At 37.7% G+C, this 57,671-nt stretch carries 58 protein-coding genes, 1 tRNA gene, 1 other RNA gene and 2 pseudogenes (1 of these 62 only partly in view); 9 read left to right on the plus strand and 53 right to left on the minus strand.

What is annotated here, in order from left to right; genetic code table 11:
* Window positions 1–195 precede the first annotated feature (195 nt).
* The 7 genes from HMPREF0819_RS08075 to HMPREF0819_RS08105 all read right to left on the minus strand — a co-directional run bounded on the left by HMPREF0819_RS08075 (window position 196) and on the right by HMPREF0819_RS08105 (window position 7,936).
* The gene (locus HMPREF0819_RS08075; protein WP_003067779.1) at window positions 196–1,011 is read right to left on the minus strand and encodes an endonuclease/exonuclease/phosphatase family protein; all 816 of its coding nucleotides are present in this window, start codon (window positions 1,009–1,011) and stop codon (window positions 196–198) included.
* Window positions 1,012–1,109: 98 nt separating this feature from the next.
* Window positions 1,110–3,290 (minus strand): PTS transporter subunit IIBC, encoded by a 2,181-nt coding sequence (locus HMPREF0819_RS08080; RefSeq protein WP_003067781.1) that lies wholly within the window; start codon window positions 3,288–3,290, stop codon window positions 1,110–1,112.
* A 247-nt stretch (window positions 3,291–3,537) separates the two neighbouring features.
* Window positions 3,538–4,551, minus strand: a complete 1,014-nt coding sequence (locus HMPREF0819_RS08085; protein WP_003067783.1) for a LacI family DNA-binding transcriptional regulator — start codon at window positions 4,549–4,551, stop codon at window positions 3,538–3,540.
* Window positions 4,552–4,658: 107 nt separating this feature from the next.
* Window positions 4,659–5,399 carry a 16S rRNA (uracil(1498)-N(3))-methyltransferase gene (locus tag HMPREF0819_RS08090; RefSeq protein WP_003067786.1) on the minus strand — a complete coding sequence of 247 codons (741 nt, stop codon included), beginning with the start codon at window positions 5,397–5,399 and terminating at the stop codon, window positions 4,659–4,661.
* Window positions 5,400–6,353, minus strand: a complete 954-nt coding sequence (gene prmA, locus HMPREF0819_RS08095; RefSeq protein ID WP_003067788.1) for a 50S ribosomal protein L11 methyltransferase — start codon at window positions 6,351–6,353, stop codon at window positions 5,400–5,402.
* 211 nt (window positions 6,354–6,564) lie between these two features.
* Window positions 6,565–7,464: a GIY-YIG nuclease family protein gene (locus HMPREF0819_RS08100; protein WP_044023489.1), complete on the minus strand. Its 900-nt coding sequence runs from the start codon at window positions 7,462–7,464 to the stop codon at window positions 6,565–6,567.
* Window position 7,465: 1 nt separating this feature from the next.
* The gene (locus HMPREF0819_RS08105) at window positions 7,466–7,936 is read right to left on the minus strand and encodes a DUF3013 family protein (RefSeq protein WP_003067791.1); all 471 of its coding nucleotides are present in this window, start codon (window positions 7,934–7,936) and stop codon (window positions 7,466–7,468) included.
* Between the two features lie 63 nt (window positions 7,937–7,999).
* Between HMPREF0819_RS08105 and HMPREF0819_RS08110 the strand changes: the two genes are divergently transcribed.
* The 4 genes from HMPREF0819_RS08110 (at window position 8,000) to HMPREF0819_RS08120 (ending at window position 10,121) form a co-directional block, all read left to right on the plus strand.
* Window positions 8,000–8,494: a GNAT family N-acetyltransferase gene (locus HMPREF0819_RS08110; RefSeq protein WP_003067793.1), complete on the plus strand. Its 495-nt coding sequence runs from the start codon at window positions 8,000–8,002 to the stop codon at window positions 8,492–8,494.
* Entirely contained in the window at window positions 8,484–9,752 is a 1,269-nt protein-coding gene (locus HMPREF0819_RS08115) for a replication-associated recombination protein A (RefSeq protein WP_003067795.1), read from the plus strand. The genes HMPREF0819_RS08110 and HMPREF0819_RS08115 overlap by 11 nt, the downstream gene beginning before the upstream one ends.
* A gap of 102 nt (window positions 9,753–9,854) precedes the next feature.
* Window positions 9,855–10,047: non-coding RNA, 6S RNA (gene ssrS / locus HMPREF0819_RS08815), on the plus strand.
* Window position 10,048: 1 nt separating this feature from the next.
* Window positions 10,049–10,121: transfer RNA gene (locus tag HMPREF0819_RS08120), tRNA-Lys, on the plus strand.
* A gap of 107 nt (window positions 10,122–10,228) precedes the next feature.
* Here HMPREF0819_RS08120 and HMPREF0819_RS08125 read toward each other — a convergent pair.
* The 8 genes from HMPREF0819_RS08125 to HMPREF0819_RS08160 form a co-directional block, all read right to left on the minus strand.
* Window positions 10,229–11,548 (minus strand): FAD-containing oxidoreductase, encoded by a 1,320-nt coding sequence (locus HMPREF0819_RS08125; RefSeq protein ID WP_003067797.1) that lies wholly within the window; start codon window positions 11,546–11,548, stop codon window positions 10,229–10,231.
* A gap of 48 nt (window positions 11,549–11,596) precedes the next feature.
* Window positions 11,597–11,818: a DUF4649 family protein gene (locus tag HMPREF0819_RS08130; protein WP_003067800.1), complete on the minus strand. Its 222-nt coding sequence runs from the start codon at window positions 11,816–11,818 to the stop codon at window positions 11,597–11,599.
* A gap of 216 nt (window positions 11,819–12,034) precedes the next feature.
* Window positions 12,035–13,066 (minus strand): aldose epimerase family protein, encoded by a 1,032-nt coding sequence (locus tag HMPREF0819_RS08135; RefSeq protein ID WP_003067801.1) that lies wholly within the window; start codon window positions 13,064–13,066, stop codon window positions 12,035–12,037.
* Between the two features lie 154 nt (window positions 13,067–13,220).
* The gene (leuS, locus tag HMPREF0819_RS08140; protein ID WP_003067804.1) at window positions 13,221–15,722 is read right to left on the minus strand and encodes a leucine--tRNA ligase; all 2,502 of its coding nucleotides are present in this window, start codon (window positions 15,720–15,722) and stop codon (window positions 13,221–13,223) included.
* Window positions 15,723–15,813: 91 nt separating this feature from the next.
* Entirely contained in the window at window positions 15,814–16,617 is an 804-nt protein-coding gene (locus HMPREF0819_RS08145) for an Nmad3 family putative nucleotide modification protein (RefSeq protein ID WP_003067807.1), read from the minus strand.
* Entirely contained in the window at window positions 16,614–17,297 is a 684-nt protein-coding gene (locus HMPREF0819_RS08150; protein ID WP_003067810.1) for a hypothetical protein, read from the minus strand. The genes HMPREF0819_RS08145 and HMPREF0819_RS08150 overlap by 4 nt, the downstream gene beginning before the upstream one ends.
* A 61-nt stretch (window positions 17,298–17,358) precedes the next feature.
* Window positions 17,359–17,562 (minus strand): hypothetical protein, encoded by a 204-nt coding sequence (locus HMPREF0819_RS08155; RefSeq protein WP_044023480.1) that lies wholly within the window; start codon window positions 17,560–17,562, stop codon window positions 17,359–17,361.
* Between the two features lie 156 nt (window positions 17,563–17,718).
* A complete protein-coding gene (locus HMPREF0819_RS08160; RefSeq protein WP_003067817.1) occupies window positions 17,719–18,564 on the minus strand; it encodes a patatin-like phospholipase family protein in 846 nt (281 codons plus the stop codon).
* Window positions 18,565–18,669: 105 nt separating this feature from the next.
* Between HMPREF0819_RS08160 and HMPREF0819_RS08165 the strand changes: the two genes are divergently transcribed.
* Window positions 18,670–19,386 (plus strand): ion transporter, encoded by a 717-nt coding sequence (locus HMPREF0819_RS08165; protein ID WP_003067820.1) that lies wholly within the window; start codon window positions 18,670–18,672, stop codon window positions 19,384–19,386.
* Between the two features lie 104 nt (window positions 19,387–19,490).
* Here the strand turns inward: HMPREF0819_RS08165 and HMPREF0819_RS08170 are convergent, their stop codons facing one another.
* The 5 genes from HMPREF0819_RS08170 to pbp2a all read right to left on the minus strand — a co-directional run bounded on the left by HMPREF0819_RS08170 (window position 19,491) and on the right by pbp2a (window position 23,590).
* Window positions 19,491–19,976, minus strand: coding sequence for a hypothetical protein (locus tag HMPREF0819_RS08170; protein WP_003067822.1), 486 nt, complete (start codon window positions 19,974–19,976; stop codon window positions 19,491–19,493).
* Between the two features lie 181 nt (window positions 19,977–20,157).
* Window positions 20,158–20,697, minus strand: a complete 540-nt coding sequence (gene nusG, locus HMPREF0819_RS08175) for a transcription termination/antitermination protein NusG (RefSeq protein ID WP_021141477.1) — start codon at window positions 20,695–20,697, stop codon at window positions 20,158–20,160.
* 141 nt (window positions 20,698–20,838) lie between these two features.
* Window positions 20,839–21,015 (minus strand): preprotein translocase subunit SecE, encoded by a 177-nt coding sequence (gene secE / locus HMPREF0819_RS08180; protein WP_003067826.1) that lies wholly within the window; start codon window positions 21,013–21,015, stop codon window positions 20,839–20,841.
* A 64-nt stretch (window positions 21,016–21,079) separates the two neighbouring features.
* Window positions 21,080–21,232: a 50S ribosomal protein L33 gene (rpmG, locus tag HMPREF0819_RS08820; protein WP_003067827.1), complete on the minus strand. Its 153-nt coding sequence runs from the start codon at window positions 21,230–21,232 to the stop codon at window positions 21,080–21,082.
* A gap of 51 nt (window positions 21,233–21,283) precedes the next feature.
* A complete protein-coding gene (gene pbp2a, locus HMPREF0819_RS08185) occupies window positions 21,284–23,590 on the minus strand; it encodes a penicillin-binding protein PBP2A (protein WP_003067829.1) in 2,307 nt (768 codons plus the stop codon).
* A 156-nt stretch (window positions 23,591–23,746) separates the two neighbouring features.
* Between pbp2a and HMPREF0819_RS08190 the strand changes: the two genes are divergently transcribed.
* Both HMPREF0819_RS08190 and HMPREF0819_RS08195 read left to right on the plus strand, forming a co-directional pair.
* The gene (locus tag HMPREF0819_RS08190; RefSeq protein WP_003067830.1) at window positions 23,747–23,950 is read left to right on the plus strand and encodes a hypothetical protein; all 204 of its coding nucleotides are present in this window, start codon (window positions 23,747–23,749) and stop codon (window positions 23,948–23,950) included.
* A 50-nt stretch (window positions 23,951–24,000) separates the two neighbouring features.
* Window positions 24,001–24,861 carry an RluA family pseudouridine synthase gene (locus HMPREF0819_RS08195; RefSeq protein ID WP_003067832.1) on the plus strand — a complete coding sequence of 287 codons (861 nt, stop codon included), beginning with the start codon at window positions 24,001–24,003 and terminating at the stop codon, window positions 24,859–24,861.
* Window positions 24,862–24,980: 119 nt separating this feature from the next.
* Here the strand turns inward: HMPREF0819_RS08195 and HMPREF0819_RS08200 are convergent, their stop codons facing one another.
* The 22 genes and pseudogenes from HMPREF0819_RS08200 to HMPREF0819_RS08305 all read right to left on the minus strand — a co-directional run bounded on the left by HMPREF0819_RS08200 (window position 24,981) and on the right by HMPREF0819_RS08305 (window position 49,047).
* Window positions 24,981–26,585, minus strand: coding sequence for a zinc ribbon domain-containing protein (locus HMPREF0819_RS08200; protein WP_003067834.1), 1,605 nt, complete (start codon window positions 26,583–26,585; stop codon window positions 24,981–24,983).
* Between the two features lie 333 nt (window positions 26,586–26,918).
* On the minus strand, window positions 26,919–27,203 hold the full coding sequence (locus HMPREF0819_RS08205) for a hypothetical protein (RefSeq protein WP_052295708.1): 285 nt from the start codon (window positions 27,201–27,203) through the stop codon (window positions 26,919–26,921).
* An 888-nt stretch (window positions 27,204–28,091) separates the two neighbouring features.
* A pseudogene (locus HMPREF0819_RS08210) lies at window positions 28,092–28,968 on the minus strand (Rgg/GadR/MutR family transcriptional regulator).
* 140 nt (window positions 28,969–29,108) lie between these two features.
* A complete protein-coding gene (gene groL / locus HMPREF0819_RS08215; RefSeq protein ID WP_003067845.1) occupies window positions 29,109–30,737 on the minus strand; it encodes a chaperonin GroEL in 1,629 nt (542 codons plus the stop codon).
* 50 nt (window positions 30,738–30,787) lie between these two features.
* Window positions 30,788–31,072, minus strand: coding sequence for a co-chaperone GroES (gene groES / locus HMPREF0819_RS08220; RefSeq protein WP_003067847.1), 285 nt, complete (start codon window positions 31,070–31,072; stop codon window positions 30,788–30,790).
* Window positions 31,073–31,249: 177 nt separating this feature from the next.
* Entirely contained in the window at window positions 31,250–32,053 is an 804-nt protein-coding gene (locus tag HMPREF0819_RS08225) for an ABC transporter ATP-binding protein (RefSeq protein ID WP_003067848.1), read from the minus strand.
* Window positions 32,053–34,022: pseudogene (locus tag HMPREF0819_RS08230) on the minus strand (ABC transporter substrate binding protein). Before HMPREF0819_RS08230 ends, HMPREF0819_RS08225 begins: the two are co-directional and overlap by 1 nt.
* 591 nt (window positions 34,023–34,613) lie before the next feature.
* The gene (locus HMPREF0819_RS08235) at window positions 34,614–34,898 is read right to left on the minus strand and encodes a hypothetical protein (protein ID WP_003067854.1); all 285 of its coding nucleotides are present in this window, start codon (window positions 34,896–34,898) and stop codon (window positions 34,614–34,616) included.
* A gap of 27 nt (window positions 34,899–34,925) precedes the next feature.
* Complete coding sequence (locus tag HMPREF0819_RS08240; protein WP_044023481.1) at window positions 34,926–35,759, minus strand: PTS system mannose/fructose/sorbose family transporter subunit IID; 834 nt, start codon at window positions 35,757–35,759, stop codon at window positions 34,926–34,928.
* Window position 35,760: 1 nt separating this feature from the next.
* A complete protein-coding gene (locus HMPREF0819_RS08245) occupies window positions 35,761–36,603 on the minus strand; it encodes a PTS mannose/fructose/sorbose/N-acetylgalactosamine transporter subunit IIC (RefSeq protein WP_003067859.1) in 843 nt (280 codons plus the stop codon).
* A 79-nt stretch (window positions 36,604–36,682) separates the two neighbouring features.
* Entirely contained in the window at window positions 36,683–37,177 is a 495-nt protein-coding gene (locus HMPREF0819_RS08250; RefSeq protein ID WP_003067862.1) for a PTS sugar transporter subunit IIB, read from the minus strand.
* A gap of 21 nt (window positions 37,178–37,198) precedes the next feature.
* Entirely contained in the window at window positions 37,199–37,627 is a 429-nt protein-coding gene (locus HMPREF0819_RS08255) for a PTS sugar transporter subunit IIA (RefSeq protein WP_003067864.1), read from the minus strand.
* Window positions 37,628–37,792: 165 nt separating this feature from the next.
* Complete coding sequence (locus tag HMPREF0819_RS08260) at window positions 37,793–39,100, minus strand: ABC transporter substrate-binding protein (RefSeq protein WP_044023492.1); 1,308 nt, start codon at window positions 39,098–39,100, stop codon at window positions 37,793–37,795.
* On the minus strand, window positions 39,087–39,770 hold the full coding sequence (locus tag HMPREF0819_RS08265; RefSeq protein ID WP_003067868.1) for a response regulator transcription factor: 684 nt from the start codon (window positions 39,768–39,770) through the stop codon (window positions 39,087–39,089). The genes HMPREF0819_RS08260 and HMPREF0819_RS08265 overlap by 14 nt, the downstream gene beginning before the upstream one ends.
* Window positions 39,767–41,092 carry a sensor histidine kinase gene (locus tag HMPREF0819_RS08270; RefSeq protein WP_174221177.1) on the minus strand — a complete coding sequence of 442 codons (1,326 nt, stop codon included), beginning with the start codon at window positions 41,090–41,092 and terminating at the stop codon, window positions 39,767–39,769. The genes HMPREF0819_RS08265 and HMPREF0819_RS08270 overlap by 4 nt, the downstream gene beginning before the upstream one ends.
* The gene (locus HMPREF0819_RS08275) at window positions 41,083–42,048 is read right to left on the minus strand and encodes a sugar ABC transporter substrate-binding protein (RefSeq protein ID WP_003067872.1); all 966 of its coding nucleotides are present in this window, start codon (window positions 42,046–42,048) and stop codon (window positions 41,083–41,085) included. The genes HMPREF0819_RS08270 and HMPREF0819_RS08275 overlap by 10 nt, the downstream gene beginning before the upstream one ends.
* Window positions 42,049–42,215: 167 nt before the next feature.
* Window positions 42,216–46,136: a GH32 C-terminal domain-containing protein gene (locus HMPREF0819_RS08280; RefSeq protein WP_003067874.1), complete on the minus strand. Its 3,921-nt coding sequence runs from the start codon at window positions 46,134–46,136 to the stop codon at window positions 42,216–42,218.
* A gap of 199 nt (window positions 46,137–46,335) precedes the next feature.
* Window positions 46,336–47,136, minus strand: a complete 801-nt coding sequence (locus HMPREF0819_RS08285) for a Cof-type HAD-IIB family hydrolase (RefSeq protein ID WP_044023482.1) — start codon at window positions 47,134–47,136, stop codon at window positions 46,336–46,338.
* 179 nt (window positions 47,137–47,315) lie between these two features.
* Window positions 47,316–47,711: a single-stranded DNA-binding protein gene (locus tag HMPREF0819_RS08290; RefSeq protein ID WP_003067878.1), complete on the minus strand. Its 396-nt coding sequence runs from the start codon at window positions 47,709–47,711 to the stop codon at window positions 47,316–47,318.
* Between the two features lie 97 nt (window positions 47,712–47,808).
* The gene (gene ytpR, locus HMPREF0819_RS08295; protein WP_003067880.1) at window positions 47,809–48,435 is read right to left on the minus strand and encodes a YtpR family tRNA-binding protein; all 627 of its coding nucleotides are present in this window, start codon (window positions 48,433–48,435) and stop codon (window positions 47,809–47,811) included.
* 8 nt (window positions 48,436–48,443) lie between these two features.
* Window positions 48,444–48,761 carry a thioredoxin family protein gene (locus tag HMPREF0819_RS08300; protein ID WP_003067882.1) on the minus strand — a complete coding sequence of 106 codons (318 nt, stop codon included), beginning with the start codon at window positions 48,759–48,761 and terminating at the stop codon, window positions 48,444–48,446.
* Window positions 48,754–49,047, minus strand: a complete 294-nt coding sequence (locus HMPREF0819_RS08305) for a DUF4651 domain-containing protein (protein ID WP_044023483.1) — start codon at window positions 49,045–49,047, stop codon at window positions 48,754–48,756. Before HMPREF0819_RS08305 ends, HMPREF0819_RS08300 begins: the two co-directional genes overlap by 8 nt.
* A gap of 116 nt (window positions 49,048–49,163) precedes the next feature.
* Between HMPREF0819_RS08305 and pepA the strand changes: the two genes are divergently transcribed.
* Together pepA and proC are read left to right on the plus strand one after the other, a co-directional pair.
* The gene (gene pepA / locus HMPREF0819_RS08310) at window positions 49,164–50,231 is read left to right on the plus strand and encodes a glutamyl aminopeptidase (RefSeq protein ID WP_044023484.1); all 1,068 of its coding nucleotides are present in this window, start codon (window positions 49,164–49,166) and stop codon (window positions 50,229–50,231) included.
* Between the two features lie 60 nt (window positions 50,232–50,291).
* Entirely contained in the window at window positions 50,292–51,062 is a 771-nt protein-coding gene (gene proC / locus HMPREF0819_RS08315; protein WP_003067889.1) for a pyrroline-5-carboxylate reductase, read from the plus strand.
* Window positions 51,063–51,112: 50 nt separating this feature from the next.
* Here proC and HMPREF0819_RS08320 read toward each other — a convergent pair whose 3' ends face one another.
* The 11 genes from HMPREF0819_RS08320 to comGA all read right to left on the minus strand — a co-directional run.
* Window positions 51,113–51,748 (minus strand): CPBP family intramembrane glutamic endopeptidase, encoded by a 636-nt coding sequence (locus HMPREF0819_RS08320; RefSeq protein ID WP_003067891.1) that lies wholly within the window; start codon window positions 51,746–51,748, stop codon window positions 51,113–51,115.
* A 496-nt stretch (window positions 51,749–52,244) separates the two neighbouring features.
* A complete protein-coding gene (locus HMPREF0819_RS08325) occupies window positions 52,245–52,442 on the minus strand; it encodes a helix-turn-helix transcriptional regulator (protein ID WP_003067896.1) in 198 nt (65 codons plus the stop codon).
* Window positions 52,443–52,599: 157 nt separating this feature from the next.
* Entirely contained in the window at window positions 52,600–53,799 is a 1,200-nt protein-coding gene (locus tag HMPREF0819_RS08330; RefSeq protein WP_003067898.1) for an acetate kinase, read from the minus strand.
* A gap of 53 nt (window positions 53,800–53,852) precedes the next feature.
* Window positions 53,853–54,809 carry a class I SAM-dependent methyltransferase gene (locus HMPREF0819_RS08335; protein WP_003067901.1) on the minus strand — a complete coding sequence of 319 codons (957 nt, stop codon included), beginning with the start codon at window positions 54,807–54,809 and terminating at the stop codon, window positions 53,853–53,855.
* A gap of 53 nt (window positions 54,810–54,862) precedes the next feature.
* Window positions 54,863–55,198, minus strand: coding sequence for a competence type IV pilus minor pilin ComGG (gene comGG, locus HMPREF0819_RS08340; protein WP_003067902.1), 336 nt, complete (start codon window positions 55,196–55,198; stop codon window positions 54,863–54,865).
* A complete protein-coding gene (gene comGF / locus HMPREF0819_RS08345) occupies window positions 55,185–55,622 on the minus strand; it encodes a competence type IV pilus minor pilin ComGF (RefSeq protein ID WP_003067903.1) in 438 nt (145 codons plus the stop codon). The genes comGG and comGF overlap by 14 nt, the downstream gene beginning before the upstream one ends.
* Complete coding sequence (comGE, locus tag HMPREF0819_RS08350; RefSeq protein ID WP_003067904.1) at window positions 55,606–55,899, minus strand: competence type IV pilus minor pilin ComGE; 294 nt, start codon at window positions 55,897–55,899, stop codon at window positions 55,606–55,608. The genes comGF and comGE overlap by 17 nt, the downstream gene beginning before the upstream one ends.
* On the minus strand, window positions 55,853–56,293 hold the full coding sequence (gene comGD / locus HMPREF0819_RS08355) for a competence type IV pilus minor pilin ComGD (protein ID WP_003067905.1): 441 nt from the start codon (window positions 56,291–56,293) through the stop codon (window positions 55,853–55,855). The genes comGE and comGD overlap by 47 nt, the downstream gene beginning before the upstream one ends.
* A complete protein-coding gene (gene comGC, locus HMPREF0819_RS08360; protein ID WP_003067906.1) occupies window positions 56,268–56,570 on the minus strand; it encodes a competence type IV pilus major pilin ComGC in 303 nt (100 codons plus the stop codon). Before comGC ends, comGD begins: the two co-directional genes overlap by 26 nt.
* Window positions 56,570–57,613, minus strand: a complete 1,044-nt coding sequence (gene comGB, locus HMPREF0819_RS08365) for a competence type IV pilus assembly protein ComGB (RefSeq protein ID WP_080552928.1) — start codon at window positions 57,611–57,613, stop codon at window positions 56,570–56,572. Before comGB ends, comGC begins: the two co-directional genes overlap by 1 nt.
* Window positions 57,537–57,671, minus strand: the final stretch of a protein-coding gene (gene comGA, locus HMPREF0819_RS08370) for a competence type IV pilus ATPase ComGA (RefSeq protein WP_044023495.1). Its footprint extends 807 nt past the window's final position; the window shows 135 of its 942 coding nt (coding positions 808–942); the start codon falls outside the window, past its right edge; the stop codon is at window positions 57,537–57,539. Before comGA ends, comGB begins: the two co-directional genes overlap by 77 nt.

The raw sequence follows: 57,671 nt of genomic DNA on the forward strand, positions 1-57,671 counted from the left end.
AGCATCAATGAATAAGCCACCCGGAAGTTTTGAGACTATCGGCTCAAAACTTAGGTATGGAATTCCGTAGGAAGTCACTGCCGACGGCACCTCCTAAGGTAAGTATCAAAAAAACACTTTTATTTACCCAAAATCGCCCCTGAGATCAGGAGCGATTTTTATAAAAACAAACAAATAATTAGGAGGTAAGGTTAGTTAGTAGTTAAGTTCGACAGCTAAACCAAAGTGGTCGCTGACGATTGGAGATTCACCGCCATCAAAGACAACTTTTGATGACTGAATATCAATATCTTTACTTGTAAAGACATGGTCTACTTTAAGGGATTGTTTATTGCCTTCCCAACCATCAATATCTTCAATAATCGTGTGGTCACCTTGGATGACTTTTGCTACTTTGTGACTGTCCTGCAAATCAAGCGGACTCTGTAAAATCATCTCGTAACCAGCAGTATCCGTTGGATTGTTAAAATCACCCATAAGCACTAGTGGTTTTGGATAATCACTTAGAGCTTTTTCAAGTTTTGCCCATTCACTTTCAAAGCCCTTGCCATACCAAGACATGTGAAGACTGACCACAGTGATTGTTTTACCATCAACTTCAGTCTCAGCCGCCAAGACACGTCTCGTATGAAAATCGTGTTCATCATCCACTTCAGAAACTAAAATATCTTGAACCTTGATTGGTTTTTTCGATAAAATCACAACACCTTCATTGTATTTATCATAGCCGATATGATTATAAGCCCAAGACCAATAGTAATGTCTACCTTGACTCTTAAGGTAATTCACTAGTTGCAAAGCATAATTATCACGATGCAAAGCTGGACTTCCAGGGAGGTTTTCATACCCTTCAACTTCTTTTGTTTCTAGTCCTCGGATGTCTTGATTAATTTCTTGAAGGCAAATGACGTCATAATCTTCACTATAAATCGTTTCTGCCAAATCAAATAATTTTTTCAATGCATTGGCTTCTAACCATGAATGCGTATTAAGTGTTAAAAATTTTGCCATGTTTTTCCCCTCAAGTCAAAGGAGAGTCCGAGATTCCTACCTCGGACTCCCTTCTATTTAGTTTTAACCTAAATCTCTATATCACTAATAATATAAGCTTAAAGTTCTACTTTTGCAACAGCTGTTTTCGCAGAAACTTTTCCTGTTTGTGTTAAATTGACTGCTTTGATTTCTGCTGTATTTGTGAAGGCAACGATAGTTGTTGTTTCACGTCCTGCTGATTGGATAGCTGCCAAGTCAGCTACCACCAAAAGGTCACCTGCTGTTACACGTTGACCTTCTGTTACTTTAACAGAGAATGGCACACCGTTAAGAGCAACAGTATCAAGACCAATGTGAACAAGAACTTCAAGACCGCTATCTGTCAACAATCCAAAAGCGTGTTTTGTTGGGAAGACACTTGTTACGATACCAGAAACTGGTGCGTAGATATTACCATTTTCAGGTTCTACCGCAAATCCATCACCCATCATTTTAGCTGAGAAGACAGGGTCTTTCACTTCTGTGATTGGTTTGACTTCACCATCAGCAACTGAAAGAACATCTTCGGTCACACCTTTATACGAAGCTTTAGTGACGTCATTTCCTTTAACTTCTGCTAAATCGATTGTTGGAATCTCAGCTCCTGAATCAAGAAGGTCTTGAATATCAGATTTCAAAATATCTGCTTTTGGTCCATAAACAGCTTGTACACCTGAGCCTTTAATGATAAGACCCATAGCACCTGCTTTTTTCCAAGTTTCTTCATCACCAACTCGTGTGACATCTTTGACTGTTACACGAAGTCGTGTCATACAAGCATCAACATCTTCAATGTTATCGCGTCCACCAAGGAGATTAATGATTTGAACGATTTGAGAATTTGCAGATACTGTCGCACCAGTTGCTGATGCAGCAGTGTCATCATCCATGTCGTCATAGTTACCGTTACGACCTGGAGTGGCGAAGTTAAATTTCTTAATCATAAAGTCTGCGATGAAGTACATCACAACACCTGATAAGATACAGCAGATAACAAAATTAATTAAATCTCCACCAAGACCTGCTTTAAGTGCCATTGGTGTACGTGTCAAAAGTTCGATATTACCAAATGAATGGAGACGAAGGTTAACTAAATCAGCTAAAGCAAATGTCACCCCTTGTACAACTGCATATACAACATAAAGTGGCATTGCAACAAACATAAACATGTATTCGATTGGTTCAGTAACACCTGTCAAGAATGTAGCTGCTGCTGTTGAAACAAACATAGCAGTGTATTTTTTCTTCTTGTCAGGGTCAACATTACGGTACATTGCAAGGCTAACCCCCATAAGTGTACCAGTTGCACCAATCATTTGTCCGACTTTGAAGCGGGCAGGTGTTACAGTTGCCATAAGGTGATGGTAATCTGAAGGATTTGAACCTTTAAGGTTGATAAGGTCTGTTACCCATGCTAACCAAAGTGGGTCTTGACCAAAGACTTCAGTACCTTTTTGAGCACCAGTCAAGATTTCATAAGTACCACCAAGTGAAGTGTAGTTCATTGGGATAGTAATCATGTGGTGAAGACCAAATGGAAGAAGCAAACGTTCCAAAGTACCATACAAGAATGGCGCTAAGAATGGAGCAGAATCTTGTGATGATGCAATCCACATACCAAATCCGTTGATTCCTGATTGAATGATTGGCCAAACAAGTGACATAAACAAAGCAACAAGAACTGAACGGTAAATAACAACGAATGGTACGAAACGTTTTCCGTTAAAGAATGAAAGAACATCAGGCAACTTACGGTAGTTGTAATATTTGTTGTAAGCTGTTGCCCCAACAAACCCTGAAATGATACCAACAAAGACACCCATGTTAAGTGCTGGCTGACCAAGTACGTTAACAAAGTAGTCTGCTACAAGCATTTTACCACCCAGAACGTTGTGAACAACACTTTTACCGTCAGCAATCATATCAAGTGAAATGCCATAAACGTGACCTGTAATCAAGTTGATGAGGATAAATGCGATACCAGCGGCAAACGCACCACCAGCACGTTCTTTAGCCCAGCTACCACCAATAGCAAGAGCAAAGAGAATGTGAAGGTTATTGATAATTCCCCAACCAATTTGTGCAATAACATTACCAACTGTGGCAAGAATAGCTGAGTCTGCATTGATTAGCGGTAGAGAGTTACCGATACTAACCATCAAACCGGCTGCCGGCATAACGGCAATAACAACCATCAAGCATTTACCGAATTTTTGCCAAAATTCGAAGCTGGTCAATTTTTTAAATGCCTTCTTCATGAAACGACTCCTTAAACTCTATGAAACCAATTGCTTTATTACAGAATGTAAACTTTGCCCGATATTTAAACATTCTAATCACAAAGCGACTAATTCCAAAAATAATTTACGCAAATGTTTGCGCTATTTTGATGATTTTATTATAGCATGTATTTTTAATTTGTAAAGCGTTTTCTAAAAAATTTTTTAAAAATAAAAAAGTAAAGGATAGTTCGCAAATGGAAAAAATCCTCCACTTTCTCTTGTCTTAATCATTGTTGGTAGACTCCCGCTCAATGATTTTGTGTGAAATAATCACCTTTTGATGATTTTCTTTTTGCTTTTTATCCAGCAAAAGCTGCGCTGCTTTTTCACCCAACTGATAGGGGAAAATATCAATCGATGTCAGAGCTGGATTTGCAATCGCCGTAATCAAAGAATTATTAAAGCTGATGATGCCATATTTCTTGAGTGACTGACTATTTTTAAACAAACGCTGCAAACGAATCGCCATAATATCATCGCAAGCGACAAACCCTTGTGTTTTCGGATGCTCAGCCAAAAAGCTCTGCAATTTCAAAACATTATCATCCTCATTCACCCTTGAAAAATGCAAAGACTGTGCCTCTTTGTCACAACCTTGCATATAAGCACTGTAACCTTGATAGCGCTCCGTCTGTACAAGCTCATTCATATCTGTATAGGCAAAAACCAGATGTTCATAGCCCTTTTCTAGCATAAATGCCGCAGCATCTCTTCCTGCTTGGTAGTTGTCATTATCAACAAATCGAACTGATTTTGGAATTTTTTTCTCGTAAGAACTTCCAACAACAACACAAGACACATTTTTTTGATTTTTGACAAACTCAAAAACAGAATCATTTTTTCGTGAATAGAGAAAAATAAACTTTCTGATATTACCACTGCGAATCAATGCCTGACAATTCTTGCGCAGCTCATCATCTGTACCACCACTTGCCAAATTGACCATGTAGCCATTCTCGCTACAGATGCTAGAAATTCCTTGGATAATCTGCATGAAAAACGGGTTATTACCAAGAGAGTCCTTGCTTTCACGAACTGGCAGAACTATCCCAATTGTATTTGTTGTGCGGTTCACCAAGTTTTGAGCAGAATAATTTGGTGAGTAATCCAATTCTTCCATTGCTTTTCTCACACGTTCCTTGGTTGCCTCACTAATCATATCGCTATCATGTAAAGCTCTTGATGCTGTTGAGGTTGAGACCCCAGCAAGTTTTGCTACGTCCTTTATCGTTGCCATCTTTTTGTCCTTATTTTGAAATTCTTATCTCTAGGATAAAAATTTTTTAAAGCGCTGTCAATTAAAAAATTATAAAAAGAAATTGAGACTTTCATCCCAACTTCCTTTTACAATAATTCTAAAGCATAGCTAACGCTACTAAGAGCATAGAGCGGTGCCGTTTCGGCACGCATGATACGTGGCCCTAAACCGATTTTCAAGCCACCTTTTTCCTCAAATGCCACAATTTCATCTGGTGAAATTCCGCCTTCTGGGCCAAAGATAAAGAGAATTTTCTCTCCTGCTTTGACTTGGCTCAATTCACGCGCTAAAATAGCCGTTTCACCTTCTTTTGCTGACTCTTCATAAGCAATGAAAATCTTATCAAACTGGTCAAGTTCAGCAAGAAAAGCTGCTTTTTTATCAAAAAGAGTCACACCTGGAATGACATTACGTTTGCTTTGCTCAGCGGCACCAATAGCAATTTTTGCCAATTTATCTGCTTTTTTGGCTAGTTTTTTGCCATCCCATTTGACCACAGACCAATCAGCTGGAAATGCCCAGAGATTTGCCATACCAAGTTCTGTTCCTTTTTGCGCAAGAAATTCTAGTTTATCACCCTTAGGAAATCCCGCAGCAATCGTCACTTCAACTGGCATCTCAACATTGCTATTAAGCTCTTTGATAATTTCAAAACGGTGCTCAGCACTATCGACAACCTTTGCCAAACGTTTGATGTGATCATCAAAAACAAGGACAACTTCCTCATCTTCTGTCAGACGCATAACGTTAAACATATGTTTTACCGTGTCTTTATCTGTGATTGTAATGACGTCTTGAGCTTGTCCTGCTACAAAATATTGTTGCATTTATCCTCCAATTACACCTGAAATATCATCAGTCTTTTTGAAAACACAAGCATTCCATTCGCCTTGAACCATATGCGTTTCAAGGAAGAATCCTGCATCTTCAGCTGATTTACGAACCATTTCCCATTTGTCAGAAATGATACCTGACATGATAAGGTAACCTTCATCTTTCACAAGACGGTAAGCATCTTCTGTCATATTGACCAAAATATCAGCAAGAATATTTGCCACAATAACATCAGCTTTGATATCCACACCTTGCAAAAGATTACCTGTAGCCACATGGATATTTTCAGTATTGGCGTTAAGGTCAATGTTTTCTTGTGCCACGCGCACGGCTACTTCATCAAGGTCATAAGCGTAAATATCTTTTGCACCAAGAAGTGAGCTTGCGATTGAAAGCACACCTGAACCAGTACCTACGTCAATCACTGTTTCGCCACCTCGAAGCACTTGTTCCAGTGCGAAAAGACTCATTTTTGTCGTTGGGTGAGTTCCTGTACCAAATGCCATACCAGGATCAAGACGAATGGTCTTTTCACCTTCACTAGCATCATAATCTGTCCAACTTGGAACGATTGTCAAATCATGACTGATACGTGTTGGTTCGTAATATTTTTTCCAGTTTTCTGCCCAGTCTTGCTCAGCTAATTCTTGTGTTTCGTAGTGAACATCCCCAGCGTCCACACCAAAATGTGTCAATTCAGCCAAACGCTTAGCTACTTCTTTTTCGACAGCTTCAATATCGATGTGTTCTGGATAGTAAGCTGTAATTTTAACAGTCTCTACCTGTTTGATTTCTGGGAAGACTTCGCCGTATTTTCCGACATGTCCAAGATAATCAGCACTATCATCGATAGCCACACCTTGACTTCCCAATTCAATTAAAATATTTGACACAGCCTCTTCTGCATCACGCAAGACCTCAACAGTCAACTCTTGCCACTTGTTCATAATTAAGATACCAAGCCCGTAAAACACAAAGCCAAAATAGGAAAATCACCGACGGCGCTTGCGTCTAGGAGAATTTTATCTTTTTGGCACAGTGTTTCGGGCGGATTCAGTTAAAATACTAACCGAACCTTTTCCTTTCTATCTAATATATTTCAGGCGGAGCTATTAACTCCCTTTATCCACAATAAAACACCTGAACATTTACATCTTATTATAAATTTTCTTCTCTTTCTTTCAAACTACATCCATTTGAATCCTTCCAATCAGTACGACCGTTTGTACGCATACCTAAAACAAAAGATGCTGCATAAGATGGACTATTGAAAAATCGATTTTTCTTGAGGATACCATCCTTGATAATTCCCTCTTTCAGTAACTCTTGTCGCAAGTCATGAATAGATTTTGGAATTCCTTTACCATCTGTAAGTTCAATCATACTGCCTTCAAGAACAACAAATCCCTCTGCTGTCTGTCGGCAAGTTGCAATAATTTCACGGTTTGATCGCTTAATGTTACGTTTAAGAGTAAGAACAGTTTCAGCCTCAATTGGCTCTTCATCAACAGAATTGTCGCCGTTAATCATAGGAACAAATACTCGATAACCAAGGGTTCCAATTATTGTTTTTGTATTCTCAACAACCTCATCCAGTTCAGATTGCTTTTCTTCAGTTACATTGCCAGAATTTGGTTCGTTACCATTTCGAACAACAAAACGATTTGCTTCGTTTGCTAGCTTAGTAAATCTGTTTTCCAAATAACTGATTTCAGTCGGCCCGAAGGAATTATTTTGCGTTGTTAATACAATGACATCATTGAAATAATCAGCATGATTATCCCTAGTATGCTCTTGAACACGTAACAAAACACCTTCGCCATTCTTTCGGCTCGTTGCTTGACCAATATAAACTGTATCCTGCTGATTAGCATCATCACGACCAAGTAAAAAATAAACACCACTTTGTTTCATCTCAGGTCTTGATTTTAAATCACCTAACTGAATTCTAGGAATTTTATAAATCACGCCTGTCCAGTTGGATAAAGTACACTTAATCTTACCAGTGACTTCACCATCCATCAGAAACATACTTATATTTTTACCTCTTTTTACCATCTTAATATCTTGGATATGCAAAGAATTCTGTTTCTTTTAACTCTGCTTTGCCTTTTTCAAAGCTTTCAGCATCCCATTCAAGAGCAAAGTCAGTTGCATTTTCATCTGCTAAAAAGTCCATCAAATCATCAAGACCTTTAGTTGCAACATCGTTTAATGTTTCTGCAAAATACGCTAAAAATTCGCGTGAGAATCCTTTTTTAGCATCAAAAGGAACAGTCACCAAGTAGTCATCATGGTCAACTTTAGATTTTGCTTGGTTGTAAAATAGTACGTAATCTTCAAAAACAATATCCTCGCTGCTAACCTCACCTTGGTCATCCACAGTTTCAACAGCAGCTTGGTTCTGCGCTTCCAAAATAAAAGTCACTTCCACCGCATGATTTTTCTTATTCCAATCGATGGCATAATCAAAGGTGAAGTGCTTATCCATTTCTTCTTCTAATACTGATAAAAAGCCAAATTTAGCCATTAAAAATTTCTTCCAATCTTCTTTTGTGTTACAATTATTTTATCATACTTAAGGGGAAATGACATGCAAATACGACCAATGAAGCTAGAAGACATTGAACAAGTCGTTGCAATGGAAAATAAAACTTGGGACAACTTCAATACACCTGCTAGCTTACCAGCCGTAAATAAACATAAAATCATTCAAGCCTTTCAGAATCATTCACATTATCTCGTTGCTGAAGAAAACGGGGTTATTTTGGGAGTTCTTGATTATCATGCTTACTATCCTTTCCCTAGCGCACGTCACGTGGTAAGCTTTATTATCGCAGTCGACAAAGACACCCAAGGTAAAGGTATCGGGCACTCTCTTATCCAAGCTTTCTTTACCGTAGCTAAATCTGATAATTACAAAAAGGTTGTTATCCACGTGCTATCATCAAATAAAAACGCCTGCCGTTTCTATGAAAATATCGGCTTCACTCTGGAAGCTACCCTTAAAAATCAATTCTACCTAAACGGCACTTACGTCGATGACCTCATATACAGTTATTACTTGGAGGAAATACATGCCAAATAATCTCGCTTTACGGATGCGTCCCAAAAATATTGACCAAGTCATTGGGCAAAAGCATCTGGTAGGCGAAGGAAAAATCATTCGCCGCATGGTCGAAGCCAATATGCTATCGTCCATGATTCTCTATGGTCCTCCCGGCATCGGGAAGACCTCAATCGCTAGCGCTATCGCAGGAACAACCAAGTACGCCTTTCGTACCTTCAACGCCACAACCGATAGCAAAAAGCGCCTGCAAGAAATCGCCGAAGAAGCAAAATTCTCTGGCGGACTGGTTTTACTGCTCGATGAAATCCATCGTCTCGATAAAACCAAACAAGATTTTCTGCTACCATTGCTTGAAAATGGCAATATCATCATGATTGGAGCAACAACTGAAAATCCATTTTTCTCAGTTACTCCTGCCATTCGTTCCCGCGTTCAAATTTTCGAACTTGATCCACTCTCAACTGACGACATTAAGTCAGCTTTGCAAACTGCTCTTTCTGACAAAGAACGTGGATTTGACTTTGATGTCGACATCGATGCAGATGCCATTGATTATATCGCAACAGCAACCAATGGTGACCTTCGTTCTGCCTTTAATTCACTTGACTTAGCCGTCATGTCTACAAAAGCTGATGAAAATGGGCTTCGCCACATCACGCTTGATACTGTTGAAAATAGCTTGCAGCGCAGCTATATTACCATGGATAAAGACGGAGACGGGCATTATGATGTGCTTTCAGCTCTTCAAAAATCCATTCGAGGTTCTGATGTCAATGCCAGCCTGCACTACGCGGCACGCTTGATTGAAGCTGGTGATTTGCCAAGTCTTGCCAGAAGACTAACAGTCATTGCTTATGAAGACATCGGGCTTGCAAACCCTGATGCGCAGATTCATACCGTCACTGCCCTTGAAGCTGCTCAAAAAATCGGATTTCCAGAAGCACGTATCTTGATTGCTAACGTCGTGATTGACCTTGCACTTTCACCAAAATCAAATTCAGCCTACGAAGCTATTGATAAGGCAATCGCTGATTTGCATCAAAATGGAACCCTTCCTATTCCACGCCACCTTCGTGACGGACATTACGCCGGCAGCAAAGAATTAGGCAATGCCCAAGGCTACAAATACCCTCACAACTATCCAGAAAAATGGGTGAAACAACAGTATCTCCCAGATAAACTGGTCGGAAAAAATTACTTTAATGCCAACCAAACTGGTAAATACGAACGCGCCCTTGGTGCCAATAAAGACCGAATCAATCATTTATCAAAATAACTTTTTGTAAGCTTTTCTGATACTTTTCAAAAAAACACTTTCTAAAAATTGGGCTTTACCCCTTGAAATATTTTTTTAAAGTGGTATCATAATGACATAGGTTAATTGCTGTGGCATACGAATTCACATCAATGTGTTGACCGACTAAATATTTGTATTTCGGGAAACAGTAGTCTTTCTCCAGTATGCAAGCCGTCACACGCGGAAGCGACTAAGGAGAAGCGAGTTGCCCACCTGCTTTTACATTCGCGGGTTCAATACAAATCGTGAATCACGGTGCCAATACAGCTTATCATCCTTCCTTAGCTCAGTTGGTAGAGCAGTGGACTCTTAATCCATGGGTCATAGGTTCAAGCCCTATAGGGAGGACTAAACGTCATAAGAAAAAGCCCTTTGTTTAGGGCTTTTTGCTTGTTTTAAAATCAATTTGTTACGATTTTATCAATTTTTTGACAATCTGCTGGTCGTCTTTTATTTCAAAAATTAAAAACGTCATTAAAGTTCTCAGCCATAGTAGGATGCGTAAATATTTGATTCTTAATATAAGTGTATGGGATATGGTTATCCATAGCTAACTTAATCAGATTTATGTTTTCCTGAGCACCTTCACCAAAAAGAGTTGCTCCTAAAATATCTTGTGTTTTTTCATTAACAATAACCTTATAAATACCTCGAAGGTTGCCATTAACATGGGCTCTAGGCATAGCTGAAACCATTAATTCATTTGCTTTATAGGGAAGATTTGCCTCCGCAGCCTCTTTTTCTGTTAAACCTACACGTGCCAAAGCAGGTTTAATAAATAATGTAGTGGGGATATTATTTCTCTGACTAGCATTATAATCACTCTGTCCAGTTAATTTATTAAAAACTATGCGATAATCGTCCAATGACACATAAGTAAATTGGAGTCCGCCATTGACATCCCCAACAGCATAAACATTTGGAACACTAGTTTCACAATAGTCATCAACCTCAATAGCACCACGGTCTGTTACCACAATATCTGTATTTTCAAGTCCCAAGTCAGTAATATTCGGTTTACGACCAGTCGCATAAAGGACAGCATCAAAACTCATTTTCTGACCATGATTGCTTAAAATAACATTATCGTCTTCATCATTTTCTAAAGCATTTATCTGAGCATTTAAAACAAAGGAAACACCGTCTTCTTCCATGTATTCTTTTGCTAGCTGCGCAACGATATCCTCCTCACGTGGCAAAATACGGTTAGCAGTCTCAAAAACGGTGACCTTACTGCCAAGATTAGCATAAAGGCTGGCAAATTCAAGCCCAATATTACCCCCTCCAATGATTCCTAACCTTTGTGGTAGAGTTTCTAATTTTTGAATGCCAGTACTGTCAAAGACATTTTTAGATTCCTTTAATCCTGGGATAGGCAAACGATTTGAAATAGCACCTGTATTAATCACTATAGTATCAGCTGTTAACTGTTCGCTATCCTCGCCAGCCACTATTTTAATAACCTTATTAGAGACAAAACTTGCTTTAGCATCATAAAAATCTACACCAGCATTGACCACATTGGCTTTATTTTTTTGATTTAATCGATGCGTAACCACCTCTTTTTCAGCCATTGCCTGCTCAAATGTTAAATGATTTTCAGCTGCATGGATTAATGTTTTTGTTGGAATACAGCCAATATTGATACAAGTTCCTCCATACATTGAAGAACTTTCTTCAACAAGAGCAACTTTCTTGCCAAGAGAACTCATCTTAGCAGCAAGTGTCTTTCCAGCTTTACCAAAGCCAATGACTAATAAATCATATGTTTTCATTTTTGTTCTCCCATAAAAGCACCAGATCATTAAATAACAAACACGATATTAGCGATATTGTGTTAAATCTTGTTTTAAAAAGTAGTAAAATAAGTTGCCATAATTTCCTGAATAATCCAGTACATGACCGTTATAAACGACCTTAGTGACTTTGTAATAGTCGGCAATATCGATTGAGCAAGATTGCTGTGAACGTTCGAATTCCTCGTATGAACCAAACGTCACCACTCGTTCTTGGTTTCCAGCGTTTAAAAATGTAATTTCAATCATTATTTACATTTCCTTTCTAATTCTACATACTATATTACTTCGGTTTTGGAATATAGTATGTAGAATTGTATAACGTTATGTTACTACAAAGTATGTTTTCACACAACTATTCTGCTCTGACTGGATTTTCTCAATCATAATTCAAGAATCAATTGTAAATTATAAAAAGAGATTCCAAACAGAAATCTCTTTTTTAACTGAATTTGTAAAATTATATTATCCTTTATGATATTCAAAAGCAATAGTATAAGTCTTTTCGGTATTGGCTGGAAGAACAATATCACCAAAATCGTCATGATTAATAGCATCTGGGAGAAATTGTGCTTCAAGCGCTAAGGCTTCAAATTCTTTAGCCATTTTACCCTTATCACGCGCTGGATAAATATCCTCAGGAATGCCACCCATACTGTAAACGACCCAAGTATCACGGTCAGAATAAAGGTGAACAGAATCGCCACTTTCTTCATCTTTCAATTCTCCACAAGGTTTATCAAGCGAAGCATTTACCAAGAAAGCATCGTCAAGCCCGCCTGTATCAGCGATAGCCTCTCCAAGGTTTTTCCCAGTTTGAAAATCATAAGCTGTGCCAGCAACGTCAATGAATTTTCCTGTTGGCACCAAATCATCACGTGTTTCCAAGTAACGGTCAGCAGCCAAAGTAAAGGTATGGTGTGCCAAGTCTTGGCGTTCACCGAGGTTAAAGTAAACGTGGTTAGTTGGGTTAAAGAGGGTCGCTTGACCACCATTTTTACCAGTGTATTGAATCGTAAAGCGATTTTTATTATCTAGGGTAAAGCGCACTGTGACAAGCATATCACCTGGAAAACCATCCACACTTTCTTTAGCATTATAAGTCATGACAATACTAATTTGATTGCGTTCTAAATCAACACAAGCTTGCCAAATTTGCTTATGAAAACCTTGAGGCCCACCATGAAGAGTGTTGCCATTTTCATTTTGCGGAAGTTGCATGAGCTTTCCATAAAGTTTAAACTGACCATGATTAATGCGTCCAGCAACACGACCAATAGATTGTCCAGCGCACAAAGTATTTTTGCCATATTCAGCAGGATCATCAAAACCAATGATGATATTTTTGTGTCCACCTTTTCCATCTGGCACCAAAAATTCTTGCCAAGTTGCTCCCAAAGTTAACAAACCAACTTGCACATCATTGTCATTGACAATTGTGTATTTTTCAATATTTTTCCCATTAATTGTTGCTACAATTTCTTGTACTACTTTCATTTTTCTCCCTCTTTCTTAGGTCTTGTCTTTATTTTACTCCTCCTAAAATTTTTTGTAAACGTTTTCTGTTTGTTTTTTACCAAGGTTTTACTAAAACTCAGTTTTTACCAACAAAAAAATCCTGCCCTTAAGGACAGGATTCATCTATTTAAACTTATTTCACAACAATATTTACAAGTTTATTAGGCACTGCAATCACTTTGATAATGTCTTTACCAGCGATTTCATCTTGAATTTTGTCGTTTGCAAGAGCAAGTTTTTCAAGTTCTTCACGGCTTGAGTCTTTTGGTACAACAAGTTTTGCACGAACTTTACCTTTGATTTGGATAACAATTTCAATGTCGTTTTCAACGAGTTTTGATTCGTCCCATGTTGGCCATGCAACGTATGAAATTGATTCACCTGAATGTGTCAATTCTTGCCACAATTCTTCAGAAAGGTGTGGTGCAAATGGAGCTAACAATTGTACAAATCCTTTAGCGTAATCAGCAAAGAGTTTGTCTTCTTTATTTGCTGCGTTAACAAATACCATCAATTGTGCGATAGCTGTGTTGAATTTCATTGCTTCAAGTTGTTCAGTGACAGCTTTGACAGTTTCGTTATAAACTTTATCCAAGTTGCCGTTGTTTTCTGCAACAACTTCTTTTGTTGTCAACAAGCGGTATACGCGGTCGAGGAATTTACGTGAACCTTCAAGACCTTCTTCAGACCAAGCGATTGAAGCGTCAAGTGGTCCCATGAACATTTCGTATACACGAAGTGTATCGGCACCGTAACGTTCAACCACATCATCTGGGTTAACAACGTTTTTAAGTGATTTAGACATTTTCGCTGGCGCTTGTTCAAGTTCTTCACCAGTTTCGATGTTGAAAAATGAACCATCACGTTTTTCAACTTTATCAGTTGCAACAAGGGCACCACGGTGATCGCGGTAGCTTGTTCCCAAAATCATACCTTGGTTGAAGAGTTTTTGGAATGGTTCTTTGGTTGGAACAACACCTAAATCATAAAGGAATTTGTGCCAGAAACGAGCGTAAAGCAAGTGAAGCACAGCGTGCTCAGCACCACCGATGTAGATATCAACTGGCAACCAAGCTTTAAGAAGGTCTTCATCAGCCAATTTTTCATCGTTGTGTGGATCGATGTAGCGTAGGAAGTACCAGCTTGAACCAGCCCACTGTGGCATTGTATTTGTTTCGCGACGACCTTTAACACCATCTTCACGAGTCACTTCAAGCCAATCAGTCAAGTTAGCAAGTGGTGACTCACCTGTACCTGAAGGTTTGATATCTTTTGTCACTGGCAATACAAGTGGAAGTTGATCTTCTGGAACAGCTGTTGTTGTACCATCTTCCCAGTGGATGATTGGGATTGGTTCACCCCAATAACGTTGACGTGAGAAGAGCCAGTCACGAAGACGGTAAGTTACTTTCTTGTTACCAACACCTTCTGCTTCAAGCCATTCGACCATTTTGTCAATAGCTTGCGCTTTATCAAGACCATCTAGGAAGCCAGAGTTGATGTGAAGTCCATCTTCTGTGTAAGCCTCTTCTTCAACATTTCCACCTTCAAGAACTGGAATGATTTCTAGGTTAAATTGTTTTGCAAATTCCCAGTCACGTGTATCGTGGGCAGGAACAGCCATGATAGCACCAGTTCCGTAGCTTACAAGAACATAGTCAGCAATCCAGATTGGCATTTCTTTACCATTTACTGGGTTAATAGCGTAGCTACCAGTCCAAACACCAGTTTTTTCTTTAGCAAGGTCTGTACGAGCTAGGTCAGATTTAAGACTTGCTTGATGTTTGTAATCCGCAACAGCTTGTGCTTGTTCTGCTGTTGTAATAGCTTCAACAAGTGGGTGTTCTGGAGCCAAAACAGCATAAGTTGCACCAAAGAGTGTGTCTGGACGAGTTGTAAATACTGTGAAATCTTTGTCAGTGTCTTTAACTTTAAAAGTAACGTTAGCACCAATTGATTTACCAATCCAGTTACGTTGCATGTCTTTGATTGATTCTGGCCAATCAAGGTCATCCAAGTCGTTAAGCAAACGTTCTGCGTAAGCTGTGATTTTAAGCATCCATTGACGCATTGGTTTACGGACAACTGGGTAACCACCACGTTCTGAAGTTCCGTCAGGAAGCACTTCTTCGTTGGCGATAGCTGTACCTAATTCTTCAACCCAGTTAACTGGCACTTCAGCTTCGTATGCCAAACCTTTTTCGTACAATTTTGTGAAAATCCACTGAGTCCATTTGTAGTAGTTAGGGTCAGTTGTGTTGACTTCACGATCCCAGTCATATGAGAAACCAAGTGAGTTGATTTGACGTTTGAAGTTAGCAATGTTTTTAGCTGTGAATTCAGCTGGGTCATTACCAGTATCCATTGCGTATTGTTCTGCTGGAAGACCAAATGCATCCCAACCCATTGGGTGAAGCACGTTGTAACCTTGAGCACGTTTGAAACGGCTAAGAATATCAGTCGCAGTATATCCTTCGGGGTGTCCTACGTGAAGACCAGCACCAGATGGGTAAGGGAACATATCTAGCGCATAGAAGTTTGGTTTATCAGCGTCAGTCCCTGTTTTGAAAGTATGGTTATCAGCCCAAAAAGCCTGCCATTTTTTCTCAATCTCTTTATGATTATAAGTTGCCATGTCATTTCTCCATGTTCTTAGTATTGGTTACTATTATACCACGAAAAGAATAAAGAAAAAAGGCGAAATCACGGGGGATTTCACGCCTTTTTCAAAATAAACCTTTTGCCCATTCTTCAGATAATTCATTTTCTTTAAGGACTAATTCTTGCCACTGTCCTGCATAATAAATTCCACCATCTTTTGCAGAATTTTTCACATTTTTACATACATTCTCTGGTAAAAGGGCTGCAATTTCCTTCCAAGTTGCTTTTGACTTACCCGGACTCGTTAAAACATACTTCTCCGCAAAATCAAAAGTTCCAAATCCTTCTCTATTCTTATTGAATGTTAATGTATCAATTGGTAAATACAACATATTATTATTTTCCTTTGCACGCTTTTCTAGCGAATGAGGATGCCAATAGTACTCTTTTTGTAGTCTTTCTGAATCTGAAACCGTCTTACCAATTTGTAAATAGCCATAAAGGATATGTTGATTTGGCGCATTTCTCACATATCGAAGTGTTCCATCTTTAAAATTTCCTTCTGTCTGCCTGAACCAACCAAAAAACAAAAATAAATCCCCGACTCCAACTTCTTGATTTCTTAAATAACCTTGAGCCTGAGAAATTTGTCCAAAACCTGCAGTCCAATTTTCAGGTTTTATTTTTCGGCTATTTAGACGGATATCAGGATCAAGGTGGCAGTTCCAATTTATAATTTTCTTATCCTTAGGTTTCAATTGACATAAAATATCCGCCAAAGACACTCCATCAAAATACACATCTTTATACTGAAGTTCATCATATTTAGAAGGTATTGGTAATGAAAGTAGGGTACCATCTGGTAATATTGGACTAGGAATACCACCTGCTTTACTATCAAATCCTTTTCGAGATAAAATAATCTTCATTTTTTCTCCCTCACAAAAAATGGATGATATGGTAAATCCAAAACTTCATTTTTATTACATAAAATTTTATTGATATATCCTAATAATTCTTTAGTGTCCGCTGCCCTTTCTTCTGAGTTATAAAAACCATTTTTTGTATTCCACCTTGGAAATGGCTTCCCATATAAACGTGCTCTTTTCCCCATTGGAAAGAAATCGAGAATTGTTTCCGGAAGTTCAAGCGGTGATTTTCCAAAATACTTAAATTTCTCAGAAATGATAATAGGAGCATTAAAATCTTTCGAAGTCCACCAACCTTGATTAATATAATAATTATAAGTATAAGTATCACGGCGGTTACGTGAACATTGTGATTTAAGATAGTTCTCTATAGTATCTATCTTTGAAATTTTTGCAACAAAAATCAAATGATTATATTTCGGTGAAATAAACTCTCCTTTTTCATCACGCCATTTGTTACCATCATGTGAATGCCCCGCCACTGCCATGATATAAGCATCAATTTCACCAGAATTTATTTTTCCTTTCCAATTCTTTTTCAAATTACGACGCAATTGAATCATACAGCCTCCCTCCGTTAGAAGTTCTGGTGTTGCCTCATATTCTTTAGTAAAGACACATGGATTAATTCCATAATCATGCGTCATACGGTAACAATAAATAATCGTCTGTTTATCCATACCACTTTCCTCATTCTACACTACTAAAAAAGCCACATCTGTGGCCTTTAGCAAATAAGTTCTAATTCCAAATTCCAAGAGTTTGTTTGATATCTTGAATCGCTTGATCACAATCAAACCAAAAACCTGCTCTTTCTCGTATCTGATTTATTTGAAAATCTGAAACTTGAAATTTTGGCAAAGTCAGCTCTCTTTTATTAAAAACGTCTGATACTACAAAAGTAATGCTACTTCCAAAATTTTTTTCTTTAATCTCTAAATGCATAGTACTTTTCTCCTTTGCAGTCACTGCTTATTAATAAATTATTAGAAATATTTATACGACACATGCAGTATATCAAAGTATTGGAATATTTACAATACGATACTCGTAGTATATCAAAAATTTTCAGCCACCCATTGAAATTTTATTATGTTTTTTTCATCTTTGCTTTAAATAATTCTTCAGTTGTTTCAATATTCCCTCAGTATCATCTACACCGATTTGATAGATTTCTTCAAATTTTTCTGGGTTAGTTTCAAGTCGTCCAATTTCGAGGTTTTGGCTTGGGCGAATAGCAAAGAGCTCACCTTTCTTTTCCAAATCAATAATGTGCTCAACCGTCGCATTATAATGTTCATAACGTTTTGATGCCACTTCAATAAATTTTGGATATCTTCTGTAAAAGAGTTTGTAAAGACGACCGCTGCTTGGTTTTTTACGGTAGTCAATCGGACGTGTCAAAACAACAATAATTTTGTCGAAACCAAGACTTTTAGCAAAATCAACTGGAATGCTATCTGACAAGCCACCGTCAAGGTATTTGTTGCCATTCCACTCTACAATTTTTGAAGCCAATGGCAGAGCAGAACTTGCTCGAAGCAACTCCATTTGTTCAAAGACATTATCAACTTTATGGTATTCTGGTTTCCCAGTTGCCAAGTTAGTCACTGTTGCATAAAAGGGAACTCCTGATTCTTCAAAAGTCTTTTCATCAAAAATGTCCAACTCCATAGGAACTTTATAATAAGTGAAATCTTTATTGACCACATTTCCAGTTTTTAGCCAAGAACGAAGTCCCATATACTCAGGATATGAGGCATATTTTTTATTATAACGAAGGGCACGACCTTTTTGTTTCGACAAGAAGTTTACTCCAAAAAGTGCTCCAGCAGACACTGACACAATGCCATCTACTTCAATACCAGCATCTAAAAAAGCATCTAGAACACCAGCCGTAAACAGCCCACGCATGCCGCCACCTTCTAATACTAAACCAACTGACATTTCTTTCCTCCGTTCTTTAATTTTGTAAATTATTATATCAAAAAGTGAGTGATTTTGATGGTTTTTGCTATGTTATAATAGTTCTAACAAGCTAAAGGAGCTAATATGAGAAAGAAAATTTACGACATCATTGAACCAACCAAAAACGTCACCACCGTTGAAAAGATTTATGACATTTTCATGGTCATTGTTATTATTGCGAGCTTGCTTCCTTTAACCATCAAAACACATTCAACTTTTTATGCGGTTCTGGAAAATGTAACCACTCTTATTTTCATCATCGATTATATACTACGTCTTATGACTGCAGACTTTAAACTCAAGCAAGGAAAAATTTCTTTCATCAAATATCCTTTTACTTTCCTTGCTATTACAGACCTTGTTGCGATTTTGTCTTCTCTGCAATTTTGGAATAACACTTTTCGATTGTTCAAAATCGTGCGTATGATTCGTACGGTTCGTGTATTCAAACTCTTTCGTTATTCTAGAAGCATTAACATGCTCATTCATGTTCTTAAAAAGCAAAAAGAGTCTTTGTTAATTGTTGGTGCCTTAGTTGTCATTTATATTTTCATCTCAGCTCTCGTCATTTTCAATGTTGAGCCAACAACTTTTAATAATTTCTTTGACGCCCTTTACTGGGCAACCATTTCTCTGACAACCGTTGGCTACGGAGATATTTACGCCGTCTCTGGCATCGGAAAATTAATCACTATGATTTCATCAATCCTTGGCGTTGCTATCATCGCACTGCCTGTCAGCATCATGACCGCAGGTTACCTAGAAGAAATCGAGACACGACGACACAGACACAAACATTAGATACTAGAAAATTTCATAGGGATTAAAAAAAGCAAGAACTAAATTGTTCTCGCTAAAATTTAAATTTCTAAAGGTTACATATACGATAAGGAATCATTAAAATATTATAAATCTTCTTTGTTAATGTATGACGTAAAAGTAGAAGTTGCTGCTTTTTTTACAGCTTGTGCTGTATTCAGTAAGTCCTCTACTTTTACAGCTTGTTCTAACTTCAATTTATTACTTTCTTTGATGGCTTCTTCGGTAACATAATAAACTTTAACAAGCGAACCAGGGGCAACAGGCCCAGCTTTAGATTCTGTCATCACAACCTCATTATTTTTATTGTTGGCGTATCTGACGTTTGGCTTGGCTTGAAGTGTAACTACTTTAAAACCAGCTTCTTCTATAATGCTACTTGCTTTATCTACATCAATATCAATAACGTTGGATAGCTGTACAAGACTTTGTTTTTTCTCATATCTTCTATCTAAGCTTTTTTCAATCATAGGTGCAGCTTCTTTTATAATATCTCCAGCAAAATCTATTGAAGATACTCCTCCAAGTAAACCTCCTAATTTTCCGAGCATTCCGCTGCTTTTTTTCTTCACAATACAACATCTCCAGACTATAGTATTTTTCTAAGCAATAATTCCCATACATTATATATATAATGTCAAGTTAAATTATAAATTATTTATCATAAACATTATCCGCTAATAACTTTTACTAGTCTTAAAAAGCAAAAATAACTAAAAAGCTGAACTCTTAAAAGAGCTCAGCTTTTTGATATTACAATTCAGCGATTTGGTAAAGTTCCAATTCAGCTTGTGTTTCAGTACCAAACATGTTAATCATCAATTTAACTTTGTTGTTTTCGATTTCTACAACACGTCCTTCTTGACCAGCAAAAGCACCGTCGATGATTTGAACCACATCACCAGCTTTAATGTTTGTATCAACAACATCAACAGTTTGACCCATTGAGATAAGGATTGAACGGATTTCTTCCTCCAAAAGTGGAGTTGGTTTTGAACGGTTACCGTGTGAACCAACGAAACCAGTAACGTTTGGAGTGTTACGAACAACGAACCAAGCTTCGTCTGTCATAACCATTTCAACCAAAACATAACCAGGGAAGCGATTTTCTTCAACTTCTTTGATTTTACCATTTTTTTCAACGTTAACAGTTTGTGTTGGGATTTCAACACGCAAGATGTTATCCAACATGTTGTAAGTTTGTGCACGTTGCAAAAGTGTTTCTTTAACTTTGTTTTCGTAACCAGAGTAAGTTTGTAGCACAAACCAACCTTTATCAAAAGAATCTAACATAATTTCCTCCATTATAAAAAAGCCCTTTAGAGGCTCCTTGGGTGTTTTTCTTTATTTTATTATAGGAAAAATCGCTAGCGCTGTCAACGAATTACTGCCAAATGTGTACACAAAAAAGCTGGGCAAAACCCAGCTTATGTCTTAAAATCGATTTAATAAATCCATCACTCCCAGTGAGAGCAATTTATCGAAAATGAAAATAACAATGGTAAAGAATGCTGTATATTCAAGTACAGAGATATAATCTTTCCAACGTTGTTTACGATCTGGCCAAGTTGTATCACTTAAAATCGTAAAAACTCCCTTAATGAATGCCACAGGCGACTCCTCCTTATTCTATCATCTCGCTCATTACTCTAAAGCTGAGAATGACCGCTACAAATTATCGTGTTTCTTTGTGTAGCGTGTATTTTTTACAATGTTTACAATATTTATTAACTTCTAGTCGTACAGGTTTGGGGTTGCTACTAACTCCGATAGAGTAGTTACGGCTTCCACATTCTGTACAAGCTAAACTTGCTTTTTTCTGTGCCATAATTCCTCCGAGACTTTATTTTATCATGTTTTTCTTATTTTGACAAGTCAGCTAGTTTGTCTGTTGACTAAACCAATTTGAGAAACTATCCCAAGCATCTTTAACAGCTTGTCCAATCTTTTCACCAGCATCTTGAGCTGAATCTTGAACTTTATCAAGAATATTATCAGAACTTGATGATTGGCTTGTACTTGCTTGACCATCTGCACTGTAGACAAGGTCATAACCGTTTTGACTATAAGCATTTTCAACAGTAAATTCTGTTCCTGCAGTGTATGGCAGAATGCTGCTTGCGACGGCACTAAAAATTGTCGAAGCTGTCCCTGAACTTGCATCAGTCAGATAGTGGTTTTCATCTGTCGAATCATAACCAATCCACTGTGCAATAACAACATCTGGTGTGTAGCCGATAACCCATTGGTCACTCGTCAAATCTTCATTAAAGCTTGCTTCAACAGTACCTGTCTTACCAGCAATTGTATAGCCATAAGCATTGGCATTAACCGCTGAACCATTTGAGAAGGTTCCAAGCATCATGCTTGTCATCTTATCTGAAACTGATTTGCTGAGCACGCGCTTAGTAGCCGGCTTAAATTCTGCAACAACATCACCGCTAGCATTTTCAATTTTTGAAATCAAATGTCCTTTCGGCATGACGCCATCATTTGCAAAAGTTGCATAAGCTTGCGCCATTTCAAGCGGGTTAGTAGTCACACCACCACCAAGAGCAATTCCCAATTCTTCCTTAACATTTTTCATATCAAGTCCAAATTTCTTAGCATAGCTAATACCTTTGCTAACTCCAATTTTATTTAACAAATAAACAGCTGGAATGTTATACGAATTAGCAAGGGCTTGGTACATTGGGAGATCCGCTGTCTCAATTCCTGCATAGTTCGTTGGGCTGTAGCCGTCATAATCTTGGACAGTATTGGGCAATTCTTTGGTAATAGCGTAGCCTGACGCAACCGCTGGAGAATACACAACAAGTGGCTTAATCGTTGAACCTGGGCTACGCGAAGCTTGTGTCGCATAGTTAAAGCTACGGAAAGTTGATGAACTTGGACTTACTCGCCCAACCAAACCACGTACCGCTCCTGTTGCAGGGTCCATAGCAACGCTTGCTCCTTGAGCTGTTTGACCGTCATAGTCAGACACTGGGAAGTATGACGTATCATCAAAAACTGCCTGCATATTGGCTTGATAATTTTGGTCAAGCTCTGTGTAAATCTTGTAGCCGTTATTGACAATATCATTTTCTGATAGGCCATATTTTTCTTGAGCTTCTTGGATAACTGCATCGAAGTACGAACCATATTGGTAATCGTCAGAATTTCCAGTATAGGTATCATTCAATTCATCAGCGATATTCACTTGCTTAGCTTGGTCAGCTTCCGCTTGCGTAATCTTACCAGCATCAACCATAACACCTAGAACTGTGTTACGGCGGTTCGTCGCATTTTCCACAGAATAATAAGGATTATAAATCTCAGGACCTTTCAGCATACCAGCTAAGATGGCTGATTGTTCAATCGTTAAATTAGCTGCGCTTGTCCCAAAATATTTCTGACTAGCATCCTCAATTCCCCAAACCGAATTTCCAAAATAAGCATTGTTCAAATACATGGTCAAAATATCATCTTTGCTGTATTTCTTCGTCAATTCGATAGCAAGGAAAAATTCTTTTGCCTTACGTGTGACCGTCTGTTCTTGGCTCAAATAAGCATTTTTAGCCAATTGTTGTGTGATGGTTGACCCACCACCAAAATGACCCATGGTAAATAGAGCTAAGAAGAAACGTGAATAATTAATCCCACCATTTTTATAAAAAGAACGGTCTTCAGTTGCGATAACTGCATTTTTCATGTTATCACTGATAGCATCGAGCTCAACGTAAGTTCCTTTTTGCCCTGAAAGAGAACCAACTTGATTATTATCTTTGTCATAAATCACAGTTGTTGCCTTCAAAGCGTCTTGCAAATCAGAAACATTGGTTGACTTAGCAATCACAAACAAATAAGAGCCGATAGCTAAAACCACGATACCAACAAGGATAAGCAAGATTTTGCCAATACGATAGCGACGCCAAAACCGTCTAATCGGATTTTTAGGTGATGGTATAAAGCGTGAAATTTTTTGCAACCAAGCCGGCTGTTTTTTAGCTTTTTCGTGATAACTTTTACTTCGTTGATAAGTCGGAGTTTCTTGCTCCGTTTCCTCTTCAATATCAGTCAAATCATCAGCCAAATAATCATCGTTGTCATTTTCTTGGCTGGTGTGATTTTTGAAAGGTAGTTCTTCTTTTGCTGTTTTCAAAAAAGAAAGAACCTTTTCTTTAATCAATTTAAATTTTGTCATAACCACATTATAGCAGTTCTTTTAAAAATCGTCAGATGTAAAAGGATTACATCTTGATTACAACGTTTTCAAGTCATTTGTGGTAAAATAAAATTAATAAAACGCAATCAACTTATCTGTCCACAATACTCAAAAAAGTATTAGAAAGGATTTATTATGTCTAAAGGATTTGACGCATTCAAAAAAACATTGTCTCACGATAGTTTAAAAGCTGTTTACGATGAAACTAAAATCGAAGTTTCTGAAAGTGAAGCCGAAGGCACAGAAGCTTACTCAATGGCAGTTGCCGTACAAATGGCGGTAAACTTGCTAGAAAAATATGACGACTGGCTCCACGAAAAAAAAGACAACAAAAAATAAGCGCATCTGACAAGATGCGTTTTTGCTTGCTTGCGTGTTATAATAGTGCCATGACTTTATCATTTACGATTAAAAATCCATACCCTGACTGCACAGTCAAAGAACTTCTAGAAGAACACTTACTGATTCCACGAAAAATTCGTCATTTTCTACGTACCAAAAAGCACCTACTCATCAATGGTGAAATGATTAATTGGCAAAGCCTCGTCAAAACTGGTGACACCATTCAATTAATCTTCGATGACGATGATTATCCACAGAAAGAGATTCCTTTTGGGCAGGCTGAGCTTGTCGATTGCCTCTACGAAGATGAACATCTCATCATCGTAAACAAGCCAGAAGGCATGAAAACTCACGGCAATGAACCAAATGAAATTGCCCTACTCAACCATGTCTCTGCTTACGTTGGTAAAACTTGCTACGTCATTCACCGCTTAGATATGGAAACTAGCGGAGCTGTCATGTTCGCTAAGAACCCTTTTGTGCTACCAATCCTCAACCGACTCCTTGAAAATAAAGACATTTCTCGTGAATACTGGGCTTTAGCACAAGGAAAATTCGAGCCAAAACATCAAGTCTTTCAAGATAAAATCGGACGTGACCGTCACGACCGCAGAAAACGTGTCGTCGACCGCAAAAACGGACAAACCGCCCTGACAATTGTTGACCGGCTTAAAACCTTCAAAAAAGGGACACTGGTCAAATGCCGTTTAAAAACTGGGCGTACCCACCAAATCCGCGTGCATTTATCAGCACACAATCACGCCATTATCGGAGACCCTCTTTATAGCAAAATTCCTGCTAAACGCCTTATGCTCCACGCGCACAAACTCAGTTTCACACATCCATTTACCCTTGAAAAAATCAGTGTCGAAGCGATCTCAAAAACATTTGAAGCAGGATTACATTAAGAGGTTGGTGACTTTTGTCCCAACCTCTTTTATTTATGCAATTATAATAAGCAAAACGCAATGGTTAAGTGGGTTCGAATGCGTTGATAAATCAACTTTTACACTTCTGCTTCCTTTTCTTATTTCTTACTTAAAGTACTTCCAAGCATTGGCTTGCTGTAATCAAAATCATCATCTTTATTAGCTTGCCAAACAACTAATCTAAGCTTATCACCGTCGATTTTAATACCAAAAGTATACTTAACACCAACGCCACCAAGACTACTGACAACAAAAGCACTCGTATCAGTATCATCTCCGTAAACATAGTGATAGATATTATTGCCTTTGTCTTCAACTCCAGTAACTTTAGTTTGTCTTTTATTATTTTTAGTTGATTGGGTGATTGTTCCGTCAGCATCGAAGGTAAATGATGTGTCACTCTTGTCATCAACTTTCCATGTTCCAAGCATAGCTTCTGGCAGAACTGAATCTACCTTGATTTGATTGTCTTCACCAGTTACTGTGATGCTTCTTTGCCCTGAATTTGCTACCAAGTAATTTGCGCCTGATTTTTTCAGCGTCAATTTTCCTTCTAGAGTTTGAATAACATCACCTGAGCTTTGTTTTTCAGTATCTGTTGATTTATCGTAATGAAAATCATAAGTCGCTGTAAAGCCAGCCACGTAAGATTCTTTACCAACCTGTGTGAGATTTGTCAAAACGATATTTGGGACGGTCAGACTTGTTGCCTTGCGGCTATCAGTCTGCATCTTAGCTGTGATACTTTCTTTCAAGCCTTTGTAAAACTCATTATTAGCACCATCTTCAAAGACCGTCGCTACTATTGATGAATCTTGTCCAGCATTCAAATACAAAATCATTTGGTCAAAAGCTGATACTAACACTTTACCAGCCGTTTCATTGTCCAACAATCCCTCAGCGTCCAAAGCAACAGTATCCCCATCAGAAATACTTGAGAGAGCTTGTTTTTGTGATTTCAAATCACCATCTGAGAATTTTTTCTTAACATAGGCTTTAGCAGAGTCAGTCAATGGGTAATCACTAACATCATATTCCCTATTTTCCAAGGTGCCCACGCGCGTATCATCAAAATAAAGCTCACCATCAGTTAAATTACTTGTCACTTTAAAAGATTTAAAGCTAACTGACAGATCAAGAAGATTATTCTCACCGTCATACGCTTTGCTAAGTTCAACTGGCTTGCCATTATATTTCCCAAAAATACTTGCTGTGTAATCAGCAATTGGCAAACGCTCAAGCGTCACGCTATAATCTTCTGAGTCGCTGACTGCGACTTTCTTTTCATTTAACAAAATATCAACCTTATTGACGTTTGTCTTAATTGTCAAATTCAAAGGTTTCAAAGCGATACGGTAGTTTGGAAAAATCAAAAACTTCTGCCCAACTTTTTTAACATATTGGTTATTTGAAGAACCTGCATCTTGCAAATCTTGGCTAAGCTGATTTGCTTCTGCTTTTGAGAGTTTTTTAAACGTAGCATACTTAGCTTCATCAGTTGTGACTTTTTCGTTATTATCTGCCCAAACCACATAACCTTTGATATTATCAAAAGTATCACCCGATTTTTGATAAGCTGCCACATACTCTTTAATCACTTGTTTTTTAGAGTAATGAAAACTTCCCCAAACCACAAAGATAAGCAATAAAATTCCCACAATCAAACTAGGAAGCCAAATTTTCTTGTGTTTAAACTTAATCATTTTTCTCTCCCTATCCTAACAAAACTTGAGCTATCATCATACCAAAAAGTTTTTAAACTACTGTTACAAAAAAATCACACCTGTGACATAAAAAGGCGGCTCAAAAAGCCACCCTCGTCATTCAAAAATCATCTTTGTTATCCACAATAACAAGATAAATCGCACCTAAAACAGCACCTGCAACACCTAACCAAAACATCATAAGCCTACTCCCTTCATACAGTAAGCATATCTAAAACTAAACCAATATTTTCTAAACTTAGTATACTACAGACACCATTTTTTTACGATTATTTTACTTGTTAAAAATAGCTAAAAACTATCATAAATTACTTAAGAAAACCAGCCGGTAACATTGAGCCATCCTTTGTAGCGATTGGCTCTTTTTTGCATAAATAACTGCAGGTCAACTAATTCTTGAGAAGGGTTAGAAACTAAGTATTTGTTAATAAATGATCCTAATCGCATAATCTCAATATCCAAATTAGCACCCTTTTGTATTTTGTCAGCAGCAAGAGAAATTAAGTCATAAAATTCCTTATCCTTTTGTACAGATTCGAGTTGCTGCACCTTAGTCAATAAGTCTAAAAATTCTTCGTCAACTTTTCGTGTCATCATAGTCATCACCTACAAAATTTGAAAGAATTTTTACGACACTTTTACTGGAATAAACTCGCAAACGCAAAGTCGTTTACGCACTTAGTTTAGCACAGATTATTATAATTATCTAAAATTATCATATAAGAAAATAAAATAAAAAAACGAGCTCTACCAAATCAAAGAATTCGTTTTTTCTAAGTTTTTTAGTGTAGCTGTCAGTCTTTTCAGAAAGTTATACAGTCAAGCTACACCAACATATTTTCAGCTGCCCCCGACCGAAAATATGATGTTAAAAATAAGTCTATGAGAATGTTTATAAAATGATTTCAATGTGTGAACAATCAAAGAGCTTAAACACTCTCGATAAACCCCATCTCATGTCATATCTCTCGGAAATGTACTAATTTTGTCATTGAACGTATAATACTACTAATACTACAGAAGGTGTCGCTCAATCAAGAAAAAAAGATATGGCTTGTACATCTCAATCCTACAATCAAGATGCCATTATTAGCAAATGCTAATTCTCCTGGATAAGATCCATCCCTTTGAAATGATACTTGTTTTTCATATGACTCCCAAAAATCAAAAGCCCCCAAACAATTGACCCTTTCATATGAAAAACGCTTGCCTAACAAAGTAAAGTATCACTCCACGTAAGTATCTCAAATACTTACGGATATAATATACCATGAAAAAAATCTATTATCCCAAATTCGCAAATATGAAAATTTGTATTCTATATTTTCATATATGATAATTTCCTGTTTTACCCCCTTTTTAAGGTAAAATAATAGCTAAGGAGGTCAGCAATATGGTAAAGAAATTAATTTTACCCTTAACAATTCTTCTAACATTTAGAATTTGGCCTTTCTAATCCAATTTTTGTTCTCTCTAAAGTTAAGACTAGGGAAATTCCCAGTCTTTTTTGTATAAATCAAGAAAAGTCTCTAAATGCGTTTCTAAAAGCTTTGCCATAGTAGAGTTTCCAAGCTTTTCGACCATTTCAATACAATCTCTCATCGGCATAACATCATCAGACTCGCCTTTCAGATAAGCTAAAGTATCTTTTAAAAAGGTCAAAAAAATCACGGTAAATATATCTTGATAATTAATCATGCTCTCAAGCTTATTTAAAAAATACTTTGTGTAGTAAAGTTGCTTGCGCTCAATCAAAGTCAAAATGATATTGATAAAAGTAAGCTGCGCTGCTTTTTTATGCTGAGGAAGCACAAGGTAAAATTCGTCACGCTCAGCAAATGCTTTCCCCAAGAAAATCAAATCATCATTGGACAAAATTGACATGGTATTTCCAAAAAGATAAAGCTCATACTCTGTCCACTGGTCCACTGCTCAATACCATAAAGATAATGTGTCAAAAACTGCTTGTCATCTTCTTTAATCTCGTAACTCGAATCAAGAGAATAAATGGCACTGACAATATCAATTCGAGTCAAGCGATTGTAGTGTCAAAATAATCACTAGCCTCAAAATGTTTGAGCATGTCTTTCAAACCAGCAATATCCCCAGCAATTTGCAAAGTTGCTAGCTGATTTCCGATTTTGTGATAAGAGCTTGCTCGGTAATGATTAAGAGCATAACCAAATTCTGAAAAGCTCATGTGAATGCCTGAAATAGCTGTTAATAACTTATCTGCCGTCAGCATGCTTTTCCCATTTTCAAATTTTGATAATTGTGACACTGATAAACCATCATGCGCAACGTCTCTCAACTTCAAACCAAGCGCCACACGCAGGTCGCGGTATAATTCACCTAAACTCATCAATTCTTTTTCGTCCACTACAGCACACCTCCTTTATCAAGATTTCTTTTCTTCATTATATCAAATTTTTAACTAAGATATGCGGACATACAAAAAGAGCACCTCAAATGAGGTGTTCTTCTATTTATTCGTTATTCAGATTAGAATCCGCCCATCATTGATGGATCCATTCCTGGTGCAGCTGGTGCTTTAGCAGCAGGTTCTGGATGGTTAGCAACAACAGCTTCTGTTGTAAGGATAAGGCTTGCTACTGAAGCAGCATTTTGAAGAGCTGAACGAGTTACTTTAACTGGGTCAATGATACCAGCTTCAACCATGTTCACCCATTCACCGTTAGCAGCGTTAAATCCTGTACCAACTTCTGAATTTTTCAAGCGTTCAATGATAACTGAACCTTCATAACCAGCGTTGAAAGCAATTTGGCGAACTGGTTCTTCAAGAGCACGAAGAACAATGTTACGACCTGTAGCTTCATCACCTTCAAGTTCAAGTTCAGCTACTTTTGAAATGACGTTAACAAGGGCTGTACCACCACCTGCAACGATACCTTCTTCAACGGCTGCGCGTGTAGCGTTAAGCGCGTCTTCGATACGCAATTTCATTTCTTTAAGAGCAGTTTCTGTGGCTGCACCAACTTTGATGACTGCAACACCACCAGCTAATTTAGCCAAACGTTCTTGCAATTTTTCACGGTCAAATTCTGATGTTGTTGAAGCAAGTTGTGATTTAATCACGTTAACACGGTTAGCGATAGCTGTCGCATCACCAGCACCTTCAACAATAACAGTACTGTCTTTATCAACCGTTACTTTAGCAGCTTGACCAAGAGCTGTCATGTTAGCATCTTTCAAATCAAGACCAAGGTCTTCTGTGATAACAGTCGCACCAGTCAAAATAGCGATATCTTCAAGCATAGCTTTACGACGGTCACCAAATCCAGGAGCTTTAACAGCTACAACGTTGAAAGTACCACGGATTTTGTTAAGTACAAGTGTTGGAAGAGCTTCACCATCAACGTCATCAGCGATGATAAGAAGTGGACGACTTGTTTTAAGAACCTCTTCAAGAAGTGGCAAGATATCTTGAATGTTTGAGATTTTCTTATCTGTAATCAAGATGTATGGATTTTCAAGGTCTGCAACCATTTTTTCATTGTCGGTAACCATGTATTGTGAAAGGTAACCACGGTCAAATTGCATACCTTCTACCACATCAAGTTCTGTTTCCATACCACGTGATTCTTCGATTGTGATAACACCATCGTTACCAACTTTTTCCATAGCTTCTGAAATGTATTCACCAACTTTTTCAGAACGTGATGAAACCGCAGCAACTTGTGCAATAGCTTCTTTGTTAGCAACTGGTTGAGCAATAGCTTTCAATTCGTCAACTGCAACAGCGACAGCTGATTCGATACCACGACGGATACCGATTGGGTTAGCACCTGCAGTAACATTTTTAAGACCTTCGCGAACGATTGCTTGTGTCAAAACTGTGGCAGTTGTTGTACCGTCACCAGCAATGTCATTTGTTTTAGAAGCAACTTCTGATACAAGTTTTGCTCCCATGTTTTCAAAATGGTCTTCTAGTTCGATTTCTTTGGCGATTGTGACACCATCATTTGTGATAAGTGGTGAGCCAAATGATTTTTCAAGAACTACGTTACGACCTTTAGGGCCTAAGGTTACTTTAACTGTATCTGCTAAAATATCTACCCCACGCATCATGCTTGCACGTGCATCTGATGAAAATTTAATATCTTTTGCCATATCTATTCCTCTGTTTGATTTCTATTAATATACTATTTTATTAATCTATCTTACGCCAATACGGCTAAAATTTCAGCTTCACGAACGACAGTCACAGTGTCTTCACCATCTTTTACTTCGACACCTGCACCGTTTTCGATAATAACTTTATCGCCAGCTGCAACACTTGGTGCTACCAATTCACCTGTCAATGTACGAGCACCTGTACCAACAGCTACAACAGTTGCTGTTTGAGTTCTTTCTTTGCCTGCGCCAGCAAGGACAAAACCACCAACTGTTTGTTCTTTTTCTTCTTCAACTTTCAAGACCACACGGTCACCTAATGGTTTCAACATGCTTTTGCCTCCAATATTTTTATTATCGTTAGCACTCTTTGTACTAGAGTGCTAATGTCTACAAAAACTATTCTAACACTTGGTCAGAAATAGTCAAGAAAAAAACACTATTTATCAAAAATAAGCTGAGCCTATTTCCTCATTGTCAAAAGGAAGTTTTGCTCAGCTTTTACTATTTTATCTCAAAACCAAAGCGTCATCGTTTAGGACTTGACCACTGTTTTTGTGGAAGAGATCCATGAGTTGTGCGACGGTGAGATTTTTCTTTTCTTCACCACGAACATCAACAACGATTTTACCATGATAAAGCATGACCAGACGGTTACCGTACTCGATAGCATGTTCCATGTTGTGAGTAATCATCAAGGTTGTAAGTTCTTGTTCTTCAACTACTTTTTTAGTCAGCTGCATAACCATGTCACTCGTTTTTGGGTCAAGCGCGGCTGTGTGTTCATCAAGAAGAAGAATTTTTTGTCGAACCAAGGTCGCCATAGCAAGAGTCAATGCTTGACGTTGACCACCTGATAGAAATGCCGCATCTGTTTTTATGCGATTTTCCAAACCTAAACCAAGCTCGGCTAACTTTTCCTTGAACAATTGACGTTCTGTTTCTGTGATTGATTTTTTAAAGAAACTGCGTTTTTTACCGCGACGGTAGGCTATTGCCATATTTTCTTCAATGGTTAGATTCGTCGCTGTTCCCATGCGTGAATCTTGGAAAACACGGCTAATATCTTTTGAACGTGCGGCAACTGAAGCCTTACGAATAGATTCTCCTTCCAGAAGAATATCTCCTTCATCAATCTCAACAACGCCTGCAATAGAATTCATCAGCGTTGATTTTCCAGCACCATTTCCACCAATGACAGAGATGAAATCCCCTTGTTCAATGTCCAAATCAAGACCACATAACACGTGATTTTCGTTGACCGTACCTTTTTCAAATGTTTTATGAATAGTTGATAAGCTTAAAAGTGCCATTATTCGTTACCTCCTGGTGTCAATGTTTTTGAGGGTTTAATGTGAAGTTTGTTTCTAATTTCTGGAACGTAGAGAATAAGAGCAAGAAGAACTGCTGATGCTAGTTTTAGCATTTGAGCATCCACGTTCATGGCTAAAATGATTACAAGAACCAAGCGATACAAGATTGAGCCAAGAACGATTGACCAGAGACGTTTACCAAGCGGCAAGTATTTGACGATGACTTCCGCAAGAATAATAGAGGCGAAGCCGTTAACGATTGTTCCTGTTCCCATATTCATATCAGCGTAGCCATTATTTTGTACTAAAAGTGAGCCTGCAAGAGCAATCAAGCCATTTGAAATCATGTAACCAAAGATTTTCATACGGTTAACTTTAATCCCATTTGCCTCCCTCATAGCAAGGTTGTCTCCTGTCGCACGAAGAGCAAGTCCTAGTTGCGTGTTCAACAACACAACAAGTAAAAGAATTACCAAAGCTACAAAAATCACACCAATCAAAATCACAGCATTAAGTTTTGAAAGACTGAGTGCTAATGTCAATACTGTAACCAAAGTTGTTTGCCCAGCTAGTGACACGTTGGCACTTCCTAAAACCAAAAGATTAACAGAATAAAGAGCTGTCAAGACGATAATACCTGTTAACAAGACTGGAATTTTCATCTTAGTATTCAAGAAACCGGCTACTGCTCCTGCAAGCATACCAGCCACAAAACCACCAATAGTCGCAATCATCGGGTTGATACCATTGACAATCATGATTGCTGTTGAAGCTGCTCCGAGAGGGAATGAGCCTTCCGCTGAAAGGTCAGCAATATCCAAAATACGGAAAGTAATGAACACCCCAATCGCCATAATCGCCCACAAAAGACCTTGGGAAATAGCAGTTAGGATAATATCAAGCCAAGCATTTGACGTTTTCTTATCAGACTGACTTGATTTTTTAGGAGTAGCTGTTGTTGCTTTGCTACTATCTGCCGTAGCTGTCTGTGATTCTTCAGAAGAAGCTTCTGTTGATTCATCCTTAATGCTAGTCAGATCAATGCCAAGTGTTTTAGCCATGTCATCATTTGCAACAACGCTAAGTGTTTTAGGGTATTCTGCTGAAACCTTGCTAACATCTTCACCCTTAATGATACGCACTGCTAATTTTGCTGTTTGACGACCAAGCGCTTCGTAGTTGGCACCGTAAGTACCGAGCACGCCTTGCTCAACGATATCTGCTGAACCACCGACAACAGAAACTTTCATTTCTTTTGACAATTCTGTGATTAGTGAAATCGCACTGACAATCATGTTGTCTGTTGGAATAAAAAAAACTTGTGTTTGGCTCATCAAACTTTTGGCTGTGTCCTGCACATCATTTGTTGATGAAATTCCTTTTGTCAAAACATCAATTCCAGCTTTAGCAAATTCTTTTTGTGCTTCTTCAACTTGAACCTCTGAATTACGTTCGTTAGTTGTGTACATGGTGCCGACTTTTTTACGTCAGGCATAATTTTTTGCAGTAATTCCACCTGTTTTGAAATTGGAGACATGTCACTTGTTCCTGTGGCAATGCCTTCAGGATTTTCCATAGTCTTGACCAATTTTGCTGATACTGGGTCCGTTACTGCTGTAAACAACACCGGAACATCTGTTGATAGATTTGACAATGTTTGCGCAGCCGGTGTCGCAATCCCTAAAACCAAATCATTATTTGACAACAAATTTGTTGAAATGGTTTGAAGATTTGACTGGTCACCTTGAGCATTTTCATAATCTAATTTAAGGTTTTTCCCATCAACATATCCTTCTTTTTTTAATTCAGCGACAAATCCCTTGCGAGCTGCACTCAGAGAAGGGTGTTCCACATACTGAAGAATCCCAATATGAACCACATCTTTATTTGCATTTTTTGATGATGAACACCCACCTAAGGTGAGTGCGGCTAACATGACAGCCATCAAAGCTGCTAAACATTTTTTCATAGTGACCTACCTTTACTTTTTGCCCACTTGCCTTACTTAACCAAAGACAAGATATTAATAATTTTTCCTAAATCAACCACAATAAAAACCAGCTAGCTCAAAAGTCTAACTGGTTTTTTGGCGTAAACAAAAAGTAAAAAATACCTGAAAGCCAGTTAAATCTCTAAGTATCTAATCGGCTTTTTCAAAACAGTCAAAATGCTTTAGCTTCATAGATACAAACGCAGGTGACGTTTGCATCCATGATTGGCTACAAACGTCTATCTAAAGAAACTAAAGTAATAGTATCGATTCAGTTTTTTAGTCAGAATAGACGAATTTTTAAGCATACTATTTTCTCCTGCTAAGATTCACAAATCAATGAGTGCTAGGTATTGAATTGCGTAAATTGTTTTTGATTGTTTACAGTTTACCCCTATTTTATCTATTTGTCGATATATTTTTAAAATTCAGAAAAATAAAACATAAAAAGATTCCTAGCAAGGAGATTACGTACTAGGAACCTTTTTATGTTGAATGTTTGAGTAAGTAATTGTAATTTTTGTATTGTTATTTCAGAATAGTTTTTAAAAAGTGTTTACACATTTTGATTTAAAATGATTGGAGTTTTGTTTCAAAATCGTCAATAACTTTGGCAAGATTTTTCTTACCATGGTAGATACCATAGCCAAATATTAACATGCCCAAACTTCCAAGGATCATCACGACAAAACCGAGAATTAGCAAAATGATTTGTTTGTTAAAGAAATAAATGAGTAAAAATCCTAAACCTGTTACTGCTAGAAGTAAAGTCAACCAACGACCTAAATTTTCAAGCATATGTTTTTGATAAGCTATTTCAGTTTCATAACCTCTGATAAGTTCTGATTTTGTCATGATATTTCTCCTCTAGAAGTATGTAAATTAGTAAGACAAACCTGGGTTGAAGAAACCAACAAGTACACCGATAAAGGCAATAACTACGAGCAATAGCATAACTTTGATTGGTGAGATGTTTTTCTTAGCCATCAACCACCAGCAAAATACGATGAATAATGCTGTTAGGAAACCTGGATAAACGGCATCCAATTTGTCTTGAAGAACCAAGTATGGGTGTTTAGCGTTACCAAGTTGGAATGAAGTTTTAACTGATACCCAAGTAGCGGCAACACCACCGACAACCATACCACCAACGATTGATACAGCTTTACGGATAGCTTGACCTTGAGCACCAACTAGGAATTCAACGGCTTTATCACCAAGTTCATAACCTTTGAAGTATGCAAATTTCATACCAAGGTATGCAAGCAAGTTCCATACAACGATGTAGAAAATTGCACCGATTGGAGAGCCACCTGTTGAAAGACCAAGAGCAATACCTAAGATAACTGGAATCAAAGTACCAACGACAAGAGAGTCACCGATACCTGCAACTGGTCCCATAAGACCTGCACGAAGTCCGTTGATTGTTTCGTCATCAACTTCTTCAGAACCATTAGCACGAGCTTCTTCAAGACCTGCTGTGATACCAACGATAAGGGCACCAAGTTGAGGTTCAGTGTTGAAGAATGCTGTATATGTTTGCATTGAACGTGCTTGATCTTCTTTGTTATCATATAATTCTTCCACGATTGGTAGCATAGAAGTTAGGTAACCAAATGTTTGCATGTGTTCTTGTGAGAAACATGTCAAGTTACCATAGTACCAATGATGGAAAGATTTCATTAAAGTTTTCTTAGTTAATTTTTTTTGAGCCATCTTAGATATCCTCCTCATCATCGTCAAAGTCATCTGCTGCTGCAGTTGCTTTTACATGTTTAGCCATTTCAAGTTCGTAGAACAATACTGCAAAGATTAATGAAATAACTGCACATGAAACCAAGTTCAAACCAAGTGAAGCCGCCAAAGTAAATCCAACAAAGAATGGAATAAAGTCAACAGCTTTTTCAACAATTTGTTTCAAAAGAATTGCGATTCCGACACATGGTAGCAAAGCACCGACTGTGAAGAGGGTTTTCATTGGAATACCATCCATTGGAAGAGCATCTTTCATTGCTGTTACGGCAGTTGCACCAAGTTTACACATGATCAAAGTTGGAACAAATGAGAAAACGATGTGTGAAATCCAAGGATATAGCCAGTCAACTTTGTAAAGTTGTTTGAAGTTTCCTTTTTCAACAGCACGCCAACCAATATGTTGCCATACAAGGTTCATTGTAGCTGTTCCATAGAAAAGAACTGTACCAACAGTACCTACAAGAGTACCCATTGATTTAGCCAAGTTAGCTGCATCAGCTGAGTCAGCTGACAAACCTTGTGAATGGATAGCAACCATTGCCAAAGGAATACCGATATAAGATACAGCACGCACATCGGCTGAAACTGTACCACCAGGAGTTACAAGTGCGATGTAAACCAATTGCATTGCCACACCACAAATGATACCTGTTTTAAGATCTCCTAAAATAAGACCACAGACAAGACCACCGACTAATGGACGACCAAGAGTATAGTTACCAATGGTTGTACCACCAAGACCAGGCATTGAAGACAAACATGCAAACAAACCTAATAAGGCTGCTTGGAACCAAGAAATTGCCATAATACTTCTTCTCCTATATTATTTAAAAAATTTTTTATTAAGTCATCAGAAGCCTTAGCTTCTAGATAAACTGTCAATATTAATAACCAAATTTAGATTTGAAATCTGACCAGTAACCAATTGAAACGTCAGGTAGAAGTTGGAATTTTACTTTGTAACCTGCTTTTTCGATTGCTTCAATCGCATCAGCTTCTTCTTGTGTGATTGATTGGTTGTTACCAAGTTTTACAGCACCTGGACGGTCGTTACATGGTCCAACGATGATTTCTTTAACATCGCTTGGAACAAACCCTTGGTCAACCAAAAGTTTTTTCATGTCAATTGGGTTTTTAGTGATAACAAAATATTTTGTATCTGAATCCAAAACTTTTTGTGATTTTTTACCAAAGGTATCTACTGTCCAAACAAAAGTTTTCTTGTCTGAAGCACCTTTATAAGCTTGTGTCAAAACTTTGTTGCTTGCAGCAGCATCGTTTACGGCAATCAAACCATCACATGGATATTCTTTTGCCCAGCGTGTTACAGTTTGGCCGTGGATCATACGGTCGTCAATACGTACAAATGAAACAGTCATTGTTAATCTCCTTTTTAATTATTAAATGTCGTCTTCTTCATCATCTGAAGCGATTTTGAATTCTTGAAGAGCTGCTTGAGCTTCTGGCAAAACAGCTTGAACGAAAGCGTCACCCTCAAGCATATCTTTCATAACTGCTGAGGTAATTGCCATTGGTAAATTCATACCACCTAGGATAACAGCATCATCAAGTTTGCCAAGTTCGTCCAAAACACTGCAAGCTGTTGTAAGTGGGCTACCACCAACAATATCTGCAAGAACGATAACTGAATCTTCAGCTGTCAAACCTGAAATGGCTTGTCTGAAATCTTGCGCAAAATCATCAACAGTTTTTCCGTTTTTCAAACCAACTGCAATGACTTGGTCCATCTTATCTTCAGCGAACATAGCCAAAGAAGTTTTGAGACCTTCTGCAAAACCACCATGACTCACCAGTAGTAAATACTTCATAGTTTTATCTCTCCTTATCTGTCTATTATTCTATCAGTGTATTAAGCGTTTTCACACTCTCGATTGTCATATCATGGCAATGACAATCGCCATATTGAAAATGACAAATGTCATTTTTAGAAAACATGAAAAAAGTCTGGAACAATTTATTCCAGACTTTCTTTTTTATTTTAAGCTATCCTCAATTTCCTTTTGAATAGCAAACAAATCACTATCAATACTGTTATTAGCTAATGATTTATTGATGATGTAATCTGCTTGATTCATCACGCTGTTGTAAGTTTTAAAGGTTGGCTTCGTCACACCTTGGCTAAGCATGGAATCCAGTGTTGAAACAGTCAGTGACTCAGAACCAAAACCGTCTTCTTTCAATTTATCTTCTGTTGCTTGACTACGCATGACAGATTTCAAAACTGAACTTCCTTGAGAGTAATTAAAGACAGATTGTTGAACTTTTTCATCTGTACACAAGAATTTTAAAAATTGCCAAGCAGCGCTGCGATGTTTTGTTTTTGACGAAATCGCATAGAGTGATGTTGAAACCTGCGTTGCATCAACACCTTTTTGGCTGGCTGGCATAGTTACACAAGACCATGAAAATGTTGAATACTTGGCAACGTGGTAAGGGTAAGGTTTGTAAGTTCGATACATGGCTAATGACATCGGAATGAAGGCAACTTTTCCTTCATCAAAGTCTTTCATTGTCACTTCATAATTTCCATTTAAAGCTTTTAGTTGAGTGATTAAGCCCAATGCTTTTTTTACCTTTTCACTATCAAAATACGCTTTGCTACCTGTTTCATTGAAAAGTTTTGCGCCGTAAGCAGCAACAGCTTGCTGCCAAGTATAGCCAACGCAACCATACTGATCAATGACCCCGTCACCATCTGTATCCTTAGTTACTTGTTTACAAATATTATAAAAATCATCAACCGTCCAACCTGATTTTGGAATGCTAATGCCTTCTTTTTCAAGAAGATCAATGTTAATACACATCATGGTTGGATTACTTTCAAACGGTAATGCATAATGGCTATGATTATACTCTCCTGCTTGATAAGATGAATTATAAAAAATGGAATCATAAAAACTAGTGCTGATACTACTGTCCAAATTTGACAGAGCACCTGTTGATGACAAAAGGTTAAAGTCATCTTCTGGCACGATAAACACATCAGGTTGTTTTCCAGCTACAATCTGATCTGTCAACCAAGTTGAATAATCGGCTTTTGAAATCCCACTTTCGTAGACAACCTTGACACTAGGATGGAGTTTTTCAAAGCGTTTAATAGCTGTATTAATCACTTTATAATCGTTACCATTTGGCACATCCCAACTGCTGCCAGCATAGACACCAATTTTTAAAATTGTCTTTTGTTGCATTTGATAATAGACATAACCACCAATACAAGCACTTAAAAGAACAATCGCTGAAATCCAAAGTTTTATCTTGGTTAGTTTAGTCATGGTCATCATCCTCAAATGATTTGAGCGTTACACCTGTCTGAACCGCCCAAATCGCTAATTGCGTACGATCTCGCAAGTTGAGTTTTGACAAAATGTTAGAAAGGTAATTGCGCACCGTTCCTTCTGACAAATACAACTTCGCAGCAATTTCTTTGTTTGACAAACCAAAACCAATTTGTTGAATGATACGCCATTCCATTTTGCTAATGTCATGAACCAAGTCATCGTCAACTTGGATAGCAAAATTTGATTGAGCCATTTGTGAAAAAAGTTTGAAAACTTTTGTGGCAATATCTGGGTTTATCATGGCACGTCCTTCATTGGCTGTTACAACAGCATCATGCAAATCATCCATTGACGTTCCTTTTAGCATGTAACCTGTCGCACCGTATTTAAGAGCGCTGTAAATAAAATCATCATCATCAAATGTCGTCAAAATGATAACCTTGATATTTGGATAATGCTCTTTGACCGCTTTGGTACACAAAACACCATCCATTTTTGGCATACGAATATCCATCAAAATAACATCAGGTTTGCTCGTTGGCAGAGTTTCTAGAACCTCTGTTCCATCACTCACAGCCCCAACAACTTCAATATCAGGATAAGCTGATAAAACAATCTTCAAAGATTCGCGAATCAACTCCTGATCATCTGCAATAAGTACTCGTATCATCCTTCTTCTCCTTGTATTTTAGGGATATGAATCGTTGTAGAAAATCCATCTTTACCAGAAAAGGCAACGCGACCACCAATAATAGCTAAACGTTCTGTCATCTGCGTTAAGCCAAAACCATACTTGATGTTTTCACTTCCTGTTCCATTATCCTTAATCAATAAAACATAATCACTCTCACTGAGCATGCTAATTTTAATCTTGGTTGCACGACCATGTCGCAAAGAATTCGTCACAGATTCCTGAATAACTCGGAAAATAACGTCCTCCTTGGTCTTATCAAAGTCAACATTATCCCAGTGATAATTTAAATCAATTTGCAAGTGTGACAGCTCTTGGTACTCTGAAAGCATCTTTTCTAGAGCATCTTTCAACGTACGATTTTCAAGAGCACCTGGTCGCATTTTATTAAGAGAACGTCGAACATCGACAATCCCTTCGCGAACAACATTTGATACACTGCTTAATTGTTTTTTAGCATGTTCTGGGTCAAGGTCAATCAAAACCGTCACGGCATCAATCCCTGCCGAAATCCCCGTCAAAGCATGCCCAATTGTGTCGTGAATCTCACGCGCAATACGTCTACGTTCCCTATCTTCGGTAATCTTTTCAGACACCGCAACGTATTCCTTCAAACGCGTATTGGCTTGCGCAGCCATCAATAATTCTTCCTCAATCTTATGATTTTCTGTCACCGAATAAATAATATAAGTCATCAATGAAATGATAAAGACAATCATATTAAGTGATACCAATCCATTCTTGATGAACGAAATCACAAGACGTGTGCCTGCTGGGAAGAAATTAATATAAACATCCAAATCTGGTGTTCTCACCAAAAGTGACAGCACATCATAATTTGACAGCAAAAGCGAACCAAAACTAGCTACAATAAACAGCAGCCAGGCTTTCTTTTCACGAAACGTATAAAAGTCTGTATATGAAAAGAAAATATCCATGAAGACCAATAAAATCAAGCCGTTATAGGATAATTGCAAAGCAAAAAAAGTCGCAAACAGCAAAATGATTTCAAGAACTGCCAGCCAGTCACGCGCCTTAGTTTCTTTTTCAAATTCACGATTTCTGACATACATTACCAAAAGTAAGCCAATAAAAAATAAATTTGATAGCCAAAAAATTCGTTCAGGTGAACTTGGAATAATATTGATTTTTTCTAGTAGCGAACGACTAAAATTATTTTCAATAATGTACTTAGTCGCTGACAGATAAACAGAACTGTAAAAAAGCACCGCCATAAAATTAATGATTAACAATGCACGTTTGGCAACCTCAACATTTTTTAAAATTTTCATCATTGCCACCCCGTTAAATCACTATTTAAGACAGTTTCACTCGTCATGAATTCAACTGGAACAATAATCTCTTTATCCACTTTTTTATCATGGTAAAGTCGATACCCAGCCTGAATAGCTTTCTCACCAATAGTCAAAGGTGACTGTGCAACGGTCGCTTGAATGGAGCTAGTTGTTGCTAACAAATTTTTCATGTCAGGCGACCCGTCAACACCGTAAATTTTAACGGGAGCTGTAACTTTGATATTCTCAATAGCAGCCAGTGCCCCAATTGCAACTTGGTCATTAAGCGCCATGACCGTATCAAAATCTACCCCAGAGTTGATAACCGACTCAACTTGTGGCATAGCAACCTCAGTCTGACCCAAACAATCTTTTCTATCAACAACTTGATAGCCATCATGTCCCTTGATTGTCGCCAAAAAACCATTAATACGATCTACTGCAGACACCGCTTTTTGGTGTTCTAAAAGTAAAATTTTGGCACTTGATTGAGTCTGCATAAGGTTTTGCGCACATAAGACACCAGCTTGATAATTATCAGACACAATCGTCGTGTCAACTGGAGAATTATCTGAAAGCTGACTATCTACAACCACAACCTTAATGCCTGTTTCCTTAGCTTTCTTCAAAGCTTTAATCAACTTTTTACTGTCAGCATCAACAGGATTAATGATGATAATATCCACTCTCTTTTTGATAAACAGTTCCACTTGCTGAGTTTGTTTATTAACATCAAGTGCTGGATCTCGTGTGTAGAGAATATCATTTTTTTCCTCTACAATTTTGTCAATTTCATTATTTAGAACCTTATAGAAATCATTGTTCATGGTCATATACGTTGCCCCGATTTTGACACGATTTTCATTATAAGGAACCAATTTGTAATGAAGATAAATGCCAAGCATCGTTAGCAGCGCAATAAAAACGCTTACTAATAATGCTATAAGTTTTTCTTTTTTCATTCCCTACCTTCTCTACTTACTCAAAAATCTCAACTGATAATATACAAGTATTATAGCACGTTTAAAATGTCTAGACAATTTGACCTTGATTGACACCTAGCAAGAAGACAAAAAAGAAAGGAAAACAAGTGTTCTCCTTTCTTTTCATTTCCCTAATATCCTAAATATTATGATTCTTTTTTCTTGAAGAATTGTCCAAAGAATGCTCCCATAGCCGCTAGGATTGATACAATACCAAGTCCAGCAAGATGATTATCTTTTTCACCAGTTTGTGGCAAGACACTTTCTGAAACAACCGCAGATTTTGGAATAACTGGAGCTTTAGCATCTGCAACTTTGACTGATTTAGCAGGCGCTTTAGCTGCCAATGTAGTTGTTGCAACTACTTGTTCTGAAGGTGTTTCTTCCGGTGTTTGAGGATCTGTTGGCACGACTCCACCATTTTCTCCGCCTCGTGTTGGTTCTTTAGCATCCAAATCTACTACGAAGAAGTTTTGAACTTCAAGTTCACCATCCCAAAGGCCTAGACCAAGATATGGATTATTGAAGAAGTCTTCAACTTGATCAAATGTGTAAGACATTGCCAATTGATTATCAACAAAGACTTGAATAGCATTTGCTGATTTCACCAAACGAACGTGGTGGAATTGATTGTCGTTAATGGTTGCTGTCATTGGTGATTCTGCAATAGTATCACCGTAGAAGCGGAACAAACGAACAGAGTTATTTCCACCGAATTGGATTGTGTAGGCATTGTTAGCATCTGGATTGCCTGAAGCAAAGAAGATATTTACAATTCCGCGACCGTATTTGATATCCAAATCCATTTGATAATTTTCGTATGGCATCTTATCGGCTGCCATGTAAATATCGTTTGAGCCATGGTTTTCAACTTTCAATGATTCACCGTCAGCATGCCAATCACCAGCGAAGACTTTCACATCTTTAACGTTTGTCTTGAAGTTATCTTCTAGAATATCAAGAACAAAATCTTGATAAACTGCTGGGTTAGATTTAGATTGTGCTCTAACAATCACTTGACCTTTCTTAAGTGCTTTAATGAAGACTTGATTACCAGAAATTTCTGCTGACACATTACCATTGTTAAGAATTGACCAAAGCAAATCTTGGTTAGCAACTGCTGGAGAGACGTACGCTTTAACCACTGTGCTGTCACCAACATTCATTCTGACATTCTTAGCAGACGCAGGCACAATACTTTGTGGTTCAGTAGTTTCAACTTTATCTTTCCAAATACTCTTCAATGGGTAAAGAACGATATCTGCTGTAGATTCATAACCTTCAGAAAATACACTTAATCCAAGACTTTGAGGTGATGTGAAGATTTGGTTAGCACCTGCGACAGTATCACCTTTTGTGAAGACTTCAACACTAGCACGGTCAACAAAGATATGAAGGTCAATACTTCCATCAGCGTTGCGTGTTACTGCTTGGCTATCAATATTTCTAAAGAGCTCTGTAAGGATGATACCTGATTGACTACGGTCAATAGCGATTCGTCCTGTTTCTAAATCGTAATAAACCTTAGTCACTTCTCCTGGACCTACTCGAAGGTTGAAACCAACTTTTGTTGTTCTGTTACTTGGATTAAAGTGAGCAACAATTTCATAGGTATCACCAGAGAAATCTTTAAAGAGATTATTATCTTTACCAACAACAACATCTGTGTATTCAACTTTGTTGTCTACATCACGTAAGCTTTCGTATGCTTTGATTGGCGTTTGAGTAAGAACGTATTTATCACCGTCTTTGACAAGACCTAGTGTCAAGTTAAGGTTGAATGTACCATTGAATTTTTGACCAACACGTTCAGCTACAAGGTTACAATAGTTATCCCAAGTATTCATCCAGTTAAGCTCAATAATTTGAGGAAGTGTTGGATTAGCTTTAGTACCAAAATCCTGTACGTAGTAAGTCATTGCAGCGTATGAATCTTTACCAAAGTTCATGATACCATCTGATTCTTGATAATCAGCGTCTGCAACAAATTTCCAGTGTCCATCAACTTGTTTTAAATCACCAACTTTATAGTAACGTCCACCACGAGAAAGAACCCATTTCACTGTGTTGCCTTCTGCCATGATTGGATAAAGGTCTGGACATTCAGTGTGAAGATCTGGATATGTTGATTCAACAGACCAATCTAGGAGATTATCTGATGAGTAAATACGAAGTGGTCCACCTGCAAGAACCATGAACCATTTGCCTTCCCAACGGAAGACTTTAGGGTCACGGAAATCACGATTTTGCAATGGGTCAGTTGACCAGTCAGCTGCAATTTTATCGATTTTTTGCCAAGTTTTACCTTCATCTTTACTGTAAGCAACTTTGATACGTTGACCTTCACCATCAGCTGTAATCAAGGCAACCAAACCACCTTCATTACCGTCAAACAAACCACTTGTGTTGTTATTATCAGCTACGATACAACCTGAGAACATTGCTCCGTTATAGTCTGGATAGAAAGCAATTGGTTGATCTTCCCAGTGAATCAAATCCTTACTTGTTGCATGTGCCCAGTGCATTGGACCCCATTTAATATCATCGTAGAATTGGTAGAACATGTGATAAACACCATTGTAGTAAACCAATCCGTTAGGGTCATTTGCCCAGCCATCTTTAACAGAGTAGTGATATTGGTCACGGAAGTTTTCATTATAATAAACTTCTGCTGATTGACGGCGGTGAACATTAATACGGTAAGTTGATGTCACTTCGTAACCGTCTACTGTATAAGTACTTGTTACTGTGAGGTAGTTAGCACCAACTGATACCGGAATATCGCTTGGATTTGAATAAACATTACCTTGAGCATCTGTCACTTTGATAACTGCAGCTGGATTATTAGCAACAAAACTTAAGTCAACAGTTGAAGCATCATGTGATACGTATTGGATATAAACAGCACCTTCTGGGAAGAATTGTCCCTTAGGTTCAACTGGACCATTTTTTGAAGTAACTGTGACACCTTTAAGAAGCGATAATTCTGCATCAGTGAGTTCACGGTAAAAAGTATTTTGGAAAATCATTTCACCATTCCAGTTCAAAAGACCGAAATTACCATCTTTGATGTATGTTGTTTGACCAAGGTCATCACGTTGGATAGTGTAGTCACTCAAGTTTGCAACCAAAATACCATTGATATAATATGAAATCCATCCGTCAGCTGCTACAACTTTCAAGAAATATTTATTGTCTGGAGTTGCTGGGATTTCTTTATCATTGATAAGATTTGCTTCAGCCCAACGCCATAACCTTGCTTTGTGTGAATTTCCATCAAGGTTTACAACATAACCTTTTAGATTTTGAGCATCACCAGTTGAACGGAAAACAAGTGAAGCTGCACCTGTATTTTGTAAGAATGTTACATCTGTTTGGAAGACAAAGTTTTTACCTGTTGAGGTTGAGAAAAGGAAGTTATCACCTTTTCCAACAGCATTACTATACAAACCATCTTCACGAACTTCCCAAACATTTACATCATAACTCAAACCTTGAAGATTTGTATTATAGTTGCTTTCTTTTTTCTTAGTCAAATTAGCAGAAAGGGCTTTTTTAGTTTTTGCGGCACTCACGCTAGGTTGGTCAGTTTTTTGTTTAAGCGAATCAGTCACATCAACTTTTTCTTCAGAATCTGATGTCTCAGTTTTTTGAGCATCGTCTGAAGTTTCAGTCGCAGGTTCTTGATTTTCAGTCACTTGATTTTGTTGTGTAACATCTTGATTTTCTGTTACTTGATTTTCTTCTGTGACATTTTGATTTTGTTCTTCAACAACTCCTTGTTCAGTTGGTGTTTGATTTTCTGTAACCGGAGTTTCTAACTGATTAGCAGGTTGTTGTGCTTCTTGACCTACTTCAGTTTTTTGGTCTGTATTTGCATTTTCTGAGTTTGTGTTTGTAACCTCTACCATTTCTGTCGATGAAGAAACAGCTTCATCAGCCATAACGGGTGTAGCCACAGTTCCTAAGACCATGCCACAAACTAAAACACCACAACCATAAATCCATTGTTTACCGCGTTTGTGCATAAACCAGTTGACACATTTCTTTTCTTGTTCTTTTTTCATAAGTCCTTTCTCCTATTGAAATTTGTCGAAGTAGCTTCAACATTCAACAGAGATAATATTAACAAAAAAAGAAAGCGTTATCACCGAACATTTGTCATCAGTTTGATGTGACAAAAATCAATTTTTTTAGTGGCAAAAGTCATCAAAAAATTCCTACATCAAGACGTAGGAATTTAGCAATCATTATAAAAAGAATCGTTTATCTAGCTAGTTTAAATTTCTCTAAAACCAAAGCAATCCCATCATGGTTGTGGTTTGCAGTCACGTGACCAATACGCTCCTTAACTTCCTTCGGAGCATTTGCCATGACATATGCCTCACCTGCAGCCTCCAACATGTCTAGGTCGTTAAAATTATCACCAAACGCCAAGGTTTCAGACATATCAACACCATAATGGTCGGCTAAAAGATTAACAGCTCGTCCTTTTTGAATACCGTTTGCCATCACTTCAATGTAATACGGCAACGAACGTGCAATCGATAAGCCAGGATAAAGTTCTCTTAACTTTTCTTCCAAGACAACCATTTTCTCTGGCTCACCCATCAAAAGCAATTTATGAACTTCAGACAAATGACCAATTGCCTCCAAATCAGCCTCTTGAGAAACCAAGCCAACGACTTTTTCCTCACGAGAAATCCATTTGTTCATCCGATTTTGCGACAACCATTTTTTGCCGCTATAGACATTCCAAGCAACATCTGGGACTTCTTTTTCTAAATATTGGCAAATAGCTTGCGCTGCTTGAGGGCTCATAGGGCAGCTATCAATCACTTGACCATTTTCATCTTGAATAAAAGCTCCATTATAAGAAATCATCGGAACTTGGGGCAAAAAATCTTTGATAATTGGTTTAATTGCTTCAGACATGCGCGCCGAAACAGGCACAAATCGCACTCCTGAATTGACAGCATCATTTAGGGCTTGACGCGTTTTTGGCGTTACTTCCAAGGCGTCATTGATGAGAGTGCCATCAATATCGCTAAAAATTATTTTAAACATAGCTCTTTCTCCACACATTTTCTACAGTATAGCACTTTTGAAAGGGCTTTCCAAGCTTTTTTTCTCATAATTTCTGTAAAACTAGCTAAAAATGACAATAGTCACCAAATCTTTCATCTTTTTTCATCGATTGACTCAAGAGAAAAAGGAAATTTTGAAAAAGTTAGACTTTACTTATACTAAAATGGCAATTCCTCCTCTTCCAGAACTAAATCTGCCAAATCATTTGCCACATTATTTTCTCGCATAGCACGTTGGGCGCGGCTTTCTAAAAGTTGGAAAGAATGACAAAGCACTTCTGTCACATAATTCGTGTGACCATCTTTTTCGTACTTGCGTGTGCGAAGTTCGCCATCAACAGAAAGTAAGCTGCCTTTTCCTGCATAAGACACAAGTGTTTCTGCCAAACGTCCCCATACCACAACTGAAATAAAATCAGCCTCACGCTCACCATTTTTCGATTTAAAACGGCGGTTGACTGCTAGTGTTACACGTGTAACACTTTTATCGTTAGCTGTCGTTACAAGTTCAGGTTGCGCCGTCAAGCGCCCAATCATAATTACTTTATTGTACATCAATTACCTCCTATCTTATTATTCGAAATAACTTAAAGATAATTGATAATTTCTATCAAAAAAACGAACTAGATTTTTCTAGCTCGTTTTCCTTTTCTTACCCTTTCCAGTGTTTTTCTGGATTAAAGGCTTCGCCGACAACGGCTGTGTCATCAAGTTCGATGATTCCACGTTTTTGTGGAGCATTTGGAAGTGCCAATTCACGAGGTGAGCACATCATACCAAAGCTCTTTTCACCACGAAGGGCACCTGGGAAGATAAGACTTCCGTTTGGCATCATAGCACCTGGAAGGGCAACGATTGTTTTCAAACCAACTGCAGCGTTTGGAGCACCTGCAACGATTTGAACAGTTTTGTCATCTGAGATTTGCACTTGGCAAATGTTCAAGTGGTCACTATCTGGATGAGCAACCATTTCTTTGATTTGACCAACAACAAATTTTGGTGAAGGATCATTTTCTAATTGTTCGCTAAAGCCTTCTTTTGTCAATTCAGCGTTAAGCTTAGCAACATCTTCATCAGTTAAAGTGATTTGACCAACGCCATCAATTGCAATCAAACTTGACACTTCAAAAATATTCCAAGCAACTGTTTCACCATTTTTCTCAAGAAAAACACGTGATACTTTACCTTTACGTTCGTAGTCAAGTTTAGCACCTTTGCTATCTTTGACAATCACCATTAGGACATCACCGACGTGTTCTTTGTTGTACGTAAAAATCATTTTCTCTCCTATTTCAATCCAGTTAAAAAGCTGTTAATTTCTGCTTTTGTTTTGCGCAATTTATTAACTAAACGACCAATTTCTTTCCCATTTTCAGTTACCACAAAACTTGGAATACCAAAAATATTCCAGCGTTGTGCGACTTCCATAAATTCATCACGGTCAACACGGACAAATGTGAACTCTGGATTTTCTGCCTCAATTTCAGGCATAACAGGATAGATAAATTGGCAGTCTGGGCACCAATTTGCCGTAAAAAAGAAAACTACCTTGCCGTCATTTTCTAAATAGGTTGCCATTTCTTCATAGGATTTTGGACTAATCATTTTTCTCCTCCTTGTAGCTAATCTCACCATTTTGGTAAACAAATTGGAACGTGCGCCCATCCTCAAAAACAAGACCTCCAGTCGTTTTTTGAGAATCAGATTCAAAATCATTCAAATAAAGCACAGAAATCTCGCCAAGTTGATTAAAATAATCACGAATCTGCTCTTTAACCTGTTCTTTTCGCTTTTCGTCCTTTTGTTTTTTTAGGATTGCTCCCAAAACGATGACACCGCTGACTACCACTAAACCAAAACGTGACAGTAAGCTTTTCTTTTTGTTTTTCATACGCTTTATTTTAGCATATTTCAGCACATAATACCAAGGCCCAAACATTTAATATGTTTTTTCTAAAAATTGTCAGAAAACGTGGTAAAATAGAAACCATAGAATCGAGGTTTTATATGTCAGACTTATTTTCAAAAATAAAAGAAATCACTGAACTTGATAGCATCGCTGGGTACGAACACAGCGTACGTAACTATCTTCGCTCAAAAATCACACCGCTCGTTGATGACGTGCAAACTGATGGTCTTGGTGGTATTTTTGGTATCAAAAACTCTGATGCTGAAAATGCACCACGTATCATGGTCGCAGCGCACATGGACGAAGTTGGTTTCATGGTTAGCGAAATCAAAGCTGATGGTACTATGCGTGCTGTTGGAATCGGCGGATGGAACCCACTTGTTTTAAGTTCACAACGTTTCACTCTTTACACACGTGATAACCGTGCTATTCCAGTCGTTTCTGGTTCAGTTCCACCACATTTCCTTCGTGGGACAAATGGCTCTGCTTCTCTTCCAAAAATCGATGACATCATTTTTGATGCAGGCTTTACAGATAAAGCTGAAGCTGAAGCCTTTGGTATTTTGCCAGGTGATATCATCGTTCCAAAATCTGAAACAATTCTCACAGCCAACGAAAAAAATGTTATCTCTAAAGCTTGGGACAACCGCTTTGGTGTGCTTATGGTGACAGAATTACTTGAAAGTCTTAAAGGACAAAAACTTGATAACACGCTTATCACTGGTGCTAACGTTCAAGAAGAAGTTGGTCTTCGCGGGGCACATGTCTCAGCTACAAAATTCCAACCAGAACTCTTCTTTGCTGTTGACTGTTCACCTGCTGGCGACATTTATGGCAACCAAGGCAAAATCGGTGACGGAACACTTTTCCGTTTCTACGATCCAGGACATGTTATGTTAAAAGACATGCGTGACTTCTTGCTCACAACTGCCGAAGAAGCAGGCATCAAATACCAATACTATGCTGCAAAAGGTGGTACAGACGCTGGTGCTGCTCACCTCAAAAACGGTGGTATTCCATCAACAACTATTGGAGTATGCGCTCGCTACATTCACTCACATCAAAGCCTTTATGCTATGGATGACTTCTTGCAAGCCCAAGCTTTCATTCAAGCTATCGTTAAGAAATTAGACCGCTCAACTGTTGACCTCATCAAAAAATACTAGAAAGGAGCTAGGGGAGCTAAGCCATTAGGCATTTTTATTGTACTTCCCCTTTGTCTTACTATGAAAATTGGATTTATCGGAGTCGGAAAAATGGCGACAGCCATTATCAACGGACTTAACACAACATCACACGATATCATCATTTCAGGTTCTTCACTTCCCCGCTCACGCGAAATTGCAGAGCAGCTTGAAGTTGAAGCAGCTCTTTCACACCAAGAACTTATCGACCAATCTGATTTAGTTGTCCTTGGCATCAAACCTCAAATGTTTGAGACAGTCCTTGATGGACTTCACTTCCATCAACCCATTCTTTCCATGGCAGCTGGGGTAACACTTGAACGCCTTGGCAAACTGACAGATCCAAATCTTCCATTGATTCGAATCATGCCAAACCTCAACGCCCAAATTCTAAAAAGTACAACTGCTATTTGTGCTAATGACAAGGTTTCTGCAGAACTCCTAGCTACCGCTAAAGAAATCACTGACAGCTTTGGATCAACTTTTGACATTCCTGAAAAGGACTTCGATACATTTACAGCTCTTGCTGGATCAAGCCCAGCATACATTTATCTATTTATCGAAGCTCTTGCTAAAGCTGGTGTCAAATACGGTATTCCAAAAGAAAAATCTCTAGACATTGTAACTCAGACTGTCCTAGCTAGCGCTGAAAATCTTCTTCAAGGGACTGACAGTCCACATGACTTGATTGATAAAATTTCAAGTCCTGGTGGAACAACTATCGCAGGTCTTCTTGATCTCGAAAAAACTGGTTTGACAGCTAGCATTGTTTCAAGTATTGACGCTACAATCAATAAAGCAAAAGCTTTGTAAAATATTATAAAAAGGTTGAGACGATTGTCTCAACCTTTTTCTCTGATAAATTACAAAATCAATGACAGTACACCGAGGAAATTATTGAGGGCATGAACGGCTATTGAATACTCTAGTTTTTTCGTTTTTTGATAAACCAAAGCAAGAACTAATCCCATACCGCCGTAGAGAATCCAACTTCCAAGGTCTGTTGGCACATGAACAGCTCCAAAAAGAGCACTACTAACAATAACACCAAGATAAGAATAATGAAATGCTTGTTTTACAATAAAGCCACGAAATACAACCTCTTCAACAATCGGCGCAGCGACTACCGATAAAGCAAACAACAGTACTGGTGGCATACCAAGTTGTTCAATCACAGATTGATTGAGCGTATTTGCATTGCTACCGTGCTCTAAAACCAAAATCATACCGCCCAACATTTTAACTGGAACCATAATCAAAAATCCCATAATAATAGGCTTATAAGCCCCGCTATTCCACACCTGACTAGCTTTGCTGAAAAATCCTAAGCGTTTTGCAACGTAAATTGTCAAAATCGCAACCACTAGCAAAGAGAGGGCAATCAGAAAGCTTTGCCAAAACGACTGATTTTTAGCTAGAAAAACAGTCGGCAACTGTTCTAAAAAAATCAAACCAATTGCCATACCAAAATATTTAAAAAATGATACTAATTTTTTCATCAAAATTTCTCCTACAAAATCTTTGAAAAAATGACTTTAAGAATGAAAAATCCAAAAATCAAACTATACAACCAAATCAATAATAGAATCAGATACGAAAATGCTACACCACAAAAAACATATAAAATTAGCAAGAAAACATTTATGATAAACATCAAAATTAAAGTTGATGCTGCACTAAGTCGTAAAATAAATTGATTACGTTCATCGTACACTGCAATATATGCAGCCTTCAACCGATTAGTCTGATGACAAAGTACTTAATAATAAATCGTAAAAGCAAATCCTGAAACGCCCATGCCCAACAATAAACCTGAAGCAAAATCACTGCTTTTTACAAAATGAGATACTCCTATACTTAACACCGAGAAAACGAAAATAAGATAGGATACTCTTCCAAACTTTTTTACGATTACAATTTGCAACAGCCTTTAATAACATAACTTACTCCCCCTTTTTGTAAAAACAACAAATAGATTTTATCTATCTTCACATTTTACTCTTCATCAAAGATAAAGATTTCTTCGATTGTCATGCCAAAATACTTGGCAATCTTGTGTGCCAACTCCAAAGAAGCGTTATAGCGTCCTTTTTCTAAGGAAATAATGGTTTGTCTTGTAACCCCAAGCGCCTCTGCTAACTCGGCTTGGCTAACTTTATTTGCTTTTCGGAGTTCTTGAATTTTTGTTTCCATTTTTTCCTCCTGTCATCTATTTGCAAAGCGAACTTTACAAAAATAGTATAGTAAACTTTACATTTTGTGTCAAGTTTATTTTACATTTTTATATAAAAGCAGAAAAAAAGCTGACCAAACGGTCAGCTTTTCTGGTCTTATCATAATATTTTGATAACTAATTAGTAGAATTTTTAAAGCGTTCAACTTCACGCGCAATGACAAGTTCTTCATCTGTTAGAATCACAACTGCTTTTACGCGAGCTTGATCTGTTGAAATAACGCCATAAGCACCTGAAACATTCTTAGCTGGGTCAACATCAACACCAAACCAAGTCATTCCAGAAATGATATCTTTACGAACATCACTTGAATTTTCACCAATTCCTGCTGTAAAGACAATAGCATCCGCTCCGTTTAAAACGGCAAAGTATTGTCCAATATATTTTCTCAAGCGATCAACATACATATCGTAAGCAAGTTGGCATTTTTCATCGCCTTCTGCCTTACCTGCCAAGATATCACGCATATCACTTGATTTTTCCGAAATACCAAGTAAACCTGAATCACGATTCAAAATTGTACGAATTTTTTTCGGATCTGCTATAGCTGGTTCACATTCCAACAAATAAGTAATGACACCTGGGTCAATACTTCCTGAACGTGTTCCCATCATTGTTCCTCCAAGTGGTGTGAGCCCCATTGAAGTATCGACAGATTTACCGCCCTTAATCGCTGTAATAGAAACCCCATTACCAATATGACAAGTAATCAACTTCAAGTCTTCCAAAGGTTTGCCTAAAACCTTAGCTGCTTCTTGAGCAACATATTGGTGACTTGTACCGTGAGCACCGTATTTACGAATCTTATAATCAGTGTAATAACGGTTTGCGATTGGATAACGATAGGCCACTTCAGGCATTGTCATATGAAAAGCAGTATCAAAAACGACAACACTTGTAATATCAGGTAAAATTTCTTTAAAGGCTTGAATTCCAAGAGCAGCTCCTGGATTATGAAGCGGTGCTAGCATTGATAGTTCTTCAACTTGTTGGATGACTTTGTCAGTTACTAAGGCTGACTCTTTAAAATATTCACCCCCAGCTACCACACGGTGACCAACACCTGTGATTTCATCATAGCTAGCAATAATATCCATAGAAATCAAATCATCTAGAAGAATTTTTACAGCAGCGCTATGATCTGGGATATCCTTTGTTTCCGACTGTTTCTGGCCATTAAATTTTACCGTAGAAACGCTGTTAGGAAGACCGATACGTTCAATCAATCCTTTTGCAATAACTTCTTCTTCTGGCATGTTGTACAACTGCCATTTTAGACTTGAGCTTCCTGCATTAATAGAAATAGTTTTCACCATAAATATACCTCTAAAGCGCTTTCATGATATATCTCTATTTTAGCACAAGTCATTTAAAAAATCATATTTTCAATATTCCATTTTTTAAATTTATCAATGAAGTCTGTCAACACTTCTCGACTTTGCAAGTCAGCAAGTGGATAAACAAAGGTTTCTGGAGTATGTTCAGCTTGTTTTTTCAAAACGAAAATTGATTTCGCATTGGCTGCATTTCCAAAGATAGATTCTGGCAAAGTAATCACAGCAATCACATCAGCATAATCCTTCAACCATGCTTTCAACAGGTCACTTTGCTTACTTGTCAAAAGACTAACTGGTGCTAAAAAGACAGCAATCCCGTCTTTTTTGAGATATTTAAGAGATTGTTCCATCAACAAATGATGCGCATAAGTGTGCCCTTCACTACTGGCTACTTTGTAACGTTTTGCAATTTCATCATTTGGATAGAATCCGACTGGAAGGTCACTGATGATGACATCACTTTCCTTAAGAATCTGTGGGCGTACAGCATCTTCTTGAACGAATTGAGCTTTAGAATCCATAACTTCAGCGATACTTGCTGACAAGTCAATCAACAAATCATCAACTTCAATACCTAGATAGTTTAGATCTTTAGATGAGTTGTTCAACAACGTTTGGGCAAGGTTACCTGTTCCGCTACCAATTTCCAAAATATCAAGTTCCTTAGAAGCTGTCAAATTCTCAATGAGGAACATTAAAATGAAGCCAATAGCATCAGGTGTAAATTGGTGATTTGCCTGAAGAGCTTCTGTTTGCGCAGCTTTAATAAAGATAAACTGAAAAGTACAGCGCCATTCTTCCTTAGTTAAGTTAAGTTGGCGTAGTTTCTCATTATTTGCAGCTACAGCTTCACTGGCACCCTCAGCACCAAGATATAAAGAGTTTTGTTCAATAAGTGCATCGTAAATGTGTGTTTTCAACTCATTTTCGATTAATTGTATATTTTCAAGAATCAACCCATAGGCTATTTCGATATTTTCAAAATTCATTTTCCCCTCCGAAACTTATCATATCAAAAAACCTTGAAAATGAAAAGAAAGCACTAGTGACTTTCTTTTTCAATGGTTTGTTCAGATTTTTTTGGAAGAGAAAAAGTATAGTGAAACTCCTCTTTATTCTCTAAAACTACTGTCTCAACTAGCACCTCATTTTCACGTTGATAGCTGACAACACCTTTATCAAAATAACACTTACCTGAAGAATCTTTAGCATAATCCCTGCTGATTTCTGCCATCAAATAAGCTTGCGCGTACTTTAATTGTGCCTGATGCTGACGTTCACTTGCTACCACGCGCCCTAAATAAAACTGTAACAGCAGGGCAAATATGGCTGCCATCAGCATAGCATACAACAATATCCCTGCCCTAACTTGCCTCATCAAAAGTGTAAACAAACTCTCTCTCCATACCATTATCCATTCGCAGCTTAATCAAAATATTATTACCATCCTGACGAATGCTAGAAGAATTAACACCAAATAACATTGGCTGATAGCCTTGACCAGAAGCATTTGTTTTACGAAAATCATCTGCTTTTGATAACCCGTAAGCTAATTTCTTATCGTCCTTACTAACATAAAGTTTATTGTCAGAAACACAATCTAAGTGGCATCGTTCTAATTCTGAGCGTAGCTGCTGAGAAAATAAAAGCCACTCATTTTCTTCGTTATCAGATAAGTAATAAACATTTTGTGAAATTGACTGCGTTAGCCCTTGATAAACCAGAACTGTCCCTGAAATAACCAGCAAAGCAACCAAACTTTCAAGTAACGTAAACGCCTTTAGTCTAGTTCTTCTTAACATGCATCACCTCTTTTTGCCCATCATAGACATAAAGTTCTCCGTCACGCCTAATAATATGAATCTCAACACCATTCATCACCAAGTCATCTTGCCCTGTCTGAACAGCCATAGTAGCGACATTGAGAACCTCTTGATGATGTAAGCTATCTTGCATCTGGTGGCGACTTTTATCCATTTCTCCCAAAACAAGAATTGTAATGGTAGCTAGCAAAGCTAAAGCAACCAAACTTTCAAGGAGTATGTAAGCTTTTAGTTTCTTTCTTTTTATAATTACCACTTCCTATGTATAATTGATAATCAATAGCCTGATTCTTCGTCTGAAATTTTACTTTTGCAAGAGATGAATTGCCCCCAGCATTATCAAAAACAATTTTATAATTTTCAACGACTGATACCGTATCTGGCAAATTCATATGAGCCACACTATTTGAAATGCCGTCTTGTGAAATTGTCAGAACTTGATTTTCTTGTTTAAGGCTAGCTAATTTTTGAGTGTCACGATAGTAATGCTCAAACGATAAAAAGAACAACTTTTCTTCGACTGTCTGAAAAATACTACTCACAGAATTTGAGAATATAATAACGATAAAACAAGATATTCCCAAAGTTAGTAAACTCTCTAAAAGGGTGAAAGCTCGGATTTTTTTATTCTTTAGGTTTAGCTTTTTCATTGTACGTTTGAGCTTGTTGTTGTGAAATATAGCCTTCTTTCACCAAATCTTTAATAGTTGCTTCTTTACCTGTTTTAACTTCGTAAAGTTCTTTCTGACTTTCGACAACTTTCACAACAGCTGCATCACCCTTTTCATGAATCGCCTCTTTTTGCTTACTCAAATTCGGTACAAATAAAAGCATCAAGACACCGATAATTAACAGGACAATCAACATCTCCACAAGTGTGAAAGCTTCAACAGATTTGTTACGTAATTTTTTCCATATTTTTTTCATTAAAAATTTCCTCCCATATTTTGATACATTGGCAAAAGCATTGCCACGTAGATTAAAACAATAATTAAAGCAACAAAGACAAAAACTAGCGGTTGAATCAGCTGTGTTGCCTGAGTTAATTGGCTGAAGAAAGTCTGCCATGTTTCCTCAGCATAGATATCAAGCTCCCGACCAAGTTTTGACTTAACTTCTCCGTACTCAATCATCAGGCTCAGTTCCCTCAAAAAGAAGGGATAATCTAGAACTTTTTGATGAAATGATTGACCAGACAAAAGAGCTTGCTGCATATCCTTACCAATCTCTTGAAAAAGACGAGATTTTTGATGTTGCATTAATGCTACAATTTCCATCAAATCAATCCCCTGCCCAATAAGATTTCCCCACTCACGCGCATAATAAGCTGTTAGATAAAGACGAATGAATCGCCCTATTATCGGCAAGCGACTAATCTGGCTAAAAAGATAGATTGGTGATAAACGCCTAGCATAGAAAAATCCCAAAACAACCGCTAGTCCTAAAAGCACAAAGCTCCCCAAAAAAATCATTGGAAAATGGGCAATAATCTGAGTAGCAAAATTTTGACTTTCAAGTTGCGGCAATAAATAATTTTTTAAGCCAAGCATTATCAAAATCAAAAAACTTAATAAAATCAAAGGATAGGTCGCTACTTCAATCAACTTCTTTCGCACAACAGACATGCTAGCCAAATAACGATTGATTTTTACAAGACTTTGCTGACAATTTCCATGAACATCAGCCAAAGCAATCTGAGTCACAATCGTATCTGAAAAGCCTAACCTTACCATCATATCTGCTAAAGTTGCGCCACTCAGCAAGGACTCCTGCATACTATTCACATATGATTCCTGCAATAACTGACTCCGTCTCAAAAAAGACACTATCTCAGTTAAAGTAAAGCCACTGTTAAACAAATTATTAAATAATTGAATGACCTTCTGTTGTTTTTTAAAGGGCAATTTTTTCGATTTTTGCCTCTTCAAAACTGATATGTCCGTCTCGAGCAAGGCTATCAATCTGCTCATTCCACCTTCTTGGGGGATACTGCTCAAAATCTCTTTTGGCAAAATCAACTACACCTCC

The organism is Streptococcus equinus ATCC 9812 (genome assembly GCF_000187265.1).
GTDB lineage: Bacteria > Bacillota > Bacilli > Lactobacillales > Streptococcaceae > Streptococcus > Streptococcus equinus.

Coding starts and splice junctions, on each gene's coding strand:
- leuS (WP_003067804.1), bottom strand. CDS start 15,722: ATGGCAACTTATAATCATAAAGAGATTGAGAAAAAATGGCAGGCTTTT.
- HMPREF0819_RS08280 (WP_003067874.1), bottom strand. CDS start 46,136: ATGAAAAAAGAACAAGAAAAGAAATGTGTCAACTGGTTTATGCACAAA.
- HMPREF0819_RS08300 (WP_003067882.1), bottom strand. CDS start 48,761: ATGATTAGTCCAAAATCCTATGAAGAAATGGCAACCTATTTAGAAAAT.
- HMPREF0819_RS08205 (WP_052295708.1), bottom strand. CDS start 27,203: ATGATGACACGAAAAGTTGACGAAGAATTTTTAGACTTATTGACTAAG.
- HMPREF0819_RS08090 (WP_003067786.1), bottom strand. CDS start 5,399: ATGCAACAATATTTTGTAGCAGGACAAGCTCAAGACGTCATTACAATC.
- HMPREF0819_RS08260 (WP_044023492.1), bottom strand. CDS start 39,100: ATGACCATGACTAAACTAACCAAGATAAAACTTTGGATTTCAGCGATT.
- HMPREF0819_RS08305 (WP_044023483.1), bottom strand. CDS start 49,047: ATGAAAAACAAAAAGAAAAGCTTACTGTCACGTTTTGGTTTAGTGGTA.
- groES (WP_003067847.1), bottom strand. CDS start 31,072: ATGTTGAAACCATTAGGTGACCGTGTGGTCTTGAAAGTTGAAGAAGAA.
- comGF (WP_003067903.1), bottom strand. CDS start 55,622: ATGTTAAGAAGAACTAGACTAAAGGCGTTTACGTTACTTGAAAGTTTG.
- HMPREF0819_RS08105 (WP_003067791.1), bottom strand. CDS start 7,936: ATGGCTAAATTTGGCTTTTTATCAGTATTAGAAGAAGAAATGGATAAG.
- HMPREF0819_RS08150 (WP_003067810.1), bottom strand. CDS start 17,297: ATGGATAAACAGACGATTATTTATTGTTACCGTATGACGCATGATTAT.
- HMPREF0819_RS08200 (WP_003067834.1), bottom strand. CDS start 26,585: ATGATTAAGTTTAAACACAAGAAAATTTGGCTTCCTAGTTTGATTGTG.
- HMPREF0819_RS08335 (WP_003067901.1), bottom strand. CDS start 54,809: ATGAATTTTGAAAATATCGAAATAGCCTATGGGTTGATTCTTGAAAAT.
- HMPREF0819_RS08265 (WP_003067868.1), bottom strand. CDS start 39,770: ATGATACGAGTACTTATTGCAGATGATCAGGAGTTGATTCGCGAATCT.
- pbp2a (WP_003067829.1), bottom strand. CDS start 23,590: ATGACAAAATTTAAATTGATTAAAGAAAAGGTTCTTTCTTTTTTGAAA.
- HMPREF0819_RS08320 (WP_003067891.1), bottom strand. CDS start 51,748: ATGAAAAAATTAGTATCATTTTTTAAATATTTTGGTATGGCAATTGGT.
- HMPREF0819_RS08160 (WP_003067817.1), bottom strand. CDS start 18,564: ATGTCAGTTGGTTTAGTATTAGAAGGTGGCGGCATGCGTGGGCTGTTT.
- HMPREF0819_RS08325 (WP_003067896.1), bottom strand. CDS start 52,442: ATGGAAACAAAAATTCAAGAACTCCGAAAAGCAAATAAAGTTAGCCAA.
- prmA (WP_003067788.1), bottom strand. CDS start 6,353: ATGAACAAGTGGCAAGAGTTGACTGTTGAGGTCTTGCGTGATGCAGAA.
- proC (WP_003067889.1), top strand. CDS start 50,292: ATGAAAATTGGATTTATCGGAGTCGGAAAAATGGCGACAGCCATTATC.
- comGG (WP_003067902.1), bottom strand. CDS start 55,198: ATGAGGCAAGTTAGGGCAGGGATATTGTTGTATGCTATGCTGATGGCA.
- comGD (WP_003067905.1), bottom strand. CDS start 56,293: ATGAAAAAGCTAAACCTAAAGAATAAAAAAATCCGAGCTTTCACCCTT.
- HMPREF0819_RS08165 (WP_003067820.1), top strand. CDS start 18,670: ATGAGAAAGAAAATTTACGACATCATTGAACCAACCAAAAACGTCACC.
- HMPREF0819_RS08155 (WP_044023480.1), bottom strand. CDS start 17,562: ATGCATTTAGAGATTAAAGAAAAAAATTTTGGAAGTAGCATTACTTTT.
- HMPREF0819_RS08190 (WP_003067830.1), top strand. CDS start 23,747: ATGTCTAAAGGATTTGACGCATTCAAAAAAACATTGTCTCACGATAGT.
- HMPREF0819_RS08225 (WP_003067848.1), bottom strand. CDS start 32,053: ATGGCACTTTTAAGCTTATCAACTATTCATAAAACATTTGAAAAAGGT.
- HMPREF0819_RS08130 (WP_003067800.1), bottom strand. CDS start 11,818: ATGATTGAAATTACATTTTTAAACGCTGGAAACCAAGAACGAGTGGTG.
- HMPREF0819_RS08115 (WP_003067795.1), top strand. CDS start 8,484: ATGCCAAATAATCTCGCTTTACGGATGCGTCCCAAAAATATTGACCAA.
- HMPREF0819_RS08085 (WP_003067783.1), bottom strand. CDS start 4,551: ATGGCAACGATAAAGGACGTAGCAAAACTTGCTGGGGTCTCAACCTCA.
- HMPREF0819_RS08235 (WP_003067854.1), bottom strand. CDS start 34,898: ATGACAAAATCAGAACTTATCAGAGGTTATGAAACTGAAATAGCTTAT.
- groL (WP_003067845.1), bottom strand. CDS start 30,737: ATGGCAAAAGATATTAAATTTTCATCAGATGCACGTGCAAGCATGATG.
- comGB (WP_080552928.1), bottom strand. CDS start 57,613: ATGAGCAGATTGATAGCCTTGCTCGAGACGGACATATCAGTTTTGAAG.
- HMPREF0819_RS08080 (WP_003067781.1), bottom strand. CDS start 3,290: ATGAAGAAGGCATTTAAAAAATTGACCAGCTTCGAATTTTGGCAAAAA.
- HMPREF0819_RS08125 (WP_003067797.1), bottom strand. CDS start 11,548: ATGAAAACATATGATTTATTAGTCATTGGCTTTGGTAAAGCTGGAAAG.
- HMPREF0819_RS08100 (WP_044023489.1), bottom strand. CDS start 7,464: ATGGTAAAAAGAGGTAAAAATATAAGTATGTTTCTGATGGATGGTGAA.
- nusG (WP_021141477.1), bottom strand. CDS start 20,697: ATGTTAGATTCTTTTGATAAAGGTTGGTTTGTGCTACAAACTTACTCT.
- HMPREF0819_RS08250 (WP_003067862.1), bottom strand. CDS start 37,177: ATGACTGTTTCATTTGTACGTATTGACGACCGTATGATCCACGGCCAA.
- HMPREF0819_RS08195 (WP_003067832.1), top strand. CDS start 24,001: ATGACTTTATCATTTACGATTAAAAATCCATACCCTGACTGCACAGTC.
- rpmG (WP_003067827.1), bottom strand. CDS start 21,232: ATGGCACAGAAAAAAGCAAGTTTAGCTTGTACAGAATGTGGAAGCCGT.
- HMPREF0819_RS08290 (WP_003067878.1), bottom strand. CDS start 47,711: ATGTACAATAAAGTAATTATGATTGGGCGCTTGACGGCGCAACCTGAA.
- HMPREF0819_RS08135 (WP_003067801.1), bottom strand. CDS start 13,066: ATGAAAGTAGTACAAGAAATTGTAGCAACAATTAATGGGAAAAATATT.
- HMPREF0819_RS08145 (WP_003067807.1), bottom strand. CDS start 16,617: ATGAAGATTATTTTATCTCGAAAAGGATTTGATAGTAAAGCAGGTGGT.
- HMPREF0819_RS08240 (WP_044023481.1), bottom strand. CDS start 35,759: ATGGCTCAAAAAAAATTAACTAAGAAAACTTTAATGAAATCTTTCCAT.
- pepA (WP_044023484.1), top strand. CDS start 49,164: ATGTCAGACTTATTTTCAAAAATAAAAGAAATCACTGAACTTGATAGC.
- HMPREF0819_RS08275 (WP_003067872.1), bottom strand. CDS start 42,048: ATGAAAAAAGAAAAACTTATAGCATTATTAGTAAGCGTTTTTATTGCG.
- HMPREF0819_RS08075 (WP_003067779.1), bottom strand. CDS start 1,011: ATGGCAAAATTTTTAACACTTAATACGCATTCATGGTTAGAAGCCAAT.
- HMPREF0819_RS08255 (WP_003067864.1), bottom strand. CDS start 37,627: ATGAAGTATTTACTACTGGTGAGTCATGGTGGTTTTGCAGAAGGTCTC.
- ytpR (WP_003067880.1), bottom strand. CDS start 48,435: ATGATTTTTACGTACAACAAAGAACACGTCGGTGATGTCCTAATGGTG.
- HMPREF0819_RS08285 (WP_044023482.1), bottom strand. CDS start 47,136: ATGTTTAAAATAATTTTTAGCGATATTGATGGCACTCTCATCAATGAC.
- comGC (WP_003067906.1), bottom strand. CDS start 56,570: ATGAAAAAAATATGGAAAAAATTACGTAACAAATCTGTTGAAGCTTTC.
- HMPREF0819_RS08110 (WP_003067793.1), top strand. CDS start 8,000: ATGCAAATACGACCAATGAAGCTAGAAGACATTGAACAAGTCGTTGCA.
- HMPREF0819_RS08330 (WP_003067898.1), bottom strand. CDS start 53,799: ATGGTGAAAACTATTTCTATTAATGCAGGAAGCTCAAGTCTAAAATGG.
- HMPREF0819_RS08245 (WP_003067859.1), bottom strand. CDS start 36,603: ATGGCAATTTCTTGGTTCCAAGCAGCCTTATTAGGTTTGTTTGCATGT.